43 protein-coding genes (2 of these 43 only partly in view) are annotated in these 57,671 nt (G+C 70.2%); 13 read left to right on the top strand and 30 right to left on the bottom strand.

Going from position 1 to position 57,671, the window contains the following annotated elements; genetic code table 11:
* From ACFC06_RS22040 to ACFC06_RS21980, 13 genes are all read right to left on the bottom strand, one after another.
* A protein-coding gene (locus tag ACFC06_RS22040) for an ABC transporter permease (protein WP_375934195.1) crosses the window boundary here: on the bottom strand, positions 1 to 673 show its 5' portion. 107 nt of this gene lie to the left of the window's left edge; 673 of the gene's 780 nt are visible here — the first part of the coding sequence; it begins with the start codon at positions 671 to 673; the stop codon falls past the left edge of the window.
* A complete protein-coding gene (locus tag ACFC06_RS22035) occupies positions 670 to 1,626 on the bottom strand; it encodes an ATP-binding cassette domain-containing protein (protein WP_375934192.1) in 957 nt (318 codons plus the stop codon). Before ACFC06_RS22035 ends, ACFC06_RS22040 begins: the two co-directional genes overlap by 4 nt.
* A gap of 112 nt (positions 1,627 to 1,738) precedes the next feature.
* Entirely contained in the window at positions 1,739 to 4,786 is a 3,048-nt protein-coding gene (gene nbtC, locus ACFC06_RS22030) for a nocobactin polyketide synthase NbtC (protein WP_375934189.1), read from the bottom strand.
* A complete protein-coding gene (locus ACFC06_RS22025) occupies positions 4,779 to 6,077 on the bottom strand; it encodes a polyketide synthase (RefSeq protein ID WP_375934186.1) in 1,299 nt (432 codons plus the stop codon). Before ACFC06_RS22025 ends, nbtC begins: the two co-directional genes overlap by 8 nt.
* Entirely contained in the window at positions 6,074 to 6,835 is a 762-nt protein-coding gene (locus ACFC06_RS22020; RefSeq protein ID WP_375934184.1) for a thioesterase II family protein, read from the bottom strand. Before ACFC06_RS22020 ends, ACFC06_RS22025 begins: the two co-directional genes overlap by 4 nt.
* 28 nt (positions 6,836 to 6,863) lie before the next feature.
* On the bottom strand, positions 6,864 to 13,037 hold the full coding sequence (locus tag ACFC06_RS22015) for an amino acid adenylation domain-containing protein (protein ID WP_375934181.1): 6,174 nt from the start codon (positions 13,035 to 13,037) through the stop codon (positions 6,864 to 6,866).
* Positions 13,038 to 13,100: 63 nt separating this feature from the next.
* Positions 13,101 to 16,592 (bottom strand): amino acid adenylation domain-containing protein, encoded by a 3,492-nt coding sequence (locus tag ACFC06_RS22010; protein WP_375934178.1) that lies wholly within the window; start codon positions 16,590 to 16,592, stop codon positions 13,101 to 13,103.
* A 210-nt stretch (positions 16,593 to 16,802) separates the two neighbouring features.
* Positions 16,803 to 21,095, bottom strand: coding sequence for an AMP-binding protein (locus ACFC06_RS22005; protein WP_375934175.1), 4,293 nt, complete (start codon positions 21,093 to 21,095; stop codon positions 16,803 to 16,805).
* Positions 21,092 to 22,720 carry a condensation domain-containing protein gene (locus tag ACFC06_RS22000; RefSeq protein WP_375934172.1) on the bottom strand — a complete coding sequence of 543 codons (1,629 nt, stop codon included), beginning with the start codon at positions 22,718 to 22,720 and terminating at the stop codon, positions 21,092 to 21,094. Before ACFC06_RS22000 ends, ACFC06_RS22005 begins: the two co-directional genes overlap by 4 nt.
* Complete coding sequence (locus ACFC06_RS21995) at positions 22,717 to 23,709, bottom strand: ABC transporter substrate-binding protein (RefSeq protein WP_375934169.1); 993 nt, start codon at positions 23,707 to 23,709, stop codon at positions 22,717 to 22,719. The genes ACFC06_RS22000 and ACFC06_RS21995 overlap by 4 nt, the downstream gene beginning before the upstream one ends.
* 65 nt (positions 23,710 to 23,774) lie before the next feature.
* Entirely contained in the window at positions 23,775 to 29,276 is a 5,502-nt protein-coding gene (locus ACFC06_RS21990; RefSeq protein WP_375934166.1) for an amino acid adenylation domain-containing protein, read from the bottom strand.
* A gap of 3 nt (positions 29,277 to 29,279) precedes the next feature.
* Positions 29,280 to 30,221 (bottom strand): methionyl-tRNA formyltransferase, encoded by a 942-nt coding sequence (locus ACFC06_RS21985; RefSeq protein ID WP_375934163.1) that lies wholly within the window; start codon positions 30,219 to 30,221, stop codon positions 29,280 to 29,282.
* Between the two features lie 37 nt (positions 30,222 to 30,258).
* The gene (locus ACFC06_RS21980) at positions 30,259 to 31,551 is read right to left on the bottom strand and encodes a SidA/IucD/PvdA family monooxygenase (RefSeq protein ID WP_375934160.1); all 1,293 of its coding nucleotides are present in this window, start codon (positions 31,549 to 31,551) and stop codon (positions 30,259 to 30,261) included.
* Between the two features lie 139 nt (positions 31,552 to 31,690).
* Between ACFC06_RS21980 and ACFC06_RS21975 the strand changes: the two genes are divergently transcribed.
* The 3 genes from ACFC06_RS21975 (at position 31,691) to ACFC06_RS21965 (ending at position 34,430) form a co-directional block, all read left to right on the top strand.
* Entirely contained in the window at positions 31,691 to 32,173 is a 483-nt protein-coding gene (locus tag ACFC06_RS21975) for a hypothetical protein (RefSeq protein WP_375934156.1), read from the top strand.
* A 113-nt stretch (positions 32,174 to 32,286) separates the two neighbouring features.
* Positions 32,287 to 32,994, top strand: coding sequence for a siderophore-interacting protein (locus ACFC06_RS21970; protein ID WP_375934153.1), 708 nt, complete (start codon positions 32,287 to 32,289; stop codon positions 32,992 to 32,994).
* A gap of 287 nt (positions 32,995 to 33,281) precedes the next feature.
* The gene (locus tag ACFC06_RS21965; RefSeq protein ID WP_375934150.1) at positions 33,282 to 34,430 is read left to right on the top strand and encodes a Fic family protein; all 1,149 of its coding nucleotides are present in this window, start codon (positions 33,282 to 33,284) and stop codon (positions 34,428 to 34,430) included.
* 229 nt (positions 34,431 to 34,659) lie between these two features.
* On the opposite strand, the gene ACFC06_RS21960 is transcribed toward ACFC06_RS21965, so the two are convergent.
* Entirely contained in the window at positions 34,660 to 36,396 is a 1,737-nt protein-coding gene (locus tag ACFC06_RS21960; protein WP_375934147.1) for an ABC transporter ATP-binding protein, read from the bottom strand.
* Positions 36,393 to 38,234, bottom strand: a complete 1,842-nt coding sequence (locus ACFC06_RS21955) for an ABC transporter ATP-binding protein (protein ID WP_375934144.1) — start codon at positions 38,232 to 38,234, stop codon at positions 36,393 to 36,395. Before ACFC06_RS21955 ends, ACFC06_RS21960 begins: the two co-directional genes overlap by 4 nt.
* A 132-nt stretch (positions 38,235 to 38,366) precedes the next feature.
* Here ACFC06_RS21955 and ACFC06_RS21950 point away from each other — a divergent pair, with 132 nt between their 5' ends.
* The 4 genes from ACFC06_RS21950 to ACFC06_RS21935 all read left to right on the top strand — a co-directional run bounded on the left by ACFC06_RS21950 (position 38,367) and on the right by ACFC06_RS21935 (position 41,727).
* Positions 38,367 to 38,939 (top strand): putative glycolipid-binding domain-containing protein, encoded by a 573-nt coding sequence (locus ACFC06_RS21950; RefSeq protein WP_375934141.1) that lies wholly within the window; start codon positions 38,367 to 38,369, stop codon positions 38,937 to 38,939.
* Positions 38,940 to 38,987: 48 nt separating this feature from the next.
* Positions 38,988 to 39,929, top strand: a complete 942-nt coding sequence (locus tag ACFC06_RS21945; RefSeq protein WP_375934138.1) for an RluA family pseudouridine synthase — start codon at positions 38,988 to 38,990, stop codon at positions 39,927 to 39,929.
* A 138-nt stretch (positions 39,930 to 40,067) separates the two neighbouring features.
* A complete protein-coding gene (locus ACFC06_RS21940; protein ID WP_375934135.1) occupies positions 40,068 to 40,805 on the top strand; it encodes a type II CAAX prenyl endopeptidase Rce1 family protein in 738 nt (245 codons plus the stop codon).
* Between the two features lie 88 nt (positions 40,806 to 40,893).
* Positions 40,894 to 41,727 (top strand): SDR family oxidoreductase, encoded by an 834-nt coding sequence (locus ACFC06_RS21935; RefSeq protein WP_375934132.1) that lies wholly within the window; start codon positions 40,894 to 40,896, stop codon positions 41,725 to 41,727.
* A gap of 68 nt (positions 41,728 to 41,795) precedes the next feature.
* Here the strand turns inward: ACFC06_RS21935 and ACFC06_RS21930 are convergent, their stop codons facing one another.
* On the bottom strand, positions 41,796 to 42,143 hold the full coding sequence (locus ACFC06_RS21930; RefSeq protein ID WP_375934129.1) for a hypothetical protein: 348 nt from the start codon (positions 42,141 to 42,143) through the stop codon (positions 41,796 to 41,798).
* Positions 42,144 to 42,272: 129 nt separating this feature from the next.
* Here ACFC06_RS21930 and ACFC06_RS21925 point away from each other — a divergent pair, with 129 nt between their 5' ends.
* Positions 42,273 to 44,336: a hypothetical protein gene (locus ACFC06_RS21925; RefSeq protein WP_375934126.1), complete on the top strand. Its 2,064-nt coding sequence runs from the start codon at positions 42,273 to 42,275 to the stop codon at positions 44,334 to 44,336.
* A gap of 300 nt (positions 44,337 to 44,636) precedes the next feature.
* Here ACFC06_RS21925 and rpsQ read toward each other — a convergent pair whose 3' ends face one another.
* From rpsQ to rpsJ, 11 genes are read right to left on the bottom strand one after another with little or no spacing between them, the layout of a single operon-like run.
* Complete coding sequence (gene rpsQ, locus ACFC06_RS21920) at positions 44,637 to 44,906, bottom strand: 30S ribosomal protein S17 (RefSeq protein ID WP_278264580.1); 270 nt, start codon at positions 44,904 to 44,906, stop codon at positions 44,637 to 44,639.
* The gene (gene rpmC, locus ACFC06_RS21915) at positions 44,903 to 45,142 is read right to left on the bottom strand and encodes a 50S ribosomal protein L29 (RefSeq protein WP_019045024.1); all 240 of its coding nucleotides are present in this window, start codon (positions 45,140 to 45,142) and stop codon (positions 44,903 to 44,905) included. The genes rpsQ and rpmC overlap by 4 nt, the downstream gene beginning before the upstream one ends.
* The gene (gene rplP, locus ACFC06_RS21910; protein ID WP_019045023.1) at positions 45,142 to 45,558 is read right to left on the bottom strand and encodes a 50S ribosomal protein L16; all 417 of its coding nucleotides are present in this window, start codon (positions 45,556 to 45,558) and stop codon (positions 45,142 to 45,144) included. The genes rpmC and rplP overlap by 1 nt, the downstream gene beginning before the upstream one ends.
* Positions 45,559 to 45,561: 3 nt before the next feature.
* Positions 45,562 to 46,356, bottom strand: a complete 795-nt coding sequence (gene rpsC, locus ACFC06_RS21905; RefSeq protein WP_019045022.1) for a 30S ribosomal protein S3 — start codon at positions 46,354 to 46,356, stop codon at positions 45,562 to 45,564.
* Positions 46,357 to 46,770: a 50S ribosomal protein L22 gene (gene rplV, locus ACFC06_RS21900; protein ID WP_375934121.1), complete on the bottom strand. Its 414-nt coding sequence runs from the start codon at positions 46,768 to 46,770 to the stop codon at positions 46,357 to 46,359.
* On the bottom strand, positions 46,767 to 47,048 hold the full coding sequence (gene rpsS, locus ACFC06_RS21895; RefSeq protein ID WP_056818481.1) for a 30S ribosomal protein S19: 282 nt from the start codon (positions 47,046 to 47,048) through the stop codon (positions 46,767 to 46,769). The genes rplV and rpsS overlap by 4 nt, the downstream gene beginning before the upstream one ends.
* Before the next feature lie 14 nt (positions 47,049 to 47,062).
* Positions 47,063 to 47,899 (bottom strand): 50S ribosomal protein L2, encoded by an 837-nt coding sequence (rplB, locus tag ACFC06_RS21890; protein WP_067491152.1) that lies wholly within the window; start codon positions 47,897 to 47,899, stop codon positions 47,063 to 47,065.
* Between the two features lie 32 nt (positions 47,900 to 47,931).
* Positions 47,932 to 48,237 (bottom strand): 50S ribosomal protein L23, encoded by a 306-nt coding sequence (gene rplW / locus ACFC06_RS21885; RefSeq protein WP_019045018.1) that lies wholly within the window; start codon positions 48,235 to 48,237, stop codon positions 47,932 to 47,934.
* Positions 48,234 to 48,908, bottom strand: coding sequence for a 50S ribosomal protein L4 (gene rplD, locus ACFC06_RS21880; RefSeq protein WP_336086967.1), 675 nt, complete (start codon positions 48,906 to 48,908; stop codon positions 48,234 to 48,236). The genes rplW and rplD overlap by 4 nt, the downstream gene beginning before the upstream one ends.
* Positions 48,905 to 49,570: a 50S ribosomal protein L3 gene (gene rplC, locus ACFC06_RS21875; protein ID WP_375934116.1), complete on the bottom strand. Its 666-nt coding sequence runs from the start codon at positions 49,568 to 49,570 to the stop codon at positions 48,905 to 48,907. Before rplC ends, rplD begins: the two co-directional genes overlap by 4 nt.
* A 14-nt stretch (positions 49,571 to 49,584) precedes the next feature.
* Entirely contained in the window at positions 49,585 to 49,890 is a 306-nt protein-coding gene (rpsJ, locus tag ACFC06_RS21870; protein WP_003938093.1) for a 30S ribosomal protein S10, read from the bottom strand.
* 547 nt (positions 49,891 to 50,437) lie between these two features.
* Between rpsJ and ACFC06_RS21865 the strand changes: the two genes are divergently transcribed.
* The 4 genes from ACFC06_RS21865 (at position 50,438) to ACFC06_RS21850 (ending at position 54,341) form a co-directional block, all read left to right on the top strand.
* Positions 50,438 to 50,914 (top strand): hotdog fold domain-containing protein, encoded by a 477-nt coding sequence (locus ACFC06_RS21865; RefSeq protein ID WP_375934113.1) that lies wholly within the window; start codon positions 50,438 to 50,440, stop codon positions 50,912 to 50,914.
* Positions 50,915 to 50,981: 67 nt separating this feature from the next.
* Entirely contained in the window at positions 50,982 to 51,860 is an 879-nt protein-coding gene (locus ACFC06_RS21860) for an ABC transporter ATP-binding protein (protein ID WP_375934110.1), read from the top strand.
* Positions 51,861 to 51,930: 70 nt separating this feature from the next.
* Positions 51,931 to 53,100 (top strand): ABC transporter permease, encoded by a 1,170-nt coding sequence (locus ACFC06_RS21855; RefSeq protein WP_375934107.1) that lies wholly within the window; start codon positions 51,931 to 51,933, stop codon positions 53,098 to 53,100.
* 62 nt (positions 53,101 to 53,162) lie between these two features.
* A complete protein-coding gene (locus ACFC06_RS21850) occupies positions 53,163 to 54,341 on the top strand; it encodes a lycopene cyclase family protein (RefSeq protein ID WP_375934104.1) in 1,179 nt (392 codons plus the stop codon).
* 55 nt (positions 54,342 to 54,396) lie between these two features.
* On the opposite strand, the gene ACFC06_RS21845 is transcribed toward ACFC06_RS21850, so the two are convergent.
* From ACFC06_RS21845 to ACFC06_RS21835, 3 genes are read right to left on the bottom strand one after another with little or no spacing between them, the layout of a single operon-like run.
* The gene (locus tag ACFC06_RS21845; RefSeq protein ID WP_375934101.1) at positions 54,397 to 55,224 is read right to left on the bottom strand and encodes an ABC transporter permease; all 828 of its coding nucleotides are present in this window, start codon (positions 55,222 to 55,224) and stop codon (positions 54,397 to 54,399) included.
* Positions 55,221 to 56,030 (bottom strand): ABC transporter permease, encoded by an 810-nt coding sequence (locus tag ACFC06_RS21840; protein WP_375934098.1) that lies wholly within the window; start codon positions 56,028 to 56,030, stop codon positions 55,221 to 55,223. Before ACFC06_RS21840 ends, ACFC06_RS21845 begins: the two co-directional genes overlap by 4 nt.
* Positions 56,027 to 57,031 (bottom strand): ATP-binding cassette domain-containing protein, encoded by a 1,005-nt coding sequence (locus ACFC06_RS21835; RefSeq protein WP_375934095.1) that lies wholly within the window; start codon positions 57,029 to 57,031, stop codon positions 56,027 to 56,029. Before ACFC06_RS21835 ends, ACFC06_RS21840 begins: the two co-directional genes overlap by 4 nt.
* A gap of 302 nt (positions 57,032 to 57,333) precedes the next feature.
* Between ACFC06_RS21835 and ACFC06_RS21830 the strand changes: the two genes are divergently transcribed.
* On the top strand, positions 57,334 to 57,671 hold the start of the coding sequence (locus ACFC06_RS21830) for an aldehyde dehydrogenase family protein (protein ID WP_375934092.1). It continues 1,174 nt past the right edge of the window; 338 of the gene's 1,512 nt are visible here — the first part of the coding sequence; the start codon lies at positions 57,334 to 57,336; the stop codon falls past the right edge of the window.

Genomic DNA, 57,671 nt, shown 5'->3' with positions numbered 1-57,671 from the left:
ACAGGCCGCGCAGCGCGCCAGCCACCTGGGAGACCGGCTGGTTGCGCACGAACGGCTGGATCCAGCCGGGGAAGCCTTCGGCGGGCACGAATCCGGTGGACACCATCACCAGCAGCAGCTGCGGCACGAACAGCACAGTCGCACCCAGTTCCGGATTACCGGTGACGGTGCCGAGCGCGTCGGAGGCGATCACCAGCGCCGCACCGAAGGCCAGCGTGAGCCCGACGAACATCAGCGCGGGCACCAGCCCGTGGAACCGGAAGCCGAACAGGGTGCCGATCACCAGCGCGCCGATGAGCGCCGACAGCGCCCGCACGAGGTTGGCCGACATGCGTGCCAGCGGCGGCACCCACGAGCGCACCGGCAGCGCCCGCAGCCGGGTGCCCATACCGCCGGAGACCTCGCGCGCGGCGCGGTCGGCGGCGAACATGGAGGTGAAGAACATCGACTGCACCAGGATCAGCGGCAGCAGGTACTGCGCGTAGTCGATTCCGGCCGCTTCCATCGACTTGCGCAGCGGCACATAGAAACAGATGAAGAACACCAGCGGCGAGGCGAAGCCGAGCACGAGGTCACCCTCACGCACGGCCGCGCGAATTCCCCGCTCGCTCAGCGCGCTCCACTGTTCGACGGGCGGAACCCGTACCGGTCCCAGCGAATTCGCCGCCGTCATGCGACCGGCGCCTTGTCCTCGGACGGCGTGGTGAGCTGGATGAACACCTCGTCGAGCGAGGGCCTGCGCAGCGCGATATCAATGAGTTCGATCCCGGCGGCATTGACGCGGTCCAGCGCGGCGGTGAGGGTGGTGGCGCCGTCGGGGGCGGGCAGCGAGACGCGGTCGGCCGATTCGGGGACGGTGGTCTCGCCGAGGCCGCTCAGCGCGGTGACCAGCGCGGGCACATCACCCGCGGCCACCGGAACGACCTCGCAGTAGCTGGCGCCCGCGCGGGCCTTGAGCTGGTCGGCGGTGCCCTCGGCGATCACCATGCCCTTGTCGACGACGATGATGTTGTCGGACAGGACGTCGGCTTCCTCGAGGTACTGGGTGGTGAGCAGGATGGTGACGCCCTGGTCCTTGAGTTCGCGCACCAGCGTCCACAGGCTCTGCCTGCTCACCGGGTCCAGGCCGGTGGTCGGCTCGTCGAGGAAGACCACCTGCGGCTGACGCACCAGCCCGCAGGCGATGTCGATGCGCCTGCGCATGCCGCCGGAGTACTGCCCCACCCGGCGATCGGCCGCGGCCACCAGGTCGAAGCGCTCGAGCAGTTCGTCGGCCTTGACCTTGGCGGGCTTGCGGCCCAGGCCCATGAGCCGGCCGAAGAGCACGAGATTCTCACGGGCGGTGAGCATTTCGTCGAGCGCGGCGTACTGGCCGGTGAGCATGATGGAGGCGCGCACCTCGTCGGCCTGGGTGACCACGTCGTAGCCGGCCACGGTGGCGCGGCCCGCGTCGGGCCGGACCAGGGTGGACAGCACCGAGACGGTGGTGGTCTTGCCCGCGCCGTTGGGGCCGAGCACGCCGAGGACGCTGCCCGCCGGGGCCTGGAAGCTGATGCCCCGCAGGGCTTTCACCTCACCGAACGACTTCTCGACGCCTTCGACGGCAATCGCCGCACTCGATGTCAACGCTGTTCTCCGATCGTGATGGTAGCGAGAATCCTGGGCGTCACCGAGACACCGAGCCCCCTCGTGACTTTGGTAACGCTAACCTAATGGTTCTCTCGGTGCGAGACCCACGTCAGGTCCGCAACAGCCCGACGACCTCGTCCAGCGAGGCGCCACCCATGATCGCGGTGACCGGCAGTTCCAGACGCAGTTCGTTCTCCACACGCTTGCGCAGGTCGAGGGCTTGCAGGGAGTCCAGACCGAGGGCGACCAGCGGCACGGCGCCGTCGATCGGCTCGGTGGCGTCCAGGCCCATCACCTCGCGCAGAGCGAAGCGGACGCGCTCGGCGGTGTCGGCTTCGGCCGCGGGCGCGGGGGTTTCGGTCACGGGAGCGGCGACGGCCACCGGTTCCGGGGCGACCTCGATGACCGTCTCGGGCACCTTCAGGTCGGCGAACAGCGCGCCGAGCCCGAAGGCGGTGAACACCTCGGTGATCCGCGGCCAGTCCGCCGCCACCACGATGACGTTCTCCGCGACGGTGGTGATGCCCGCGGCGACCGCCCCGGCGGGGTCCATCGGTTGCAGACCGGTGCCGCTGATGGCGGCCAGCGCGTCGGCCTGGTCGGCGCCGACGGCCCGCCACAGCCCCCACTGGACCGAGCTGGCCGCGATGCCGTCGGCGCGGTAGCGCGCGGCGGCGGCGTCGAGCATGCGGTTGACCGCCGAGTACACCGCGTGACCACGCCCGCCGACGGTGGCCGAGAGCGAGGAGCACAGCAGCACGCGGCCCTGGGGGCTGCGCGGCAGCAGGGTGACCAGGTGGTCCAGGGCCACGATCTTGGGCGCGGCGGCCGCGCGGATGGAGTCGGGCGTGGGTTCGGCCGAGGCCGCGTAGTCGACGGCGGCGTGCACCAGCAGGTCGATCTCGCCGAGTTCGGCGGCCAGCGCGCGCACCGCGTCGGGGTCGGTGACATCGCCGGTGAGCACGCGCACCTTTGTGCCGCCCGCCGCGATCTCGGCGATCCTGGCCTGCGCGTCGGGCGAGCCGCCGGAGCGGCTGATCAGGGTGACCCTGCCCGCGCCCGCCCGCGCGAACTCCGCGCAGAAGTCGAGGCCGAGTTTGCCGGTGCCGCCGACGATCACGACCTCGCCGAGTTCGGCGTCGGTCAGGCCGGTCACGACCGACTCGTCGGCGACGAGGCGCTTGCCGTACCAGTTCGATTCCCGCACGGCCAGTTCCGGCTCACCGGCGGTGTGCACGGCACCGAGGACGAGCTTGGCGGCCTGCTCCCCCGCGTCGGCGGGCAGATCAAGGTGCCGGAAGGCGATGCCGGGGTATTCGGCGGCCAGGCAACGGAATCCGGCCTGCGCGGCGGCGGGGAACAGGCCGGGCAGATCGCCGTCGACCACTTGCTCACCACCGGTGGTGACCAGCCAGATGTCCTCGACACCCGAGGTTTCCGGCAGCCAGGACCGCGCACCGAGGAATTCGGCCAGCGCCGTAACGGCCGCGTCCACCTCGTCCGCCACGGTGGGCAGCAGGACGGCGATGGTGTCGTAGACCGTTCCGGCGCTACTGGTTCCGTGCTCGTGGTCGACGATGGTCGCGCCGTGCCGGGGCGCACCCGCGCGCAGGGCCTCGACCAGCTCACCGTGCGTGCCCGCGACATCGACCACGGCCAGCGCGCGCGGCCGCACCAGGCTGCGGCGCGGCAGGTGCACCCACTGCTCGGTGATGCGCGGCACCGCGACCGGCTCCGGCTCGGCGGGCAGCTGGGCCGTCTTGCCGGTGTAGTCGTGCGGGGCCCACAGGTGCTTGTCGTTGGTCTGGGTGTTCGGGAAGTCGAACAGCGGCAGGCTGGTGGTGCGCGGGCCGTCGACGAGCAGGCCGTCCCAGTCGAAATCGGTGTTGTTCACCGCGATCTGGGCGATGCTGCGGGTGAACTCGGCCAGGTCGGTCGCGGTGCGGCGGGAAGTGCCGGTGACCAGGTAGTCGCGCTTCGGGGCGAGGGTGGTCAGGTTCTCCTGGACGGCCAGCATGAGCGTCGGGTGGTCGGCGATCTCGAGCAGGGTGTCGACGCCGTACTCGGCGGCGGCCGCGATGGCCAGGTCGAAGCGCACGCGATTGCGCAGGTTCCAGTACCAGTAGTCGCCGATGGGCAGGTCGGTGGTGATCGACTTGCCCAGCGCGCCACCGAAACTCGGCACCGAGGTCTCGGCGAAGGCGGGGCTGTCGAGCTGGCCGACCATGCTGCCGCACAGGATCTCGCGGAACTTGCTCACGATGGAGGTGTGCGCCGGGTAGGCGACCTTGATCTCCTTGGCGAAAACGCCGAGGGCGGTGAGGTTGTCGACCGTTTCGGTGATCATCGGGCGCTCGCCGGAGATGGCCAGGATGTGCGCGGAGTTCACCACCGACAGCTCGGCCCAGCCGGAGTTACGGGCCAGCAGCGCCTCGCACTGGTCGCGGTCGACGCCGAGCACGGCCATGGAGTAGGCGCCCGCGATGCCGGCCTCCTGGCTGACGGTGCCGACCAGCTGGGCGCGGATGGTCACCACGCGCACGCCGTCGGCCAGCGGGATCAGCCCGGAGACGACGGCGGCGGCGATCTCGCCCTGGGAGTGGCCGACGGTGGCGGCCGGGTGCACGCCCACCGCGCGCCACATGGCCGACAGGCCGATCATCTGCATGAACAGCGCGGGCTGCACGATGCGGACGTCGTCTTCGAGCTCGCCGTCCTCGTGCAGCAGGTAGGCCAGCGGGGAGATGCCGTAGAGATCCTGGAAGACCGCTTCGCACTCGTCGACGGCGGCACGGAAGGCGGCCGAGTGCCGGTAGAGCATCAGGCCCATGCCGGGACGCTGGCTGCCCTGGCCGGGGTAGACGTAGCCGATCCTGCGCGCAATCGCGGTGCCGCGCATGAGCTTCGGATGCGAGGTGCCCTCGGCGACGGCTGTCAGCGCGGCGAGCAGGTCGGCGCGGTCGGTCACCGTGATCAGGGCGCGGTGCCTGCGCGCGACGCGGGTGCGCAGCAGCATGTCGGACACGGGGCCGGGTCCGAGGTCGGGGTGCTGTTCGCAGTAGGCCAGGACGGCGGCGCCTTCGCGGCGCAGCGAGTCCTCGGTGTCGGAGGACAGCAGCACCGGGATGGTGCCGTCGGGCAGACGATGGTCAGACATGGGTCACCTCTTGGGCGGGCATCGCCACGATGGCGTGTGCGTTGGTTCCGGCGACGCCGAAGGAGGACACCGCGCCGTAGCGGACGCCGTCGACGGGCGCCCAGTCCTGGAGTTCCTGGGCCAGCCGCAGGGTCGAGGCGTCCCAGTCCACCTTCTCGGTGGGGTTGGCGGTGTGGCGGGTGGGCGCGATCTGTCCGTGCAGGCCGCTGAGCAGCACCTTGATCAGGCCGAGCAGTCCGGCGGCGGCCTGGGCGTGACCGAGGTTGGACTTCACCGAGCCCAGCAGCGGGGCGCCCGCGCCGTAGACGCGTTGCAGTGCCGAGAGTTCCAGTGGGTCGCCCACCGCGGTGCCGGTGCCGTGGCCTTCGATCATGCCGACCAGTTCGGCCGGAATCCCCGCCGCCGCCACGGTTTTGCGCATGAGCTGTTCCTGGGCGTCGGTGCTCGGCACCGCGATCGGGGCACCCTTGCCGTTGTGGTTGACCCGGGTGGCCAGCAGCTCACCGTAGATCCGGTGGCCCAGTTCCTCGGCGCGCGAACGTCGTTCGAGCACGATCACGCCCGCGCCCTCGCCCCAGAGGGTGCCGGTGGCGTCGGCGGAGTAGGGCTTGCACTGGCCGTCGGTGGACAGCGCGTTGGCCTTGGAGAACTCGAAGAAGCCCGCGGGCGAGCCGAGCACGCACACGCCACCGGCCAGCGCCCATTCGCAGTCACCCGCGCGGATGGCCGAGGCGGCCAGGTGGACCGCCGCGATCGAGGACGCGCAGGCGGCGTCGACGGTCATGGTCGGGCCGACCAGCCCGAGCCCGTGCGAGATGCGCCCCGAGATGGCGCCGTAGGCGCTGCCGGTCGCGCGGTAGCCCGTGTGCTCGTTGACCTCGGCACCGTGCGGCCCGTAGTCGGTGTGCGAGGCGCCCATGAAGCAGCCGACCTCGGCGCCGTCGAGGCTGCCGGGGTTGATTCCCGCGTTCTCCAGTGCCCGCCAGGCGACCCGCATGGCGACGCGCTGCTGCGGGTCCATGGCGACGGCCTCGCGCGGACTGATCCCGAAGTAGCCCGGGTCGAACTGGGCCGCCTTGTCGAGGAAGCCACCGGCATCGCGCACGGGACTCCAGCCCTCCTGGCGGCCCGCCGCGAACATCTGCGCCAGCGGCCAGCCGCGATCACGCGGGAACGGCCCGAGCAGATCGCGGGATTCGGCCAGGGCCGTCCAGTAGCCGGTCAGGGTCTCGACGCCGCCGGGGGCCTCCACGGCCATCCCGCTGATGACGATCGGATCGTGCTCGCTCATCGGGTACCCACCGTCAGGCCGGTGCCCAGCAGTTCGGCGATGTCGCCGACGTGATCGTGCAGGTAGAAGTGCCCGCCGTCGAACATGCTCACTTCCAGGGGGTGTTCGGTGTGCTGCTGCCAGGAGTAGAGGTCGCCGATGGAGACGAACTCGTCGTCGCTGCCGCCCAGCGCCAGGATCGGCGCGGCGACGGTGACGTCCTTGGCGCAGACGTAGGAATCGAAGGCGGCGTAGTCGGCCTTGAGCGCGGGCAGGGCCATGCGCATGAGGTCACGGTTGCCGAGCACATCGGCGCCGGTGCCTTCCAGGCCCGCCATGTGCTCGAGCAGTTCGTCGTCGTCGGTGGGGTGGTTGGGCATGTCGGCGACCTGCCAGGGCGCGACGGCGCCGGAGACACCGAGCAGCCGCACCGGCAGCCCGGCGGCCTCGGCCAGCCGGGTGAACTCGAAGGCCACCATGGTGCCCATGCTGTGCCCGAAGACGGTCAGCGGCGTGCCGCTCGCGGCGAACGGGGTGCGGGCGTACTCGTCGAACGCGCCGCGCGCGAGTTCGGCGATGCTGCCCTTGGCCGGTTCGGCGGCCCGGTCCTGCCGGCCGGGGTACTGCAGCAGCACCACGTCGAAGTTCTCGGACAGCGCCTTCGAGAAGGGGCGGTAGCTGGACGCGCCGCCGCCCGCGTGCGGGCAGATCACCAGTGGTGGAGCGCCCGCGGTGCGCGGTCGGTGGAACTTGCGGAGCCAGCCGGGTGAGCCTGCCATTACCTGTATCTCCTAGCTAGTGCGGCGGTCACTGCCACATTCGTCTCATCGCCAACATGGCCGCGTCCTCGTCACCGAGGACCTCCGTCGCGCCGATGCGGCGGTCGAGGTCGCCCGCGAGCGCGCGCAGGGTGTTGGTGAAAGCGGTTTCGATGATCTCGGCGTCGCCCGCGTCGAAGGAGTCCTCGGCGTAGAACACGACCACCTGCCACGGTTCGCCCGGGAACAGCAGATCCGCGGGGAAGACCATGACCATCAGCGCGTTGTCGGTCGCTCCGCGGCCGGCGAAGTCCACCAGTTCCAGGTCGCGTGCGCCGAGCAGGCGCACCAGTTCGTCGCGGCCGGACGGGTAGGACTGGAACACGAACATGCTGTCGAACAGCTTGCGCGCGCCCGTGGCCTTGTTGGCCGTGGTGAGCCGGAGCTGGTGGTGCTCGAGCAGCTCCATCCGCCGCCGCTGCATCTCGGTGACGGTCTCGCGCCAGCTGCGCCGCGCGTCGAGGTCGATCGCGACGGGCACCGTGTTGACGAAGCAGCCGATGGCGGTGTCCACGTCGTCGAGATCGGCCGGGCGACCCGAGACCACCTCACCGAACACCGCCGACTCCTCGCCGGTGACCCAGCGCAGCACACTGCCCCAGGCCAGCTGGCACAGCGCGCTGAAGGTGGTGCCCAGTTCGGCGGCGCGCTCGGTGAGCGCCTCGGCCAGTTCCGGCTCGATCGGGAACCGGTGCTGCACCGGCACTTCCGAGCCGCCGGTGGCGCGATCGGGGGCGACCAGGCACGGGCGCACGTCGGACAGGTACTCGGTCCAGGCGGCTTCGGTGGCTGCCTCGGTGGCGCGGGTGTGGCGCAGGAACTCGGCGAAAGTGCCCGGGTCACCGAGGGGTTCGGTGCCGTTGTCGGCGTAGTCGGCGAAGATCTCGCGCGGCAGCAGCTGGCCGGACCAGCCGTCGGTGAGGATGTGGTGCGAGGCGAGCACCAGCATGTGCTGGTCTTCGGGCAGGTGCACCACGGTGGCGCGCATGAGCGGGCCGCGGGCGAGGTCGAAGGGCTTGGCCTGGTCGGTGTCGAGGAAGTTCTCGAGTTCGTCCGCGGCCAGGGTGATCTCGTCGACCTGGAAGTCCAGATGCTCGGCCACGATGGCGTAGGGCTGACCGGACTGCGCGACCGACACCGCTATGCGCAGGTTCGGGTAGCGGTTGAACACGGTGTTGAGCGAACTGGTCAGCCGGGTGACGTCGAGGGCGCCGCGCACGATGATGGTGGTCTGCACGGTGTAGGCGTCGCGGCCCGCCGTGCTCAGGGCGGTGAAGTACAGGCCCGCCTGGAGCGGGGCCAGCGGGTAGACGTCCGCGAAGCGGCCGTATTGCTTCTGCCAGCGGTCCAGGTCGGACTGGGAGACCTCGCTCGCCAGCACGTCGCTGGGGGTGAGGCGGGCCGCCGGGTTCTCCCGGACGGTCTTGGCCAGCTCGCGCAGTGCGGCGGTCCACAGTGCCGCGAACTCGCTCACCTCGGCTTCGGCGAGGACACCCGTCGGGTAGCGGAACGACGCGCGCAGGGCGGGCTGTTCGCCGGTCTCGACCACGGCGACGGTATTGATGTCGAGCACGGCCGGGGCGGGCATGGCCGGGTCGGCGTGGCCGCCGAGGTAGCCGAATTCCGGCGCGGCGTCCCAGGTGGTGGCGTCCTCGGCGCTCGCCAGGGCGAAGCGGCCCATGTAGTTGAAGCTGATCTGCGGTGCGGCGGCGCTTTCCAGCTCGGCGCGGGTCCGCGGGTTCAGCCAGCGCAGCAGGCCCCACGCGATGCCGCCGTCGGGCACCGCGAGCACCTGTTCCTTCACGGCCTGCACCGCGCGGACCATCTCGGGCTCGAATTCCCCACGGCCGCCGCTGATGTCGAGGGCCATCGGGTAGGCGGTGGTGAACCAGCCGACAGTATTGGCCAGGTCGGCACCGGCGAACAGGTCGTCGACGCGGCCGTGCCGTTCCATGGTGACCGACAGGGTGGCGCCGTCGCGGCCGCGATCACGGCGGAAACGGTGGGTGGCCACGGCGAGGGCGGCGACCTGGATGTCGAGGAAGTCGCAGCGGAAAGCCTGGGCGGCGGTGGTCATCAGGAACTGGGTGTCGTCGGCATCCAGCTCGGCGGTGACCTCGGCGACCGTGGCCACGGTGTCGAGCGCGGGGTCGTAGGCGCGGGCGCCGAGCAGCGGGTCGGCGGCCCCGGCCACGGCCTGCCAGGTGGGCAGGGTCGCGGTGATCTCCGGGGACTGGGCCAGCGCGGTGAGATTGGTGTTCCACGCCTGGACCGAGGTGCCCGTGGTGTCGAGATCGGTTGCGCCGTCCCAGTACTGACGCAGATCGTCGTGGAGGATACGCCAGGAGACGCCGTCGACCACGAGGTGGTGGGCGACCAGCAGCAGGCGTCCGGCGGAGTTGTCGTCAGCGCGCAGCCAGACCGCGCCGACCATCCGGCCGACGGCGGGGTCGAAGGATTCGGCGATCTCGCGCAGGTGCCGCTGGAGCAGATCGCCTGCGGTGGTGTCCCATTCGGCCTCCGGCACCAGCACTTCCACTACGGATGTCTCCGCGGCGGAGACGGCTTCCGGGACGAAGTAGCCGAGCGTGCCGTCCGGGCCGGGCTCGAGGCGGGCCCGCAGCAAGGGGTGGCGGTCGATGAGGTGGTGGACGGCGGCGGTGATGCGGGTGAGGGTGGCGTCGGTGGGGGTGACGACGGCGGTGGCCTGGGCGTAGGCGTTGTAGGCGGCGGAGCCGGTGGTGAGCAGGGTGGCGATGGGCTGCAAGGGAATCCAGCCGGTGCCGTCGCCGGATTCGATCAGGGCAGGGCCTGCGGCCTCGTCGAGGGGGGTGGTCGCGGCGGCGATGGCGGCGACGGTGCGAGCCTCGAACAGGGTGCTGGTGGTGATGAGCAGGCCGCGCTTCTTCAGGGCGGAGGCCATGCGGATGGCGCTGATGGAGTCGCCACCGAGGGCGAGGAAGTCGTCGTCGGCCGCCAGCACACTGTCGATGCCGAGAACCTGCCGGATGACTTCGGCGACAGCGGTTTCCGCGGCACCGCGCAGGGCCCGCCCGTTGCCGGACTCGCCGCCGAGATCGGGCTGCGGCAGTGCCTTGCGGTCGAGTTTGCCGTTGGCGGTCAGCGGCAGTTCCGGCAGCCGGACCAGCGCGGACGGGATCATGTAATCGGGCAACAACTGCGAGAGCTGGGCACGGATGGCGCCGGAGTGCTCCTCGGCATTGCCGCCCGCCAGGGCCGAGTCCGGCTCGGCCACGTAGTAGGCGACCAGCACGGATTCGGCTCCGCGCGGCACCGCGATGGCGACAGCCGCGGCGATACCGGGCACCTGCCGCAGCACGGTGCCCACCTCACCGAGTTCGATGCGGTGGCCACGGATCTTGACCTGGTCGTCGACGCGGCCGAGGTATTCGAGGCTGCCGCTGGGATGCCAGCGGACGATGTCGCCGGTGCGGTACATCCGCGCGCCGGGCTCGTCGGCGAACGGGCAGGCCACGAAGGTGCCCGCGCTCAGGCCGGGTCGGCGGTGGTAGCCCTGGGCGAGCTGGATGCCGCCGAGGTAGAGCTCACCGGTGACGCCGGTGGGAACGCGACGCAGGTGCTCGTCGAGAACATGCACATCGGAGTTCCACTCCGGCAGGCCGATCAGCGCCGAACGGAAGGCCGCCGGGTCGGCCAGCGCGCCCGCGAAGTCCTCGTGGGTGATGTCCATGGCGCCCTCGGTGGGGCCGTAGAGGCCGAGCACCGTGCCACCGAAGACATGGCTCGCCTCCTCCACCAGCGGCGGCGGGACGGCCTCGCCACCGAGGTAGACGAACCGCATCGACTGCAACCGGTCCGGGTCGGGCCCGGAATCGAGGAAGGCTCGAACGACGCTGGGCACCAAGGAGATCTGGGTGATCCGGTGCCGTTCGATGATGGCGGCCAGCGCCTCCACATCGGCCTGCCACCACTCCGGCGGCGGCAGCACCGTGGCCGAACCGGTGCACAGCGCGTTGACCAGCTCGAACACCGACACGTCGAAGCCGATGGGGGCCTTCTGGAGGATGCGTTCGGCCGTCTCCGGCACCGGCTGACCCAGCACGCCACGCGTGCCGACGGGGTCGGGCAGCTCGCCGCTCGCATCGGCGCTGCCGCCGAAGCCGAGGAAATCGCGCATCCACTGCACGTGGTTGGCCACGGCGCGGTGGTTGATCACCACGCCCTTGGGGCGGCCGGTGGTGCCGGAGGTGTAGAGCAGGTAGGCGGCGTCGAGCGGGTGGATCGGGCGGGTGGGCTCTACGGTGGAATCGTCGAAAGCGGCGAGCGCGGCGCGGATCTCGTCGGTGTGGATGTCGATCACCGGGACAGGCAGGGCGCCGAGATCGCGGTCGCGCTCCCCCGTCACCGCGCGCACCAGCAGGGCGGGTTCGGCGTCGGCGAGCATGAACTCGATGCGGTCGGCGGGGTAGCTCGGGTCCACCGGCACGTAGACCGCGCCCGCGCGCAGCACGGCGGCGAACAGCACCGGCAGGTGTTCGCTGCGCTCGGCGAAGATCCCGACCCGGTCGCCGGGCCGCACGCCACGGTCGATGAGCAGGCGCGCGAATCGGTTGACCCGCGAATCGAATTCGGCGTAGTCGAGCTCGGTGTCGCCGAAGACCACGGCGGTGCGCTCGGGGTAGGTGGCCGCGGAGTGGCGGATCATGGCGTCGACGGTGTCGCGCTGGATCGTCACCCGGCCGCCGCGCGACCAGGTGTCCAGGGCCGCACGGTCACGATCGGAGAGGGTGAGCAGTTCGGTGAGCGGGCGCTGGGCGGTGGCGGCGGCGAGCACCTGGTCGATGTACTCGTGCAGGCGCACGATGGTCGGCTCGTCGAAAAGATCGGTGCGGTAGGTGATCTGGACGTCGACCCGGTCGGCGTGCATGAACGCCTCGACGGCGACGGGCAGCAGGGAGGCGCCGTGATCGGCCAGCTGCCAGCTGGTGCGGGCGCCGGGCAGCTGCGGGCCGTCGATCTTCTGGTGCAGGAACAGCACCATGGTGTCGAACAGGCGCGAGCCGATATTGCCGGTGGCCTTGTTCACCGCCCGGACCACGGCCTCGGCCGGGAAGTGCTTGTGCCGGAACGCTTCCGTGGTGACGGAGCGGACCTGTTCGACCAGGTCGGCGAAGGTGTCGGCCCGGCCGGTGAAACGCAGCGGCAGCATATTGCTGAGGTTGCCGATCAGCTGGTCCATGCCGGACTCTTCGCGATTGGCGACGGTGGTGCCGACCACGAGGTCGGACTGGCCGGTGAGCTGGCGCAGCGCGACGTAGTAGGCGGCCAGGAACACCTGGAACGGGGTCACCCGCAGCTGGGCCGACAGGGCGCGCAGGTTCGCGTCGGCGTCGGTGCCCAGCAGCCGGTCCAGGCGGACACCCGCCTCGGAGACCACGGCGGGCCTGCGGTTGTAGGGCAGCGCGAGTTCGGGGACCTCACCGTCGAACTGTCCGGCCCAGAACTGTTCGGTGGCACTGTGATCGGTCTCGGCGAAGCGGTCCTGCTCCCACTCGGCGAAGTCGGCGACCTGGCGGGCCAGCGGCTCGGCGGTGATCTCGCCGGTGAGCGCCTGGCTGTAGAAGCGCTCCACATCGCGCGAGAGCGCGGGCAGGGTCATGCCGTCCCAGGCGATGTGCTGGATCACCAGCACGACCACCACGGTGGTGGCGTCGAGGCGCACGAAGCTCAGGCGCAGCGAGGACTCGGCCGACAGATCGAAGGTGTCGTGTGCGGCGGCGGCCACCAGCTCGGCCAGCGCCGCGTCGGCCTCCGGGCGCGGGCGGTCGGTGAAGTCGAGCTCGCTGATCCGGGGCGGCAGGGCGTCGTGGATGCGCTGGTAGGGGTTGCCCTGGTCGTCGTTGTGGTAGGTGGTGCGCAGGACTTCGTGGCGGCGCGGGAGTGCGGTGAAGGCGCGGCGCAGGGCGTCGTCGTCGACGTGGCCGGTGAAGGTCAGCGCCAGGCACAGGTTGTAGGCGCTGCTGTCGGGCGAGATCTGCTGGTGCGCCCAGACGTAGCGCTGACCGAAGGAGAGGGCGGCGCGAGCGGGGTCCCGGCGCCGGGCCACCTCGGGGGTGGTGTCCAGGCCCTCCTGCGCGAGGCGGGCGCGCATCGCGGCTTGCAGGTCTTCCAGGGATCGCATCTCGGTCCAACCAATCTCTACTGCGGTGATTCGGTACTGCGGTGCCCGCGCGCGGGCGGGTGCTCAGCGGGTGGGTACCGGTTCCGGCAGGTCGATCTCGGCGAGTTCGCACAGGATGCGCGCCACCTGGAGCAGGCGGGCGGGCACCGGTTCGGCGGCGAGCAGGCCCGCGGCGATGCGGCGGACGGTGCGGCCGTCGAGCACCGCGGCCACACCGAATCCGTCGACGGCGAGCAGGCCGCGGACCTTGGCGGTGAGGGTGGTGGCCAGGATGGAGTTGCCGCCGACATCGAAGAAGTCGGTCTCCACGCCGATCCGGTCGGTGTCGAGCACCTGGGCGGCGATGTAGGCCAGCGCGGCTTCCAGCTCGTTGGCCGGGGCGATGTAGGCGTTCACCAGGTCGCTGTCGGCGGCCAGGCGCGTGCGGACGGCGGCACGGTCGAGTTTGCCGTTGGCGGTCAACGGGATTCGATCGAGGAGTTCCAGCGTGTCGGGAATCATGTAGGGCGGCAGTGTCTCGGCGAGCCGCTCCAGCACCGGGGCCGCGGTGAGCGAACCGGCCACGGCGGTGGTGACGGCGGCGGCGAGGCGGCCGGAATCGGTGATCAGGGCGACGGCTTCGGTGATCTCCGGCAGCGCCGTGAGCGCGGACTCGATCTCGCCGAGTTCCACGCGGTAGCCCCGGATCTTCACCTGGTGATCGGCGCGGCCCAGGAAGTCGACGGTGCCGTCGGGCAGGTAGCGGGCCAGGTCGCCGGTGCGATACCAGCGCACGCCGTCGCGTTCGACGAAGCGGTCGGCGGTGCGTTCCGGGTCGCCGCGGTAGCCGTCGGCCACGCTGGTGCCGCCGATCCACAGCTCACCCAGCACCCAGTCCGGGCAGTCCTCGCCACGCTGATTCACCACGCGCAGCGCCACATTGGCCAGCGGGGTGCCGTAGGGGACGTTGTCCCACTCGGCGGGGAAGTCGTCGGTGACCTCGCAGACGGTGGAGTGGATGGCGGTCTCGGTGGTGCCGCCCAGGCCGACGAAGCGCAGGCCGGGCACCAGCGCGCGCAGGCGCTGGGCGAGTTCGGTGCGCACCCGGTCGCCGCCGGTGAGTACCAGGCGCACGGTGCGCAACTGCTCGGCGGTGCCCAGTTCGAGCAGCATGGTGATCAGGCCGGGGGCGGCGTTCACCACGGTGACACCGGTCGCGGCGATCAGCCCGGCCCACGCCTGCGCGTCGCGCTCGGTCTCGGTGTCCACGCAGACCAGGGCGCCGCCGCGCGCGAGCGGGGAGAAGATGTCGTAGACCGACAGGTCGAAGCCCAGCGCCGACAGGCCGATCGCGCTGTCGCCCTCGCCGACACCGAAGCGGGTGTCGATGGCGTCGATGGTGTTGGCGGCGGCGCGATGGCTCACCTCCACGCCCTTGGGTTCGCCGGTGGAGCCGGAGGTGAACAGGACGTAGGCGAGGTCGTCGGGGGCGCCGACGACGGGGGCGGCCAGCGCGGGTCCGGCGAGTGCGTCGGCCAGTACGACGGCGCGGACATCGCCGGGCAGGTCGGCGGAGCCCCGCGCGGCATCCACGCTCCCGGCCGGCTCGGCGACAACGGGCGGCGTGTCCACCAACGCCACGCGCACCTTCCCGCGCGCGAGAATGCGGTCGCGTCGGGCGGCGGGCTGGTCGGTGGCGATGGGCAGGTAGGTGGCACCCGCGGCGAGGACACCCAGGACGGCGGGGATCTGGCGGTGCCCCTTGGGGACGATCACCGCGACGGTGTCGCCCTGACGTACACCGGCCTCGGTGAGCGCGTGGGCGACGGCCAGCGACTGGGCGGCGAGCTCGCCATAGGTGGCCGAACCACCGTCGCGCCAGCGCAGCGCGGTGCGGTCGGGGCTCTGCGCGGCGCGTTCGAAGAAGGCGGCGTGCAGGGTGCGCGCGCCCAGGTCGGCGGCGGTGTTGTTGGCCTCGGCGCGCACGGCGCGCTGGGCTTCGGGCAGGTCGATGGTGAGGTCGGCGGCCCAGTCGGCATCGGCCGCGACCAGCCGGTCCACGATCCGGCGGAACTCGGCGAACATCGCCTCGGCCACCCCGGCGGGCAGCGCGTCGCGGCGGATGTCCCAGTTCACCAGCAGACCACCGTTGAGCTCGGCGACCTGGGCGTCGATATCGACCTGCGGGCCCTGCGAGATGATCCACACCGGCTCACCGAACACCCGGGTGACCCGCTCGGAGAACAGTTCCCCGAGATCGAGGCAGGAGGTGAACACCACCGAGGGGGTCACCGGGCCGCCGCGCAGTTTGCCCAGGTCGCGCAGCACATCCAGGCCCTCGTAGGCGGAATGCTCGGCGCAGGTGTGCAGTTCGCGCTGCAAGCGCTTGGCGCGGGCCACGGTGGACTCGCGCTCGCTCGCGTCGACCTCGACCAGCACCGAGTTGGTGAAGTCGCCGACCACCTGGTCGATGTCGTCGTGCAGCTGCTCGCGGGCGAACAGCGGGAGGTTGAGCAGGAAGCGCTGCTTGGCCGACCAGCGGGCCAGGGCCTCACCGAAGACGGTGGCCAGCGCGACGGCCGGGGTGACGCCGTTGGCATGGGCGTTGCGGTGCAGCGCGGCCTTGGTCCCGGCGTCGAACCAGTGGTGCAGGCGGATGCTGCGCGCGGCGTCGGCGCGCTCGTTCTCCGGGACCACCGGCAGCGACGGGATGTCGGGCAGGGTGGTGATCTTCTCGGCCCACCAGGCGGCATCGGCGCTGTTGTCGGCGGCACCGCCCGCCTTGGCGGCCAGGTACTGGCGGAACGTGACGCCGAGCGCGGGCAGGGTGTCACCGCCGTCGGCCTCGTAGAGGGTGGCCAGGTCGTCGAGGATGCGACGGTAGCTCTGGGCGTCGGCGGCGACCATGTCGACATCCAGGTGCAGGCGGTGCCTGCCGTCGGCCAGGGTGCTCACCGCGATGTCGACGACCTGTCCGGCGCCGACGTCCATGCGCTGGTGGCTCTTGTCCTGGCGGATGCGCTCGAGTTCCTCGGCGGCGTCGGGGCGGGCGCTGAGATCGGCGCTCGCGAACACCGGGACCAGCGGCTGGGGCAGGATGCGCTGGGTGCCGCTCTCCAGGAACTGGGCGCGCAGCATGTCGTGGCGGCGCAGCAGCGCGTCGACGGCGCGCCGCAGCCGCTCCGGCTCGAGCCCGGCACCGTCGAACTCGACGTAGAGGTGCGCGGCCACACCACCGAGCGCCTGCCCTTGACGCCGCCCGACCCAGTAGGCGTGCTGCATGGTGGCGAGCTCGAACTCCTCGCCGACGACATCGGGCGCGACAGTGACGGTGGGCGCGGGCTCGGCGGCTCCACCCGCCGCGGCGAGCAGCTCGACCCAGGCATTGATGGTCGGTCGCAGGGCGAGACTGGAACTGCGCAGGTCATAGCCCTGCTTGCGCCACTTGGCCGACAGGTGCATGAGCTTCATGGAGTGCATGCCGAGGCTGACCAGATCGTCGTCGAAGCCGATGCTGTCGGGGGCGATGCCGAGATCTGCCGCTACGAGCTCGCGAACTTCCGCCTTGCCGAACATCAGACTCCTCAATCAACCAGAACCGTCCCCCGGGGACACAAGGCAAGCCTTGCCTAACCTTGCTGGCATCGTAACCCATGAGGGCTGTCGAGATGAACATTGTGGTTTGCCTAACCTATGTTGCTACCCCGATATCAGCGGCGCCACACATTCGCGAAAAAAGAACGGCCGATCGGGTGGGATCACCACCCGATCGGCCGTCCGGCTGGATCAGGCCGAGTAGGCCACGACCACGTCGTACCAGCGGCGGGTGAGCTCGGTGAGCCGCGCCGGTGGGAGAACCGCTGTGTTGCCGTCGAACTGGGCGACCAGGCACGGGCGCCCATCGCGGGCCACGACCGCGGTGGTGATGTCGACGGTGAAGCGCAGCGGCAGGGCCGGGTCGACCGCCACCCCGAATTCGGCCGTGAACTCGGCCAGCGGGATCGGCGACCACGGACCGCTGCCGAATTGCAGCACGTCGAAGCGGCCGAGGTGGTTGAGCCGCAACTGGGCGCGCACGGCGCGCTCGCGCTCCCCCAGCTCGGGCCTGCCCGCCGCCGGAGTCCAGTCCGCGGCGAGATGCCCCGGCACGGTCAGGGTCTCCTCGACGGTGAACCAGCCGACCCGGCGTGAATCGTCGTCGGCGGGGCGGCCGTGTGATTCGCGGGTCAGCGCGATGGCGCCGGTCTCGTCGGCGGTGCCGGGGAAGGTCGCCGCGCAGGCCACCAGCATCGCCTCGTCCAGGCTCACCTCGTGCTCGGCGCAGGCCGCCAGCAATCGCTCGGTGTGGTCGGGGCCCAGCTCCACCACCTGCTGGGTGGCGTGGGTGGCACGGTGCAGGGCCGGGTCGGTGTAGCGGTCACCGAGGACGCCGCCGCGGATCACCGGCGTGACCGGAGCCGAATCCACTGCGATACCAGCGCCTTCCGGGGCGATCTCGCGACCCTGTTCCAGGTTGCGCAGGTCGTCGGCGAGGATGAGCCAGGAGACCACGTCCACCGCGAGATGGTGGATCGAGAGCAGCAGCCTGCCGTCGAGCACGGTGGCCGCGACCATCCGGCCCGCGTCCGGGTCGAGCCGGTGCACGGTCTGCTCCAGCGCCGCCGCCGGGGTGAGCGAGCCGGCGGCCACGACGGTGAGTTCGGCTGCGCTGGAGGACTCTTGGACCACCAGCACCGCGCCGTCACCGTCGCGCCGCAGCCGGGAGCGCAGCGTGGGATGAGCCACGGCCAGTGCTTCGAGACGGGCGACGATCTCGCTGACACCGGCGCCCTCGGGGAGGGTGAGCACCTGGCTCTGCGCCAGGTACCGGTAGTCGCCGTTGGCGAGGATCTCGTGAGCGAGCGCGGTCAGCGGCAGTTCGGTGCCCGCCGGGGTGACCTCGGTCGCCGCGAGTCCGGTCTCGCCGTTGTCGATCCGCTCGGCCAGCTCACGCAGATCCGCCGCCGCGAGAACGTCTTTCGCGGCCACGCTGTACCCGGCGCCGCGCAGCCGCGAGACCAGGTCGATCACGCCGATGCTGTCGATGCCCAGGTCGATGAGGCTGTCGAGGATGCCGATGCGCGCGCCCGCGCCGTCACGCATGGCCGTGATCAGTTCCAGCAGTGCGCGTTCGGTGTCGGTGGCCGGTTCGGCCTCCGGACCCTGCGCGACCGGGGCGGTGAGCAGGGCCGTGGCGGCGTGCGTGTCGAGTTTGTCGTTGCGGTTCAACGGGATCTGCGCGACGTGCACGATCCGGCTCGGCACCAGGAACTGTGGCAGGCGGCGCGCGGCGGCCGCGCGGATCTGCGCGGCGGTGCGCTCGGCGACCACCAGCGCGCCCAGCCGGGTGCGGCCGTTGTCGGTGAAGGCCAGGGCGGCGGCGTGGGTGACGCCGTCGATCTCGCGCAGCACCACGGTGGCCTCGTCGGGCTCCACGCGGTAGCCGTTGATCTTGACCTGGCTGTCGATGCGGCCCTCGTAGATCACGGTGCCGTCGGTGGCGCGACGCACCAGATCGCCGGTGCGGTAACGGCGTCCGGCCGCGCCCGCGACGAAGGCCGCGGCCGTGGTGGCCGGGCGGCCCAGATATCCCAGTGCCAGCTGACCACCGGACAGGTACAGCTCGCCCTGCCCGCCGGGCGGCACCGGGCGCAGCCGATGGTCGAGCACCTCGGCGGTCATGCCGTCGAAGGTGCGGCCGATGGTGGGCGCGGCGTGGTCGTGCACGTCGGCCATGAGCGCCTCGACCGTGGTCTCGGTGGGGCCGTAGAAGTTGATCACCCGGGTGTCGGCCAGGCCCTGCAAACGCCGCCAGGTGTCCTGGCTGATCGCCTCGCCGCCGAGGGCGAGTACGGACAGCGGGCAGTGTTCGCGCCCGTCGACGGTCTCGAACAGGCCCGCGCCGATCAACCGGCTCAGCATCGACGGGGAGGTGTCGAAGATGTCGATGCCCTCGGTGCGGATGGCCGCGACGATCCCGTCGGCGTCGGTGCGCACCTTGTCGCCCAGCAGCACCACCGCGTGCCCGCTGAGCAGCGCGACCGTCGGCTGCCAGGCCGCGTCGAACCCGGTCGACCAGCCGTGCCCGATCCGCAACTGCCGTCCGGCGCGCGCGGCGGCCGGGGCGAAGATGCGGTGCTCGTGATTGGACCAGTGGTTCAGCAGGGCGCCGTGCGGGACGACGACACCCTTCGGGCGACCCGTGGTGCCCGAGGTGAAGATGACATAGAACGGCGTCCGCTCGTCCGGAACTCCGCCGTCGGTATCCCCCGCTTCCTCGCTGCCCGGTGCGGGAACGGTGCCCCGGCGGACGACACCGGAGTTGTCCGGCACGAGGTGCGTGAATTCCCTGCCCTCGGAACGCACTTCCGCCAGCAGCCCGGCCAGCGACTCGTCGGCCAGGACGACACGCACGTTCGCGGTCTCGAACATGTACGCGAGCCGGTCGGCCGGGGTGGCGGGGTCGACATGCACGCACAGGCCACCGGCTTCGGCAATGGCGAAGGGGGCGTGCAGGACTCGCCGGTCACGCGGGAGCACCACCGCGACGGCGGTGCCGTTCCCGACACCGTAGGCACGCAGGCCACCGGCCAGTACCCGCACGGCCGAGCCGAATTCGGTGAAGGTGTGCTCGCCGATCTCGTCGACGACGGCGACCCGTGGCCCGGCGGCATCGGCGGCGGCGAGCAGCGCCTGCGGCACATTCGCGAACGGCACCGGGTGCGCGGGAGCGACGGTGAGAGAAGCGGGTTCGTCGGCGAGCAGGACAGGGACGGTGCTGCCACGTTCGGCGTCGACGATCGCGCGGACCACCGCGAGCAGGCGCCGCGCGAGCCGGTCCGGTTCGAAGCGCTCGACCAGGTCGGGGCGGATCTCCACGCGGGTGATGAGCTGGTTGTCCTCGACCACGGGGACCACCGCGATCGGGTAGTGGCTCGGCGAGTCGATGCGGCGCGGGGCCAGGGTGGCGCCGTCGGCCAGCGGCATGCGCGCGGTGATCGAGCCCATCGGGGTGTTCTCGAAGACCAGCAGCGTGTCGAAGAGCTGGCCGACCCCGGCCTGCTTGGTGATCTCGGCGATGCCGAGGTACTCGTGGGCACGCAGGGCGGCGACCTCGCGCTGGAGTTCGGCGCCGATGGCTGTCGGGGCGCGCTCGTCCATGCGCACGCGCACCGGGATGGTGGTGACCAGCGCGCCGACCAGCCGGTCGGCATTAGGCAGCGAGGCGTCGCGGCCGGAGGTGGTCTGGCCGAACACCACGTCGTCACGGCCGGTGAGACTGGAAAGCACACGGCCCCAGGCCATCTGGAGCACGGTGTTGAGGGTCAGGCCGTTGGCCCTGGCCCAGCGGGTGACCGTCTCGGTCTCGGCGCGGTCGAAGCGGGCCTCACCGAGCACGGGGATGTCGGCGGGGGCGGGACCGGCGATCATCGGCATGGGTGCCAGACCCGACAGGGCGTCGGTCCAGGCCGCGATGGAGGCGGCGGTGTCGCGGGAGGCCAGCCAGGCGGCGTGTTCGCGCAGCGGCGGGGCGGGCGGCAGCGCCGCGCCCTCGCCACGGTGCAGGGCCATCAGGTCGGCGAACAGCAGCGGGATCGACCAGCCGTCGACCACGATGTGGTGCGCGGTGCAGATCAGCTCGTAGTCCTGCTCGCCGACGCGCGCGGCGGTGACGCGGAACAGCGGGCCGTTGTCCAGGTCGATCCGGATGCGGCCCTCGTCCCAGTAGCGCTGCCGGGCGGCGGCCTTCGGATCGGCGGCACCGCGCAGGTCCAGTTCGGTCCAGCCGATGTGCCCGGCGGTGGTGGTGAGCAGCACCGGGTGCGGCAGGCCGTCGGTGACGACCGAGCCGCCCAGGTGCGGATACCGTTGCAGCACTTGGTCGAACGCCTTGCGCAGCGTCGACAGGTCGGCCAGGCCCTCCACCCGCACGGCGAAGGTCACCAGGTACGGGTCGACCGCGCCGGAGGTGGTGCTCACCGAGTAGAGGCCGCGCTGCAACGGCGACAGCGCGACGACGTCGAGGATCTGCGTGCTCACTGCCCGAGCTTCTTCCCCAGGGCCGCGAGCATGGCCGGATCGAGACCCGAGGCGCTCAGCGGCGCCACCTCGGCCGGCGCCGGGGCGGGTTCGGCGGCGGGCTGGGCGGCGGTCTCGTCGATCAGCGCGGCCAGTTCGTGGATGGCGGGCGAACCGAAGACCTGCTGCACATCGAAGGTGTAGCCGTCTTCGGCCAGGTCGGTGACCAGGCGCAGGGCGGCGATGGAGTCGCCGCCGAGGGAGAAGAAGGTGTCCTCGCGGCCGATCTCGTCGTCCTCGTCGAATTCGAGCACGCGCCGGATGGCCTCGATCACCGCGCGTTCGGTGTCGGTCTGGCCGGGACCGCCCTGGCCGGGCAGGCCGAACATGTCGAATTGCGGTGCGGGCGCGGCGAACAGGCTCAGCGCGCAGGTCTCGTCGGTGCCCGCGGCCCAGGCGCGGCAGCGCCGTTCCAGGTGCGCGGCGAAGGCGTCGAGTTCGGGCAGGGCCGGACCCTGGAGGGTCACCACGACACCGTCGGCGTCACCGGCGATGTCGACGACCAGGTCCACGCCGTGCGGCTGGACCAGCCGACGGTCCAGCTCGCGCACCGCGCAGCCACGCAGTCGCGCGGTCTGGGCCGCCGCGCGCACGCCGACGAGCACCTGGAACAAGCCGCCGGTGGCGACCGCGCCTGCGCCCTTGAGCTGGTGGGTGAGCCGTTCGACGCGGGTGCTCGCGTGGGTGCGGGCGGCGGCGACGAGTTCGGCGGCCGCGGCGACCTGGTCGCGCGGGGTGCCGCCGGTGGTCGTGTCGAATCGCAGCACCAGGTGGTTGGCGAAGTGACCGATGGTCTCCTCGGCGCCCTCGGCGTCGCGGCCCTGGTCCAGGATGCCGACGGCGAGATCGGTGCCAAGGCCCGCCTCGCTCAGCGAACGCGCGACCAGGGTCGCGAAGGCCGCCGCGCGGTCGTGTCCACCGGCGAAGTCGGCGAGGGTCTCCGGGTCGACGCGGAAGCGGCGCACCGGCTCGGCGGGCGCGGTGCCCGCGGTGGGCTCGGCGCGCTCGGGCAGTCCGGCCAGGCGGTCGAGCCAGTAGCTCAGCGCCGGGTCGTCGGCTGGGGTGGTGGTCAGGCTCTTGAGCTGACGCGGCACGAATTCGGCGAACTGCGCGGCCGCCGGGGCGACCGTGCCGGTGTTGTAGGCGGTGCACAGGGCCTCGGCCAGCAGGTCGAGGGCGAGGTCGTCGGCGGCGACCGGATGCACCGTCAGCGCCAGGATCGAGCGCTCCCCCACCACGAACCGGCGGATGCGCACCGGGATCGCCTCGGCCAGATCGAAGCGGTGCGCGGCCTCGGCGCGCAGGGCGGCGTCGAGCTGGTCCTCGTCGAGCGGCACGGTCTCCACGACCGTGTCCGGCACCGCGACCACCCGCTGATACGGCACGCGCCGATCCGCGGGGAACACGGTGCGCAGCGCGGTGTGCGCCTCGAGCACACCGGCGGCCGCGCGCTCGAGCGCGTCGGCGTCGACCTCACCCACGAGTTCCAGGGCGAGGAAGACATCGGCCGCCGGGGTGTCGCGCAGCCGCTCGGGCAGCAGGGCGGCCTGCTGCGCGGGCGCGAGCGGGACCGGGCGCGAGCTCATCGACCGACCGCCGCGAACGTCGGATCGAGGGTCTCGAGCAGGTACGGGATCGACAGCGGCGTGGGGGTGTTGACCGCGCTGATCGTCTTGGTGTCGACGAAGGCGATGCCGCCGGAACGCACCGCGGGCAGGTCGTTGTAGCCGGGCAGTTCCTTGAACTTGGCCTCGAACTGCGGCATCGCGCCGCAGATGAGCGTGTCGGAGGTCAGCTCGTTGAGGCGCTCCGGGGACAGCGCCAGGCGGCCACCGGCGGAGGCCTGGGAAGTGATGTTGGCGGGGATGCTCATGCCGAGGCGGGTGAACATCTCGGAGGAGCCGTCGTTCTGGTCGGCCAGCACCATCAGCTGCGCGGGGCCGGTCAGCATGCAGGTGAGGAAGGTCTTGCCCTTCAGGTTCGGGTACTTCTGCGAGACCGCGTCGATCTTGCCGTTGACCCCGGCGATCACCTCGGTGGCCTTGTCTTCCTGGTGCAGCACCTTGCCGAGCACGGTGAGCTGGTCGGACCACTTGTCGACCTGGGCGTTCGGGGTCACCGCGCCGATGGTGGGCGCGATCTGCGAGAGCTTCTCGTACATCGGCTGATCCACCAGGAAGCTGGGCACCAGGATCAGGTCGGGCTCGACACCGGCGATCTGCTCGGCCATGTCGCCGCCCATCTTCAGGACGGTGGCCTTCTCCAGTTCCGGCGGAGTCCACGGCAGTTGCGACTTGCCGCCCATGGCGACGCTGTCGGCGTAGGCCACCGGGGTGATCCCCATGGCCTGGGTGGCGTCGAGCCACTGGCTGCCCAGCGTGACCACGCGCTCGGGCGTCCCGGACACGGTGGTCTCGCCGAAGTTGTGCGTGATGGTCACGCCGGCGCCCGCCTCGGTGTCGTCACCGGAACCGCAGGCGACCAGGCCCGAGACCAGCCCGAGGACCAGCAGCACCAGTCCGGCCCGGCCTGCCGCGCGCCTGCGCGGCGCCTTGTCGTCTCGCCGCAGTGTCATGGACAGAACTCCTCGTGTTCACGCCCGCGGATCGTTCAGCAGGCCCTTGTCGATAGTAGGTTAGGCTAAGCGAATTTCAGCCAGCCATCAGTGGTCCAGTGCGCACGATCACCGGTCGGCACGAGTTCGCCGCCTTCCGGCCCCGCCTGCGCGACGCCACCGATCCACACCTGTCCACCCACACCCGGCGGCACCGGGGCACCCGATTCGTCGAGCACGACGACGCGCGCGCCGGGCACCGGACGGACCCGGCCGGACCCGTCGAGCGGTCCCCTGGCGACGGTCCCCGCGTAGCCGGGCACCGCGTAGCCGACCATGCCGAGCACGCCCTGCGGCGCGATGACCCGGAGCCCCTTGTCGCCCAGCACATCCCAGCGCCGGGAGTCGGCCACCTCGGGTAGCTGGGCGGCCGCGGCGACGACATGGGTCGTACGCTCCGACACCGCCGCGGCCACCCCCTCCGGCGCGAGCTCCACCAACGCGCCGTCGGCCAATCCCGCCAGTGCCTCCACCAGCAGGCCCACCGGCCCGGCCTCGACGCCGATCACCCGGCACTGAGCCGTGGATCGGGACGGGTCGGGACGGGCGGTGTCCCGGGAGGCGGCCACCCCGCGCCGGTCGGCGACGGCGGCGGCCAGTGCGGCGGGCCGGAAAGCAGGCGCACCGGGCAGCTCGACCGCCGTGCCCGTCGCCTCCGCGATGACCGCCTGGTCGAGGGCGGTGAGCAGAGCGCCGAGCGCCTCCGCGGCGACCGCCTGGTCGCGGGTGTCAGCGGTCGCGCCCGGGCGGCGGTCGCGGGCCGCGGCGGTGAGCCGCGCGCAGACCGTGCCGAAATCGAGTGTCTCGGTGCCGCAGCGCAGGGCCGGGCGCACCGACGGATAGGTCAGCGCGCGTTCCAGCAGCTCGCTCAGGCCGGGAATCTCGGAAACCTCGACGCCACAGGACCATTCGCCGAGGACCCGCCTGCGTTCCTCGGCGGGCATCACGTCCAGATCGGCCAGCGCCAGATCGGGGGTATCGGCGAACGCGCCGAGGACGCGCAGCATGCGACGGGCGAACAGGTGCGCGGTGTCGCGGTGGTAGCGGTCGGCATTGAGGGTGACCGTCGCGGCGAATCCGCCGTCGTGGTCGCCGGTGAAGCCGAAGCCCACATCGCGCAGGGCGCCGTCGAATTCCGCAGGCAGCACGGTGGCGGTGATGCCCGCGCCGAAATGCGGCTGGGCCGGCCTGTCCTGTTCGCTGAAGTGCAGGATCGTCGCGTAGCTCTCGGAACCGTCGACGGCATCGCGTGCCACATCTTGATGGCCGTATCCCGCCAGCGCGGTGGCGCGCGCCCGGTCCAGCACCGTGCGCAACGACGGGTTGCCGCGCAGATCGGTGCGCAGCGCGACGATGCCGGTCAGCGGACCGACCACGCCCGCCGCCATCGCCTCACCCCGTCCACCGACCGCGGCACCGACCACGAGATCGGTTCCGGCGCCGAGCTTGTGCAGCAGGGTGAGGACTGCCGCTTGGTAGAGCATGAATTCCGAGGCGCCGGCGGATTCGGCCAGCGCCCGCAACCGTTGACGCAGCTGTGCGGTGACGGGGAAGCGTGCGAGGTGGCCGGTTACGCCGGGGCGGCGGGTGAGGGTGGGAGCACCGAGAGGGTTCGGCGTAGCTGACACATCAGGCGCCGGGCCGGTCGCGATCGGTGCGCCCGCCAGGGCGGCACGCCAGTAGTCGCGCTGGGCCGAGAGGGCTTCGGCGGCTTCGTGTTCCCAGCGGGCCACATCGGCGAAGTCGAATTCGGCTTCGGGCCAGTGTGGTTCGGCGTCGGCGACGCGGGCTCGGTAGGCGATGGCGGTCTCGGCGAGCAGGATGTGCAGGGAGCGGTGGTCGGCGATCAGTTCGTGAGCGGTGAAGACGAGGACGTGGGATTTCTTGTCCGTCACCAGGACCCGGATGTCGAGGGGCGGGGCCACTCGGGGATCGAAGGACTGGCGGGTCGCGTCCGTGCGCGCGGCGGCGAGGGCGGCGGCACCGGGGGTCGACAACACGGTGATCGCGACCGGCTCGGCGGACAGCGCGGTGACGGGCTCACCATCGACCTCGGTGAACACCGTGCGCAGAATGTCGTGCCTGCCAACGGCTTCGGTCATCGCGTGACGCAGCGCCTCGAGGTCGAGTCGCCCGTCCAGCCGAGCCGCGAGCGAGACATTGCCCGCGCCCAGTGCCGAGTTGGCCGCGTTCTGAGCCGAGTCGATGGCAACGGAGGCGTCGGCAGAGTCATTGCGGGCGGCGAGTTCTCGTGCACGGAAACGATCCCAGCTCGCCTGCTGGGCGCGGGTGAGTGGGGGCGGGCCCGCGGTGGGGTTTCGGCGCAGCGGGGGTAGGGGGATGCGGGCCGGGGGGCGGGATTCGATGAGGGCGGCGAGGCCGGCGACGGTGGGGGTGTCGAAGGGGACGCGCACGTCGATGTCCACGCCGAATTCGGCCCTGATCCGGGCTACCAGGCCCGCGGCCAGCAGGGAGTGGCCGCCGAGTTCGAAGAAGGAGTCCTGGGCGCCGATCTCGGTGCGGCCGAAGAGCTGGGCGAACAGGGCGGCCAGCCGGATCTCGGTCTCGGTGGCAGGGGCGCGGTGCGTACCGGACCCGGCGCGCAGGGCGGCGGGCAGGGCGCGGCGGTCGAGCTTGCCGTGTTCGGTGAGCGGCAGTGCGTCGAGCAGCACGAACTCCGCGGGCACCATGTACTCGGGCAGGGTCGCGGCCACGTGCGCGCGCAGCGCGGCGAGATCCGGCGAGGTCCCGGCGGCGGGCACGACGTAGGCGGCCAGCACCGTACCGAGGGCCGGGTCGGCGGAGGCGACGACGGCGCACTGACCGACCTCGGGATGACTCGCCAGCGCGGCCTGCACCTCGGCCGGTTCGATCCGGAACCCGCGCACCTTCACCTGCTCGTCGGCGCGGCCGACGAATTCCAGTGCGCCGGAATCATCGCGGCGCGCCAGGTCACCCGTGCGGTAGAGGCGCGAGCCGGGCAGGAAGGGGTCGGCCACGAAACGCTGGGCGGTGAGCGTGGGCCGGTCGTGATAGCCGCGCGCCAATTGCGCACCGCCCAGGTAGATCTCGCCCACCACTCCGTCGGGCACCAGCCCGAGCCGTTCGTCGAGGACGTAGACGTACACATTGCGGTTGGGGATGCCGATCGGCACCGTCCCCGGCCCCTGCGGGCCGACGACGGGCATGTGCGTCGAACAGACCACGGCCTCGGTCGGGCCGTAGTGATTGCGCAGTTCGGCGTCGAACACCGCGGCGAAACGGTCGGCGACCTCCCCCGTCAGCGCTTCGCCGCCCACCGGAACATGGCGCAGCGCACCCCATTCGCTCACCTCGGGCAGCAGCAGGAAGGTGCTCAGCGTGGAGGGCACCATGTGCAGCACGGTGACCGCGCAACGGGAGATGAGTTCGGCGATGTGCGCGATGTCGCGGAAGGCGTCGGGCTCGGGCACCACCAGGCAGGCACCCACGGTGAGGGTGACGAAGATGTCGAGCAGCGAGGCGTCGAAACTCACCGACGACGACTGCAGCACCCGATCCTCGGCGGTGAGATCCCACTGCGCGCAGAACCCGATCAGATGCTCGGCGATGGCCGCGTGCGGCACCGGCACGCCCTTGGGCTTGCCGGTCGAACCGGAGGTGTAGACGAGGTAGGCCAGGTTGTCCGGGCGCAGCGGGCGCCGCCGCTCGGCGTCGGTGGGCGGGTGTTCGGGCAGGTGCAGCGCGGTCTCCTCGGCGGCGGCCAGTTCGACCGGGCCGAGGACCAGGCGCGCGCCCGCGTCGGCGTCGAGGAAGGCGATGCGCTCGTCGGGGTAGGCGGGATCGATCGGCAGGTAGGCGCCGCCCGCCTTGAGCACGGCCAGCACCGCGACGACGAACTCCACCGAGGTGCTCGATCGCAGGCCGACGATGTCCTCGGTGCCGATGCCCTGGCCGATCAGCCAGTGCGCCAGGCGATTCGCGCGCAGGTCGAGGTCGCGGTAGGTGAGGGCCTGGTCGGCGGCGTGGTCGCGGCCGGGGGCCAGCAGGGCGAGGGCGCCGGGGCGGGCGCGGACCTGGTCTTCGAACAGCCGCACCAGGGTGGTGGGCGGGGTGGGGACGAGCTCGCCGCGCGAGAGGTCGAGCAGGCGGTCGCGTTCGTCGGCGCCGAAGAGTTCCAGATCGCCCAGGCAGGTGGCCGGGGCGGACAGTGCCGCGGTGAGCAGGTGGCGGTAGTGGCGCAGCAGCCGGTCGACCAGGGCCGGTTCCAGGCGGTCGGTGGTGTATTCGGCTTCCAGGCGGGCGTTGTCGGCCCCGGCCACGACGGTCAGGCGCAGCGGCAGGCGCGCGCGGCCCGCTTCGTCGTCGAGCCGGGTCGCGGTGACACCGTCGAGACGCAGGGGCGCGGGTTCGGCACGCACGGCGAAGCCGAGCTGGGTGATGACTTCGAGGCCGTCGCGTCCGCCGGTGCGGCTGGGGTTGACCGCGCGCACCACATCATCGATGCCGACGCCACCGTGGGTGAACGCCCCGGCGCAGGTGGTCTCGGATTCCGCGACCAGATCGGCGAAACTGTCCGTGGCGGAACAGGAACCACGCAGCAGGACGGTGTTTCCGTAGTAGCCGATCCGCGCTTCGGCGTCGGCCGACCTGGTGGTGACGGGGGCGGCCACCAGGAATTCGCTCGCGCCGGTGTAGCGGTGGACCACGGCCTGCCAGGCAGCGAAGAGCACTGCGAAGGTCGAGACATCGCGCTCGGCCGCGAATTCCTTTACCCCGGACAGCAATTCGACGGGCAGTGCGGCTGCGGCACGACGACCGCGCCCGGCCTCGGCCTGCGCGAACTGCGCGCGTCCCGGCAGTTCCAGTGCGTCGGGGAGCGTGTCGAGGGTCCGGCGCCAGTAGTCCAGCGCCTGCGCGGCCGAGCCCGGCTGTTCCGCCCGTGGCGCACCGAAATCACTCCTGGTCGCGGTGCCGCTCGGGAGCGGCCGCTCGTCCGCTCCGGCGACGCCGAGATACGCCGCCGAAAGCGCGCCGGCGAACAGCGACGCCGACTCCTCGTCCCAGGCGATCGTGTGCGCCACCAGCGAGAACACGAATTCGCCCGCGCCCGTGCGGATCAGGGTCACCCGCAGCGGCGCCTCCGCGGTCAGGTCGAACGGGGCGCCGACCGCCCGGCGCAGCAGCACGGCCACGCGCCGCTCCCGGCTGCGCGCGGACAACTCGGACAGGTCGTGCTCGGTCCAGCTCGGCAGGACCGCAGGGTCGACCACCTGGTACGGCTCGCCGTCACTGCCGAGACCGTAAGTGGTGCACAGGATCCGGTGCCGATCGGCGACCGCCGCCACCGCCGCGCGCAGCCGCGCCACGTCCACGTCCCCGGTGAGCCGGTAGCTCACCGCGACATTGAGCGAGGCGTCGGCGAGATCCCGGGTCTGCAGGAACCAGGCCCGCCGCTGTCCCGGTGCGAGCGGGGCCCGCCCCGGCCGGGACACGGCTCCGATCTCCACAGTGGGCACCCGGCTGGCGGGTTGGGCGACGGTCGTCATGATCTACTCCGCGGAGTCGGTGAGATAACCACCGCGCCGGAAGAATTCGGCGCCGTCGTGCTCGACACCGTCGGCGGTGCGCACGCGGGTGATCACCAGGCCGCGGTTCTGCCCGCGCACCGGGTTCGGTCCGCTGACCACGGCGCCGCCGTCCTCCTGGACGATCACGCGACCGTTGGTGCCGCCGTAGCGGGCGTCGGAGACCTTCGCGGCCAGCACCTCGACGCGCTCACCGCGGTAGAAGCTGTAGGCGCGCGGGTACGGCTCGGACAGGGCGCGCACGAAACGCTCCAGGTCGATCGCGTCCCAGGTCCAATCGATGCGGCTGTCGCGGTCGGAGCGCTTGTGGAAGTAGGTGCGCTCGGCCTTGTCCTGCGGGCGCCACTGCGCGGTGCCGGACTCGAGCGCGGCCAGGCCCTCGGCGACCGCGCCGGGGATGAGCTCCATGCCGGCCAGCACCAGTTCGGTGCCGGTGGCGGTGGGGCCGATGGGCAGGCGGTGCTGCACCAGGATGTCGCCGGTGTCGAGCTGCTCGTCCATCCGGTGCACGGTGAGGCCGAATTCGGACTCGCCGCTGATCAGCGCCCACAGCACCGGCGAGAAGCCGGTGAACTTGGGCAGCAGCGAGTCGTGCAGGTTCAGCGTGCCGTAGCGCGGCATGTTGTAGAGCTCGGCGGGCATCCAGGTGTACCAGCTGTTGACCACGATCACATCGGGCTCGGCCCGCTTCACCAGGTCGATGGTCTCGGCGTCGGCCGACTCGGTCAGATGGACCGGGATACCGTGCTCGCGCGCCAGCTCCTCCACCGAGTCCGACCAGATCCCCTTGTAGGAGTCCTCGCTCGCCGGGTGGGTGACCGCCAGCACGACCTCGTGCTCCGAATCGATCAGAGCCTGCAGGGTTTTACGGCCCCAGGTCTGGAAGCCGAACGACACGATACGCATGAACCGAACCTCATCTTCTCGAATTAGTAAGGCTAGCCTATCCTAGTGCCCTGTGCAGCTCGGACGCGGCCCTGCGCGCCGCCCCGGAGCGCACCGAGGACTCCGCGAGCACCCGGTCGGACAGTTCGCCCAGGCAGCTGAGGTTCGGGAAGCCGGGCCCCTGCGCCATGCCCGCCATGTTCGGCAGGAAGAGCTTGGCCTCCATGCCCGCCACCGCGAGGTCGTGACCGATGGCCGCCTCGAGCCGGGTGCGCTCGATCGGGCCACCGATGGCGAGCTCGACGAGATCGGCGGCATCGGAGTCGAACATCTCCAGGAACCACAGCGGCTGCCCGCCGGTGGCGTCGACCACCAGATCGAAGGTGTGGGTGGCGTCGGGGCGGCGCTCGTTGCGCAGGGTCAGCTCGATGCCCTCGCCGTCACCACCGACGCGGACCACGCGGCCCTGCAGGTGGTGCACGCGGCTGTCGCCGAGCAGGTTCTCCTGCACCCGCACCGAGAACACGCCACGGTCGGTGCGGCGCACCACATCCCGGCGCTCCTCGATGCTCAGCGCGCGCCACTTGCCCGGGTCGCTGTAGAGGGAGTTCTCGAAGTAGCTCTCGCCGCGGGTGTAGATGGTGGCCGCGGGCGAGATCACCGAGACGGTGAGCACATCGTGGCGGACCAGTTCGTCCATGGCCGAACCGGCCGTCTCGCCGCCGCCGATGACCGCGGCCCGCGAAGTGGACGGCAATTCACGGCGGCCGACCAGATCCCAGAACTCGGCGATGGACAACATCTTCGGGTGATCGGCCAGGGCGCGGCCGCTGTTGCCGGGGCCGGTGATCATCAGCGCGTCGGACTGCAGCCTGCTCTCGGCGCCGTCGGCGTCGACCACCAGGACCTCCCAGCCCTGCGCGGCGGCGGAGATCGTGCGCACGGTGGCGTGCACCACCTCGACGCCGGACTTACGCGCCACCCACTGCAGATACTTGGCCCACACGTGGTGGTGCGGGCTGGGCCTGCCGCGGTCGACCCACTCGGCGTAGGTGCCGCGCTCGACCAGGAACGAGGTCCAGCTGTAGCCCATCATCGCCTCGTTGATGGCGCGGTTGTGACCACGCGCCCAGGAGGAGTGATAGGGGAAGCCCACGTCCTTCTCGGGGCTGGTGCCCAGGCGGTGCTGACCGTCGGTCCAGCCGCCGGTCGGCAGCCAATTACCGCCCACCGCATGGGATTCGATCACGACGACCTCGGGGGCGGGAAGGCCCAGTTGCCGCAGTACCTGCGCTTTGGCCGCGACCGCCATGGCCTTGGGGCCCGCACCGACCACCAGAAGTCTGTCCACCGAAGTTCTCCCACATTCAAGCGTTTGAGCGCCCGATACCGGGGGCACTCTTACATGTTTGCATAGGCTTACCTTATATTGGGGACCGATGCCAGTCACCGTGGTGAAATCACGGACGAGCAGCATCCGAATCGCAACGATGGGAACCGAGAAGATGATCAAGAACAAGGTTCGCGCCACCACGGCCGCCTTCGCCCTCACCGCCGCCGCCGTCCTCGGCACCGCGGGCACCCTCGCGACCGCGGCCCCGGCTCTCGCCGCGCCGTCGATCGTCCGCACCACCCCCGCCCCGAGCGCCGGTCAGCTCCAGGCCAAGCTACAGCTGGTGCTCAACACCGGCGCCGACAGCGGCACCCGCGCCAACGAACTGGAGAACGGCGCCGCCGGCCTGCCGCTGATGGACCAGATCGGCAGCGTCATGGCCTCGGTCCCCGGCTTCGCCTGGACCGTGAGCAACGCCTACACCGAGGGCTCCTACACCTACGCCGACCTGCTGGTCACCGTGCCCGGCTTCGGCACCTTCCCGCCGATCGCGGTCAGCTGGGTCGATGTCGACGGCACCTGGAAGCTCACCTCCGAGTCGCAGTGCACCATCGCGTACTACGCGTCGCTGTCCTGCTGAACTCCCCACCAGGTCACCCGGCCCGGCAGCCCGCGGTTCGCGGGGGCCGGGCCGTCCGCTTTTCCGGGCGGCCGGGTCGCGACAAACCGGGAGGGTTAGGTTAGCCTTACAACATGGGTAAAGGAACCAATGGCCTGATCATGAAGGTCTGGCGCGCCGACAACTACGAGCTGCTCGTCACCTCGGTGGAATCGGTCACCGACAAGTACCTGCGCATCGGATTCGAAGGCAACGGTGTGCTCGCCGACCACCCCGCCCATCCGACCCAGTTCATCCGCATCTGGATTCCGGAAGCCGAGAGCGACAAGCTGCACCACCGCGGCTACACCCTGATCAACCAGGACCCCGAGAACGACCGCTTCGACATCGAATTCGCCCTGCACGGCGGCCCGGCCAGCCAGTGGGCGGCGCGCGCCGTCGTCGGCGACAAGCTGGAAGCCAGCTCGCTCGGCATGGACGCCTCGCAGCCCGACACCGAGCAGAGCGACTACGTCATCTTCGGCGACACCGCCTCGCTCCCGGCCATCAACGCCCTGCTCGACGCGATCCCCGACGCCACCGCCCGGGTCTGGCTGGAATCCCAGTACGACTCCGACCCCACGCTGCCCGTGCACGCGCACGCGAACCACGAGGTCACCTGGCTGCCCCGCGTCGACGACGGCCGTCTGCTGCGCGAGAAGGCCCAGGAGATCACCTGCGTCCCCGGCACCTACGCCTGGATCGCCTGCGACGGCGCGACCACCCGCTCGCTGGTCAAGACCTTCCGCACCACCCACGCCCTCCCGAAGACCGCCATCAAGGCCCGCGCCTACTGGAAGTAGCCGTGTCATCCCTGGGAGTGACATCGCATCCCACCTGACGGCTACGCGCGCCGGGGTTATCGGCTGATGGTGGTCTATGTGCGCACCGATACCACGCCACCCCGGCGCCGACCGGGCCGTACGCGGTGGGGTCGGAGATCTTTCGATGGGTCGACCAGGCGCGTCCCGAACCTGCGAACACGCCGACCTCCCCGCCGCCGCAGCCACCCACCCCGGCATCACCGGCGGCCCGATCTCCGGCTGAGCACTTCGACCGTTCCGTGTTGACGCAATGATTCCGTCATTGCATGATTGTTGGCATGTTGTTTCCTACGCCGAAGCTGACGAGTCAGGACCAAATAGTCCTGGACGAGGTCGACAGCATGCGTGAGCAGCTGCGCCACCAGATACAAGGTGTTCCGGCGAAGTGGAGCGGCGGCCTTCGGAAGTTCCTCACCGCCGACGCGGTGGCGGCGTCGAACTCGATCGAGGGATTCAAGGTCTCGACGGTGGATGTCGAGGACCTGATGGCCGGCGAGCAGGATGTCGACGTCTCCGACGAGAACCGCGAGGAAACGCTCGCCTACCAGCGAATGATGACCTACCTGCAAACGCTGCACGACGCTCCCGACTTCCGGTTCGACAAGGGTCAGCTCAACGCGCTCCACTGGATATTGCAGGGACATCGGCACACATCACGCAAGCCCGCGGGGCAGTGGCGGCCCGGGCCTGTCTATGTCCCGGACGCTCGCGATCCCAGCATCGCGGCCTATACCGCCCCTGACGCCGACCGCGTTCCGGCGCTGGCGGACGAACTCGTCGACTGGCTCAACGCGCCGGACGATACGCACGCGCTGGTCCGGGCGGCGATGGCACACCTGCACCTGGTGTCGATCCACCCCTGGTGCGACGGCAATGGTCGCATGTCGCGGTCTCTTCAGACATTGCTGATCGCACGGGAAGGAGTGCTGGCCCCCGAGTTCTCGTCGATCGAGGCATGGCTGGGACGGCCGGGGAACACCTGGGAGTACTACCAGGTGTTGAGCCGTCGTGGCGCGCACTACCAACCGGATCAGGATGTCTCCGAATGGATCAGCTTCAACCTGCTCGCCTACCACCAGCAGGCGCAGACGGTGCGGGCACGGTTCGAACGATCCGGACGGGTATGGCAGCGAACAGCGGAATTCACGGCACAGGCGGGACTCGACGAGCGCGTGATCTCGGCACTGCACGACGTCGCGACCTCCGGGCGAGTGCGTAGATCCCGTTACGGATCAGGCGAAGGACTCAGCGTCCAGCAGGCGCAGCGCGATCTCAAGGTGCTGACCCAGCGGGGCATCCTCGCTCCCGTCGGGCGAACCCGGGCGCGCTATTACATCGCCGGAGACGCCTTCCCGGAAGATGTGCTCGAACAGGCACAGATCCCGTTCAGCCTGGTAGATCCGTATCGACGGTGATCACCCTCCACAATCCACGATATGTGGGTCGGTGAACGGCGGCCTTGTGATCAGTGGAGGACGCGGCGGTAGGTCAGGGAATCACGGACACTGAAACCCGCCCGCTGGTAGAGGCGGTTGGCCGACTCACGTTCCGGGCTGGAGTACGCGCACCTCGCGGAGCTTCGTTGCGGAGGCGGAATGCGGCGGCCCCGCGGATAGGGATCCGCGGGGCCGCTGAGTGGGTGTGTCAGGCCGGGACCGGTTCCAGGCGCCAGCCGGTGGCGCGTTCTCGTTCGTTCCAGAAGGCGGCGTAGCGGCCGTTCTGGGCGAGGAGTTCGGTGTGGGTGCCGCGTTCGGCGATGCGGCCGTTGTCGAGGAACAGGATCTGGTCGGCGTGGGCGATGGTGGCCAGGCGGTGGGCCACGACGAGAACCGTTTTGTCCCTGGTCAATTGGTGGATGCCGCGGACGACGACGGCTTCGCTGTGCGGGTCGAGGGCGCTGGTCGCCTCGTCGAGCAGGACGATGGGGGCGTCCTTGAGCAGGGCGCGGGCGATGGAGACGCGCTGGCGTTCGCCGCCGGAGAGGGAAGCGCCGCCCTCGCCGACCTGGGTGTCGAAGCCCTCGGGCAGGCGCTCGACGATCTCGTCGACGCGGGCCGCCTGGGCCGCGCGCCGCAGTTCCTCGTCGGTGGCCTCAGGGTTGCCGATGCGGATGTTCTCGGCGACCGAGCGGTTGAACAGGTAGACGTTCTGGAACACCAGCGACATCTGGCCGAGCAGGGTCTCCGAGGGCTGGGCGCGCACATCGTGCTCGCCGACCGAGACCGCGCCGGACTCCACGTCGTAGAAGCGCGCGGCCAGGCGCAGCAGGGTGGTCTTACCCGAACCGCTGGGGCCGACGATGGCGGTGGTGGTACCGGCGGGCACGGTGAACGACAGGTCCGACAGCACCGGTTCGCCGGGGCGGTAACCGAAGCTGACCTCGTCGAACACCACCGCGGGCGCGCCGGGAGTGACGGCCTCGGTGGCCTCGGGCAGGGTGGGCTCGTCGAGCAGATCGGTGATGCGGTCGGCGGCCGCGGCGGCCGAGCGCAGCGCGCTACCCAGCTGGGCGGCCTGGTTGACCGGTTCGATGAAGCGCGAGCTCACCGCGATCAGCGCGATGGCGACGGCGGCCGAGATCTCGCCGTCGGTCACCTGCACCACCACCAGGTAGACCAGCACCAGGAACACGGCCTGCACGAACAGCGCGAACACCACCAGGCCGGGCACGGTGGCGACCATCATCCGCATGGTGGCCGACTTGTGCTCGGCCAGCGCGCCGTCGAGCTTCTTGTTGCCTGCGCCGACCGCGCCGAAGGCCCGCAGCACCGGCTGGGCCTGCGCGAATTCGACCACGCGCGAATCGGCTTCGGCCGCCGCGTCGTGCAGGCGGGCGTCGGCGCCGGTGTAGGCGCGGTTGGCGAGGTTGTTCACCAGGTAGAGCACCGGCGCGGCCAGCAGCATGGCCAGCCCGACCCGCCAGTCGATGAACAGCATGCCGAGGCCGACGGCCAGCGGCACGATGATGCCGGTGAGCACCTTGGTGAGCAGGTAGGCGATCAGGCCCTGCATCTCGCGGACCTGCTCGACCACCACGCGCGAGAGCGGTCCGGCGTCGCGGCCCTCGAACCAGCCCAGCGGCAGCGCGTTGAGCTTGTCACCGAGGCTGGTCTGCAGACCCGACTGCATGCCAAGGCCGATGCGCAGACCGAGCACGGCCTGCAGGTAACCGAACACGATCAGGCCGCCGACGGCGACGGCCATGCCCAGCGCCCACAGCCACGCCTGGCCCAGGTCGTCATCGATCAGCGATTCGAGCACCGGGACCAGCAGCAGATAGGCGGCGGCCTGGCACAGCGCCTGCAGCACGATCGCGGCCAGCAGTTTGGGGACCAGCGGCCCGAATTCGGCGGGAACCAGCCGGAATACCTTGCGAATCATCGTGCGTCCTCCACCAGGGCGAGCGTGCCGAGCGCGGCCTCGTTGATCTCCCAGAGCCGCTGATAGAGCCCACCGGCACCGACCAGATCGGCGTGGCTGCCCTGTTCGACGAGGGTTCCGTTCTCCAGCACCAGGATGCGGTCGACCCCGGTGATGGTGTGCAGGCGATGCGCGATCACCAGCACGGTGCGACCGGCGACCAGCGCGGCCAGCGCGTCCTGCACGGCGGCCTCGGACTCGGGGTCGGCGAAGGCGGTGGCCTCGTCCAGGACGAGCACCGGGGTGTCGGCGAGCAGGGCGCGCGCGATCGAGAGGCGCTGCGCCTCACCGCCGGACAGGGTGGCGTCGACGCCGATCTCGGAGTCGTAGCCGCGCGGCAGAGCGAGGATGCGGTCGTGGATCTGGGCGGCGCGCGCGGCGCGTTCGAGGGCGGCGTCGTCGGCGTCGGGGCGGGCCAGCGCCAGGTTCTCGCGGATCGAGCCGCGGATCAGGCGCACATCCTGGAAGACGAAACCGACCGTGCGATACAGCTCTTCGCTGCCGTATTCGCGGATGTCCCGGCCGCCGATGGTGATCCGGCCCGCGCCGACGTCGTAGAAGCGGGGCAGCAGTTTGGCCAGGGTCGACTTGCCCGAGCCGCTCGGGCCGACCAGCGCGGTGAGCGTGCCGGGGCGCAGCTCGAGGTCGATACCGCGCAGCACGTCGTGGTCGGTGCGGTAGCCGAACTTCACGTCCTCGAAGCGGACCACGCCGGATTCGCCCTCGGTCGCCGACGCGGTGTCGGGCGCCTGGTCGAGTTCGGGAGTCTGCTGCAGTTCGTGCAGGCGCAGGGCCGCGGCGCCACCGGCGCGCAGCGCCTGCGAGCCGTAGCCCAGACCCAGCAGCGAGCTGCCGATACCCAGGCCGACCAGCACGAAGGGCAGCATGTCCAGCGGTTCGACCCAGCCGAGGCCGACCCCGGCCAGGCCACCGGCCACCACGACCAGCATCACGAACACCGGCGCGACCACGATGTCGGAGGCGGCCTGCACGCGCAGGATCGGCATCTTCATCCGCTGGGCCGACTGCACCAGACCGTCGACCGAGTCCTGGAATTCGCGGTGCGCCTTGCCCGCCTGACCGAACGCGCGCACCACCTGGATGCCGTCGACGAACTCGATCGCGGCCTGCGAGGTGCGCTTCTCCCAGCGGGTGTAGACAGCGACGCGGTCGCGGCCGTCGCGGTCCATGATGCGGCCGAACAGGCGCACGTAGGCGAGCAGCGGCAGAAGCAGGACCAGGGTGAGCCGCCAGTCGACGGTGAACAGGTAACCCAGCGTCACCACCGGCACCACCAGCGCGCCGACGAACTCGAGCCGGGCGTGCGCGACCAGGTAGTGCAGGGCTTCGACGTCGTCGCGCAGGTAGGTCTTGACCTCGCCGGAGCTGCGTTCACCGAACCAGCCCAGCGGCACCCGGGTGAGCTTGGCGGCTAAGGCACGGCGCAGGCCGAGCTGGTAACCGGCGTCCACCGCGTGCGACCACAGCAGCACGACGACCTGCAGGAACGCGCGCACCAGCAGCACCGCCACGGCGGCACCGAACAGCCACCACACGCGATCGGTGTCGACCGGGGACTCGAGCAGTTCGCGGCAGGCCTGCACGATCAGCAGGAAGGGCACGACCGCGCAGATCGAGGCGACCGCGACGATCAGGCTCGCCACCGTGAGCATGCCCGATACCGGCGCGAGGATCTCCTTGCGCGCCTGCGCCTCCTGCTGCTTCTTCGCCTTCGCGACCGCCTTGGGCGGCCGGTTGCCCGACTCCGCCCCCGGCGGCGGCGCTACCTGCACCGTCATAACGTTCTCGCCTCTCGACCTGTTCGCGGCTACTCGCCGAGGAAAGGTTAGCCTAAATTGATTGCTGCGCGGTTGAACGCGGTCAGGAGGGGGAATGGCGAAGGTGACCGGTCGTCCACGTGAGGAGCTCTGATGTTCGCGCCGCTGCCACCGTCGGCCGCGTGGCGTCATCACGACGCGCGCACCGGCTTCGAAGTGGCCTACTTCCGTGACGGCGAGCGCGGCGTGGTGGTCGAAGGCTGCGTCACGGCGATCGAGGACGAGCTGACCTGGGCGATCGACTACCGCCTGCGGATCGACGACAGCTGGCACACCCGCTCGGCCCAGATCACCGCCCGCTACCCCGACGCCCGCCGCGCGCTCACCGTGCAGTCCGACGGACTGGGCCGCTGGCAGCTCGACGGTGTGCCCGCGCCCGAGCTCGACGGCTGCCTCGATGTGGACCTGGCGGCCTCGGTGTTCACCAACGCGCTCCCGGTGCACCGCCTCGCCCTGGCCATCGGTGACGGCGCCGACACCCCGGCCGTCTACATCGCCCCCGACCTCGCGGTCACCCGCCTCGACCAGCACTACCGCCGCCTCGCCGACGGCACCGCCCAGCGCTACGACTACCGCTCCCGCGGCTTCGACTTCCGGGCCACCCTCGATTTCGACGCGTCCGGGCTGATCGCCGGCTACCCCGGGCTGGCCACCCGCGCCGCCTGACCGGGCCCGAAGGGTCGCGGCCGGAGGGCTCCGGCCAGACTCTTCTGTATGCGACGCAGGCAGCAGCCGCCGCTGCCGAAACGGCACGGCCTCGATCCCGCCCGGCTCCGGCTCCCGGAGGACGGGCACTGGGCGACCGTGCGTGAGCACCTGGTCGAGCGGCTGCCGAGGGTGGACCCGGCACGGATCGACGCCATGCTGGCGGCGGGCGAGATCGTCGACCTGGACGGCCCGCTGGCCCCGGACGCACCGTATGTGCCGGGTGGGGCGGTGTGGTTCCACCGCGACCTGCCCGTCGAGCGCGAGGTGCCCTTCGAGATCGGGATCGTGCATCGCGACGACGACATCCTGGTGATCGACAAGCCGCACTTCCTGGCGACCATCCCGCGCGGTCAGCACATCCTGCAGACCGCCCTGGTCCGCCTGCGCCGCGACCTGGACCTGCCCGACCTGATCCCCGCGCACCGCCTCGACCGGGTGACCGCGGGCCTGATCCTGTTCGTGGTGAACCCGGCCGCGCGCGGCGCCTACCAGACCATGTTCCACCGGCGGACCGTGCGCAAGGAATACGAGGCCGTCGCGCCCTACGATCCCGCGCTGGAACTGCCGCGCACCGTGCGCAGCCGGATCGTCAAGGAAAAGCACGTGCTCGCGGCGCAGGAGGTGCCCGGCGAACCCAATGCCGAGACCGAGGTGGAACTGCTCGAGCACCGCGACGGACTCGGCCGCTACCGGCTGCGCCCGCACACCGGCCGCACCCACCAGCTCCGCCTGCACATGAACAGCCTCGGCGTGCCGATCCTCGGCGACGATTTCTATCCCGTGGTCACCGACAAGTCCGTCGACGACTACACCCGCCCGCTGCAATTGCTGGCCGCCTCGCTCGCGTTCACCGATCCGATCAGCGGGCAGCCGCGACGGTTCGAGACCGGGCGCAGCCTGCAAGCCTGGGACGACCTGCCGGGATGGTCCGGATCGGCTGTCGAGTAGCTCACAGGGCCCCGACGGCGAGTCGATCTTGATGCCGTCGCGCCGTGCCGGTCCACCCCGGTTTCGGCCGGAAATCGGGCGCTGACCAGCGTTGTCCCGACCGTTTCCTTTTCGTGATATTTCCGTACACTCGGTCGGGTGCCCTCACCCGCGACCGTCGCCGAACCCCGGCCCAAGCTCCACGCGTACATCGATATCGCCGTGGTCGTGGTCGTGCTGGCCGGGACCAATCTGATCGCGCACTTCACCACCGCGTGGGCCAATATCGTCACCGTGCCGATCGCGGCGTTCGCGCTGCTGGCCCTGATGCGCAAGCGCGGGCTCGGCTGGGCCGAACTGGGTCTGTCGCCGCGGCACTGGCGGCGCGGCACGCTCTACGCCGTCGGCGCGGTCGGCATCGTGCTCACCGCCGTGGCGATCGGCGCGATCCTGCCGGTCACCCGGCCGTTCTTCCTGGCCGACCGCTACGCCACCATCTCCGGCGCGCTGATCGCCTCGATGATCGTCATCCCCTTGCAGACGGTGATTCCCGAGGAACTCGCCTTCCGCGGGGTGCTGCACGGGACGCTGGACCGGGTGCTCGGCGTGCGCGGGCTGTTCGCGGCGGGATCGCTGCTGTTCGGGTTCTGGCACATCGCCTCGTCGCTGGGGCTGACCAGCGGAAACAAGGGACTGTCCGGGATCGTCGGGGGCGGGCTGGCCGGGCAGATCATCGGCATCGCGCTCGCCGTCGCGGCCACCGCCGCGGCCGGTGTGGTGTTCACCTGGTTGCGCAGGCGCAGCGGCAGCCTGCTCGCGCCGATCGCGCTGCACTGGTCGCTCAACGGGGCCGGTGCGCTCGCGGCGGCGGTCGTCTGGCACACCGCACTGAGCTGAGAACGACTCGCGTGGAATTCCGCGCCCGACTTCCGACATGATGTCATGTCAGAAGCACAGTTGTTTTCGATGGAAAGGCTCACTGCCGATGAAACGCATCCATGCCGGGCTCGTCGTGGCAGTCACCGGCGGCGCCGCGGGCATCGGCCGTGAGATCGCCCATCAGTTCGCGGCAGCGGGGGCGCGGGTGTGCATCGGCGATCTGTCCGGCCACGACGCGCGGGTCACCGCCCGTCAGCTACCCGGCACGGTGCACGGCTGCGAACTCGACGTCACCGACGAGCGGTCCTTCCACAGTTTCCTCGCCACCACAGAGGCCCTGCTGGGGCCGGTCGACGTGCTCGTCAACAACGCGGGCGTGATGTGGGTGGGCGCGTTCGACAGCGAGCCCGACACCGCCACCGCGCGCATGATCGCGGTCAACCTGCACGGGGTGATCCGGGGCGTCCGGCTGGTCGCGCCCGGAATGCGGGCGCGCAAACGCGGACACATCGTCACCATCGCCTCGGCGGCCTCCCGCCTGTCCCCGCCCGGCGAGGCCACCTACGCGGCGACCAAGCACGGCGTGCTCGGCTATCTCACCGCCGTGCGCGAGGAACTGCGCGGCACCGGCGTCCAGCTCTCGGTGATCATGCCCGGCGTGGTCGACACCGAACTCGCCGTCGGCACCGCCACCGGCGCCGCCAAACTCCTCGACCCCACCGACGTGGCCCGCGCGGTCATCGACGTGATCGAACGCCCCCGCTTCGAGGTCTCCCTTCCCGCCTACGTCGGCCCGCTGGTCCACCTCGCCGGCCTGCTCCCCCAGCGTCTGCGCGATCTCGCCCTGCGCCGTGCGGTCCCCGACCAGGTCGCCGCCACCCGCAGCTCGGCCGCCCGCACCGCCTACGAGAACCGGGTCCTGCGGGAGCCCGACGCCTGACTCTCCCGCGCGGCGGATTCCGCTGTGTCGTTGACCATCCCGCAGCCGACGTTTACGCTCTCTGGCAATCACACATATGTTCGATAGTCCATATGTTCGAGTGACGCGGAAGGCGCGAGATGTCCGACGACCGGTCGATCGAGAATGCCCTCAGCACGCCGGACACCGCGATCACCGCCCTCGCACAGCAGGTGGCGACGGCGCGGGGGAAGATCGGGCTGCAGCACGACACCGCGCTGTACGAGGCGCTCTCCGATGCCGAGATCCGCGCGGAACGCGAACTGGCCGAATGGGTCCGGGCGCAGCGCCGTAAACAGCGACGGCGGGCCGTCGCCGACGAACTCGCCACCGACCGGCGCGACCGCCGCACCGGCGCGCTCATCCGCCGCGCCGACGAAGCCGACGCGCGCTGGCATCGCAAGGCACTGGCCGCGCGCCGGCGGGTGTCGAGCGCCGATGCCCGGCTCGCCCAGCTGTACCGGCGGTCGGAATGGTCCTCGCGGGCGCTGATCGGGGTCGTCGTCCTCGGCATGGTCTGGGCCGGGGTGAACGTCCAGCGCAATCTCGTGCCCAGCGGGGACATGAGCGACCCGCTCTACTGGCTCAGCTACGGCATCGAGGCGATGATCTCGATCCCGATCATCGTCATCATGATCACCGCCACCACCGCCGCCCGCTGGGGACGTGAACTGGAACGCGGCAAGGTCCTGCTCTTCGAACTCGCCCTCCTCGGCACCACCGTCGCCCTCAACGCGGGCCCCCATCTCGCCGCCGGGTCCTTCGGCCGCGCCGCCGAATACGCCATCGCCCCCGTGATGGTGGGCGTGGTCATCTGGCTACACGCCTGGGTCTCGGCCCGCTACGCGATGCTGATCGAAGCGGCATCGATCGGGTTGCCGGGCGAGGCGACGATGCCGAGTTCCGTCGAGTTCCTGCGCGACCACGAGCCGGTCAGAAACTTTGCGACACAGCCGGAGCCGACTGCGGTCACCGCCGGGCCTCTAGCCGATACTCATGGTACGGATGCGGCTGAGATTCCGGCTCCAGGCACTTCCGATGCTCCGGGACCGGCAGCCGCGCCGACCCCTGCTGGGACCGAAGTTCGGGCTCCGGCAGCTACGCCGACCCCCGCTGCGGCCGAGGTTCCGACTCCGGCAGCCACGCCGACCCCCGCTGCGGCCGAGGTTCCGACTCCGGCAGCCACGCCGACCCCGGCTGCGGCCGAGGTTCCGACTCCGGCAGCCACGCCGACCCCGGCTGCGGCCGAGGTTCCGACTCCGGCAGCCACGCCGGCCCCCGCTGCGGCCGAGGTGAAGACTCCGGCAGCCACGCCGGCCCCCGCTGCGGCCGAGGTTCCGACTCCGGCTGCTGCCGAGGTTGCGACTCCAGCTGCCACTCTGACTGGAGCGGCGGACGCGGCTCCCGCTCCGGCGAAGGCTCTGGTCCCGAATGTGGCTGCGGCAGCGGCCCCAACCGCGACTGCGGCCCCGAGTCAGGCTGCGGTGGATGCGGCCCCGACGGAGGCAGCGGCTGCGGCTGCCGCGGCGACCGAGGCTCTGACGGAGGTCCTGACTTGGTCTACTGCCTCGACGGCGACGGCGACGGCGGCTGCGGCTGCGGCTGTGGGTCCAGACATCGTCGGCGATCTCGTACCGACCCAGCATGATTCGCATGAAACCGCGATGCGGGATCGCGGCATCGAGGGAGCTGTCACCGTCGATGACACTGAGCCGGTGATCATCACCGCCGGCGCGGCGTCCACTCCCGCCGAGCAGGGTGCCACTGCTTCCGTCGAACGGCACGATGCCGATGCCGATGCCGATGCCGATGCCGATGCCGATGCCGATGCCGATGCCGATGCCGGGAAGAGTGTCGCACCGGATGCCGGGCGGGCGGCGCGTACCCACGGTGTTCGTCGCGTTTCGGGCGAGAAGACGACAGCGCCCGGCACCCTCGAGCTGATCCACAAGGCCGCCGCCGAGCATCGCCGCAACGGCGCGGACCACACCGTGCGCATACCCGCCCCCACCACACGGCGAATACCGGTGACGGCCGCCGCGCAGACTCCCGCCGGCGACGCGACCGGCACCGACCCGGTTCCCGAGGCGACGGCGCACGCCGGCACCGTCGCCCGTGACCCCAACGGCGACACCTCGGCCCCCACCGATTCCACGGTGGTACACAACGATCCACAACTCCCGGCCGACGAGCCCGAACAGCTCACCCTCACCCCCGAACCCGCGTCACCACCTTCGACGCCCCGGCTCCCGCACCACCTCGAGCCGAATCCGGCGGTACCGCAACAGCTTCTCGACGACGAACCGACCCCCACCGACGACATCTCACCCACCGAAACCCCGGACTTCGACGACCCCGACCTAACGCCCGACTTCGACGACGACACCGAAGTCCGCGCCCTGGCCCGCCAGATCGCCCACCGCAACCCCTTGCGCCTGACCATCGACCAGATCGAGGAAATCCTCGAACTCACCGACCGATCCTGGTCCGCCCCCCGCATCGGCGCCGAAGTAGGCCTCTCCGGCAGCACCGTCACCAACATCGTCGAATTCGCCCGCAAGATCCGCCACCCGTATGCCTTCACCGGCTGACGGACTCACGCCGGATCAGACCACAGCTCCAAGCTCTTCGCGATCTCGGCGACCTGCTCGTCCGGAAGTGGGCGGACACGATAGCCGTTCAGCCGGAGCATGGCGACACCGACAACGAACGCGGTTCGTTGGTTGCCGTCGATCAGCGCGTGGTTACGCGCGATCGAATGCGAGATCGAGATAGATCATGCGAGTCGACGCATCAACTCGGCATGCTCGTCCCTGCCCCAACGACGAAGGCCCGCTTCCCAACGGGAAACGGGCCTTCGTGCAACGATCTCGATGGATCGAGGAGGGACCTTACTTGGCCTTCTCCAGGACCTCGACCAGACGCCAGCGCTTGGTGGCCGACAGCGGACGGGTCTCCATCAGCTGAACGCGGTCGCCGACGCCGGCGATCTCGTTCTCGTCATGCGCCTTCACCTTGGAGGTGGTGCGGATGATCTTGCCGTAGAGCGGGTGCCGGTGACGGTCTTCCAGCTCGACGACGATCGTCTTGTTCATCTTGTCCGAGACGACGTAGCCGCTGCGTACCTTGCGGCTGTTGCGCTCTTCCTTGTTCTCGCTCATGCCGCGTCTCCCTTGCCAGCGGGTGCCGTGGCCAGGCCGAGCTCGCGCTCACGCATGACCGTGTAGATGCGCGCGATCTCGTGGCGGACGACGCGCAGACGACGGTTGTTGTCGAGCTGACCCGTCGCCATCTGGAAGCGCAGGTTGAAGAGCTCTTCCTTGCTCTCGCGCAGTTTGGCCACGAGCTCTTCTTCGTTGAGCTCGCGGAGCTCTGCGGCCGGTGTTCCGGTAGCCATCAGAACTGCTCCTCCCTGGTCACGATCCTGCACTTCATGGGGAGCTTGTGCATCGCGCGACGCAGGGCCTCGCGAGCGATCTCCTCGTTGGGGTAAGACATCTCGAACATGACCCGACCGGGCTTCACGTTCGCGACCCACCACTCCGGCGAACCCTTACCGGAACCCATGCGGGTCTCGGCAGGCTTCTTGGTGAGCGGGCGGTCGGGGTAGATGTTGATCCAGATCTTGCCGCCACGCTTGATGTGGCGGGTCATCGCGATACGCGCCGACTCGATCTGACGGTTGGTGACGTAGGCGGGCTCGAGAGCCTGGATGCCGTACTCACCGAACGCCACCGCGGTGCCGCCCTTGGACATGCCGGAGCGGGACGGGTGGTGCTGCTTGCGGTGCTTGACGCGACGGGGCATCAGCATGCGTCAGCCCTCCTGGTTCTCTGCCGGTGCGTCCGCCACAGCGGTGGCGGCGCGACCGACCTCGGTCGAGGTCGCGGTGGTGCCGGCGGACCCGGAACGACGCGGGCGGCTCGGACGCTCGCGACGCGGGCGCTCCGGAGCAGCAGCGGCGGCGGTCAGCTCACGACGACCACCGACGATGTCACCCTTGTAGATCCAGACCTTCACGCCGATGCGACCGAAGGTGGTCTTGGCCTCGTAGAGGCCGTAGTCGATGTCCGCGCGCAGCGTGTGCAGCGGGACGCGACCCTCGCGGTAGAACTCCGAGCGCGACATCTCGGCGCCACCGAGGCGGCCCGAGCACTGCACACGGATGCCCTTGACGTTCGGCGAACGCATGGCCGACTGGATGGCCTTGCGCATCGCGCGACGGAACGCCACACGGTTGCTGAGCTGCTCGGCGACACCCTGAGCGACCAGCTGCGCATCCGACTCGGGGTTCTTGACCTCGAGGATGTTCAGCTGGACCTGCTTCTTGGTGAGCTTCTCCAGCTCGGCGCGGATGCGGTCGGCCTCCGCGCCACGGCGACCGATCACGATGCCGGGACGCGCGGTGTGGATATCCACACGGACGCGATCACGGGTGCGCTCGATCTCGACCTTCGAGATGCCTGCCCGCTCCATGCCCGTGGCGAGGAGCTTGCGGATCTGAACGTCTTCCTTCACGTATTCCGCGTACTGCTTGTCCGCGTACCAACGCGACTTCCAGTCGGTGGTGATACCGAGGCGGAAGCCATGGGGGTTGATTTTCTGTCCCATTTACTTTGCCCCTCCCTTCCGGCGGCTACGAGTGGCAGCGCCGACGGTGGGCACGCTCTCGACCTCGATGGTGATGTGGCTGGTGCGCTTGCGGATCCGGAACGCGCGGCCCTGGGCCCGCGGCTGGAAACGCTTCATGGTGGCACCCTCGTCGACGAACGCGGTCGAGATGACCAGGGTGGCCGGGTTGAGGCCGAGGTTGTTCTCGGCGTTCGCCGCGGCACTGGCCACGACCTTGGCAACCGGCTCGCTCGCGGCCTGCGGCGCGAACTTCAGGATCGCCAGGGCGTCCTCGACACGCTTGCCGCGGACCAGGTCCACGACGCGACGCGCCTTCATCGGGGTGACCCGCACGTGCTTGGCGGTTGCGCGGGCAGTCGGGTTCTGAACCGTTTCGGTGTTGGTTTCAGTCATCGCCGCTTGCTCTTCCGGTCGTCCTTGACGTGGCTCTTGAACGTCCTGGTCGGCGCGAACTCACCGAGCTTGTGGCCGACCATGTTGTCCGAGATGAACACCGGGACATGCTTGCGACCGTCGTGGACGGCGAAAGTGTGGCCGATGAAATCGGGGATGATGGTCGAGCGACGCGACCAGGTCTTGATGACCTGCTTCGTGCCCTTCTCGTTCTGCACATCCACCTTCGCGAGGAGGTGGTCGTCGACGAACGGGCCCTTCTTGAGGCTGCGTGGCATTTCTTACCTCCTCCTTAGCGCTTCTTGCCGGTCTTGCGGCGGCGGACGATGAGCTTGTCGCTCGGGCGGTTGGGCTTGCGGGTACGGCCTTCCGGCTGACCCCACGGGGAGACCGGGTGGCGACCACCGGAGGTCTTACCCTCACCACCACCGTGCGGGTGGTCGACCGGGTTCATGACGACACCACGGACGGTGGGACGACGGCCCTTCCAGCGCATACGGCCGGCCTTGCCCCAGTTGATGTTCGACTGCTCGGCGTTGCCGACCTCGCCGACGGTGGCGCGGCAGCGCACGTCGACACGGCGGATTTCACCGGAGGGCATACGCAGGGTCGCGTACGGCCCTTCCTTGCCCAGCAGCTGGATGCTCATGCCTGCGGCACGGGCCATCTTGGCGCCGCCGCCCGGACGCAGCTCCACGTTGTGGATCGTGGTACCGGTCGGGATGTTGCGCAGCGGCAGGTTGTTACCCGGCTTGATGTCGGCCGTGGGGCCGGACTCGATCGGGCTGCCCTGCTTGATGCCCTTCGGCGCGATGATGTAGCGCTTCTCGCCGTCGGCAAAGTGCAGCAGTGCGATGTTGGCGGTGCGGTTGGGGTCGTACTCGATGTGAGCGACCTTGGCCGGGATGCCGTCCTTGTCCAGTCGACGGAAGTCGATGACGCGGTAGGCCCGCTTGTGACCGCCACCGCGGTGACGCGTGGTGATGCGACCGTGCGCGTTACGACCACCGGACTTGGTGAGCGGGCGCAGCAGCGACTTCTCCGGCGTCGACCGGGTGATCTCGGCGAAGTCCGAGACGCTGGAGCCACGACGGCCCGGCGTAGTCGGCTTGTATTTACGGATTGCCATGAGTTCTTCTCGCTTTCTGGAGTCCCAGGCGCTTACGCGACCGGTCCTCCGAAGATCTCGATGGGCTTGCTATCGGCCGAGATGGTCACGAGCGCGCGCTTGGTGTCCTTGCGCTTGCCGTAACCGAAGCGGGTCCGCTTGCGCTTGCCCTGACGGTTGGCGGTGTTGACGCTGGTCACCTTGACGCCGAAGACCTTCTCGACGGCAATCTTGATCTGCGTCTTGTTCGAATCCGGGTGCACCAGGAAGGTGTAGGTGCCTTCCTCGATCAGTCCGTAGGACTTCTCCGAGATGACCGGTGCGAGCAGGATGTCGCGGGGGTCGGCGATGGTGCTCACTTGCTCTCCTCCTGGGCCGCCTCGGCGGGACCGTGAACGAACGCGTTCAGGGCCTCGACGCTGAACACCAGTTCGTCGCTGTTGAGGACGTCGTAGGTGTTGAGCTGGTCCGGGGCGATCGGCAGCACGTTCTGCAGGTTCGCCACGCTCTTCCACGCGGCGACGTCCTCGCGACCGACGACGACCAGGAACTTCTTGCGGTCCGACAGCTCGGACAGGAAGCTCTTGGCGGCCTTGGTCGACGGGGTCTGACCCGCGACCAGCTCGGTGATCACGTGGATGCGCTCGTTGCGGGCCCGGTCGGAGAGGGCACCGCGCAGGGCGGCGGCCTTCATCTTCTTGGGGGTCCGCTGGCTGTAGTCACGCGGCTGCGGGCCGTGGACGGTGCCACCGCCGGCGAACTGCGGCGCACGGGTCGAACCCTGGCGGGCGCGGCCGGTGCCCTTCTGGCGGTACGGCTTCTTGCCACCACCACGGACCTCGCCACGAGTCTTCGTGGAGTGGGTGCCCTGGCGAGCGGCGGCCAGCTGCGCGATGACGACCTGGTGCATCAGCGCGACGTTGGCGGTCACGTCGAAGATCTCCGCGGGGAGTTCGACGGTGCCCTCGGTCTTGCCGCCTGCGGCCTTAACGGTCAGCGTCAGGTTGGCCTTCTTGTCGAGGCTGGTCATGCGTGCGCACCACCCTTCACGGCGCTCTTGACGATCACGACGTTGCCCTTGCGGCCGGGGATGGCACCCTTGACCAGGAGCAGGCCGTTCTCGGCGTCGACCTTGTGAACCGAGAGGTTCTGCGTGGTGACGCGGTCGTTACCCATACGGCCCGACATGCGCATGCCCTTGAACACGCGGCCGGGGGTGGCGCAGCCACCGATGGAACCCGGGCGACGGTGCACAGCCTGCGCACCGTGCGAGGCGCCCTGACCGGCGAAGCCGTGACGCTTCATGGTGCCGGCGAAGCCCTTGCCCTTGCTGATACCGGTCACGTCGACGTAGGTGCCCTCTTCGAAGACGTCGGCGGAGAGCTCCTGGCCGACCTCGAAGGTGGAGGCATCCGCGACGCGGATCTCGGTGACGTGGCGGCGCGGGGTGACACCGGCCTTGGCGAACTGGCCGGAAGTCGGCTTGTTCACCTTGCGCGGGTCGATGGCGCCGAAAGCGATCTGGACGGCCGAGTAGCCGTCGCGCTCCACGGTGCGGATCTGGGTGACCACGTTCGGGCCCGCCTTGATGACGGTGACCGGGACGACGCGGTTCTTCTCGTCGAAGACCTGGGTCATGCCGAGCTTGGTGCCCAGGATGCCGGCCGCGGGCCGGTTCTTGTTGTCAGTCATATCTCGAGTCCCCGTCACTGAATGTTGACGTCGACGCTGGCCGGCAGGTCGATGCGCATGAGCGCGTCGACCGTCTTCGGCGTCGGGTCGAGGATGTCGATGAGGCGCTTGTGTGTACGCATCTCGAAGTGTTCGCGCGAGTCCTTGTACTTGTGCGGCGAACGGATGACGCAGTACACGTTCTTCTCGGTGGGCAACGGCACAGGCCCGACCACACGGGCGCCGGTGCGGGTCACCGTCTCCACGATCTTGCGCGCAGACGCGTCGATCGCCTCGTGGTCATAGGCCTTGAGCCTGATGCGGATCTTTTGTCCCGCCACGCTAAGTGTCCTTTTCTCCGCTTTCCTTCGTGGTCACAGGAGCAAGCTCCCGCACCACCCTCATTTGCACAGTCCGAACACACGGGCTCATCCCCGCACGCGCGAGGAACAAGTTGAAGACCGTGACCGGGCATCGCCCGATCCTCGCCGCTGTTCATCTGTCATGGTGCTCCGGTCCACGCGGTCGGGCGTGTCGCCTTTTCGCTCATTCTTCAGCCCTGATCACTTGCTCATCATCGGCCTGGAACGTGGTCCCGGACGTATCCGCTCCCGGCGAACCGGGGAGATACAAACTTCTGCTCGCCTGACTCGAACCGCCTCCTCCGAGGAGAAGACATGATCCTGTGCAAGGCAACCCGAACAGTATGCACCATCCCGACAACGCTCTTCAAATCGGGGGTCATGAGGCATCGATCACGCCCCCGAAGGGGCATCTACCTGGACCGCATCGCCGGAACGGGCTGTACCGAACCATGGTAACTGGCACGATGCCGAGCCCGGCGATCGAGGGTTCCGCACTAACTTACTTTTGAGTAAGATAGCCCGCATGACACAGGAAACCGCGACCTACCGCGGCTGGAAGAAGCTGCCCGACAACAAGCTCGGGCACGCGCTGTTCTCTCTGGGCATGGTCGCCCGGGTCCCCTACTTCGGCACCGTGCTGCCGCAGGTGGTCCGGCTGGAACCGGGGATCTGCGAGGTCACCTCGCCCAAGTGGTTCGGTATCCACAACCACCTTGGCACCTTCCACGCCATCGCGGCCTGCAATCTGGCCGAGGTCGCGATGGGCATGCTCAGCGAGGCCACCGTGCCCACCACGCACCGCTGGATCCCCAAGGCGATGAACGTGCAATACCTGGCCAAGGCCGAGAGCGGGCTGCGCGCGGTCGCCAAGCTGGCCGAGGTGCCGGACTTCGCGGCCATCACCGAGGGCACCGAGCTCACGGTGCCGGTCTCGATCTACGACAAGGACGGCATCGAGGTCGTGCACGCCGACATCACCACCTGGGTCACCCCGCGCTGAGTCCCTGCCCGAAAGTCGTTGAATCGGTACGGTTGTGATCGAGACGACGACAGACGGGGAGAGCTCGATGCTGGAAGTCGCGCAGCTGGTGCGCCGGTTCGGCGAGCACGTGGCGGTCGACGGGGTGTCGTTCGGCGTGCCGCCGGGAGCGCTGACGGGATTCGTCGGGGGCAACGGCGCGGGCAAGACCACCACGATGCGGATGATCATGGGGGTGCTGGCCGTGCAGAGCGGGGAGATCCGCTGGGACGGCAGGCCGGTGACCGCGCAGGATCGCCGCGGCTTCGGGTACATGCCCGAGGAACGGGGGCTCTATCCCAAGCAGCCCGTCCTCGATCAGCTGGTCTATCTGGCCCGGCTGCGCGGGCTGAGCACGGCCGAGGCCAAGCAGCGGGCCGGGGAATTGCTCGCCCGCTTCGGGCTGGCCGATCGGGGCAGGGACAAGCTGGAGTCGTTGTCGCTGGGCAATCAGCAGCGGGTGCAGATCGCGGCCGCGGTGATCGCCCAGCCCACGGCGCTGATCCTGGACGAACCGTTCTCCGGGCTCGACCCGGCCGCGGTGGACTCCATGGTCGAGCTGCTGCGCGAGTACGCCGACCAGGGTGTGCCGGTGCTGTTCTCCTCGCACCAGCTGGATCTGGTCGAGCGGCTGTGCGATCAGCTGGTGATCCTGGCCGGCGGGCGGGTCGTCGGGCAGGGCTCGGTCGAGTCGCTGCGCGCGGGCAGCGCGGCGCGGTACCGGCTGGTCGTCGACGGTGATCCGGCGTGGTTGCGGGAGTTCGCCGGCGTGCGGGTGATCTCGCTGGACGGGCCGGTGGCCCAGCTCGAACTGGCGGGGGCGAGCACCGACGCGGTGCTGACCGAGGCGCTGGCACGCGGATCGGTGCGGGAGTTCGCCGAGGCGCGGCCGACGGTCGCCGAGATCTACCGGGAGGTGACGGCATGAGAGGTCAGCGCCTGGAGGCGGCAGCCCGCGTGACCACGGAAGGCGCCCGATCATGCCAGGAGGACAGAGCGTGAACGGGGTATGGCGGATCGTGGCGGCTCGCGAGATCGTGGTGAAGCTGCGGGATCGCAACTTCGTCGTGTCGACCGTGGTCACCATCGTCGCGATCGTGGCGTCGCTGGCCATCAGCGGATTCCTCAGCAGCAGGCCGGACAAGATCGAGGTGGCCGTCACCGGGCCCGAGACGGCGGTGGTGCTCGATACCGCGAACAGCCTGGCCGAGGCCGCCGACAGCGACACCACCTTCACCGGGCATCCGGCCGCCGATCGCGCGGCCGTCGAACAGCAGGTCCGTGACGAGACCGTCGACGTGGGGCTGGTGCCCGCCGAATCCGGTGGCTGGCTGCTGCTCGGCAAGACCGCCGAGGACGACGACGCCACCACCTACATCACCGCCGCCGCCCAGCAGCTCGCCCTGCAACGCAATGCCGAGGCCGCGGGCGTCTCGCTCGAGGAGCTGGGCCGGGGCGCGGACGTGCGCTACGACCTGCTGGAGAAGGGCGCGGTCGATCCGGGGCTGAGCAAGATCGTGGCGCTGGTCTTCGCGTTCCTGTTCTATCTGGCCTCGCTGCTGTTCGGCATGTCCATCGCACAGAGCGTGGTGGAGGAGAAGCAGAACCGGATCGTGGAGATCCTGGCCAGCGCGATGCCGCTGCGGCAGTTGCTGATCGGCAAGGTCGTCGGCAATTCCGTGCTGGCCTTCGCGCAGCTGGCGCTGTTCGTCGGTGCCGGGCTGGCGGGTCTGGCCGCGACTGGTAGAGCCGATCAGCTGGGTCAGATCGCCGGGGCGGCGGGCTGGTTCATCGTGTTCTTCCTGGTCGGTTTCATCGCGCTGGCCAGCCTGTGGGCGGTGGCCGGTGCGCTGGCCACCCGCAGCGAGGACCTGCAGTCCACCGCCACTCCCCTGTCGATGCTGATCATGATCGTGCTGTTCGCGGGTATCTTCCTCACCGGCACCGGCCGGGTGGTGGCCTCCTATGTGCCGATCATGTCCATCGTCGCCATGCCCGCGCGGCTGGCCGAGGGCACGGCGGCCTGGTGGGAGCCGATCGCCGCTCTGGCGCTGATGGGTGTGGCCGCCTACGGCATCGTCCTGGTCGCCGAACGCATCTACCGGCGCTCGCTCATGCAGACCCAGGGCCGCCTGACCATGCGCCAGGCGCTCGCCCTCGAGGACTAGCCACCACCCGCCGCCGCGGCCGGTGCTTGCGCCGTGCCGCGGGGGCGGGATTGAATGCGATCGTGAGTAGTACGCGGGAATTCGATGTGTGTGTTGTCGGGCTCGGCCCGACAGGGCGGGGGCTGGCGCATCGGGCGGCGGTGGCCGGACTGCGGGTCGCTGCGGTGGATCCGCGACCGGAGCGGCTGTTCCCGCCGACGTTCTCCTGCTGGGTCGACGAGCTGCCCGACTGGCTGCCGGACAGCGTGATCGCCCAGCGCATCGCGACCCCCACGGTGTGGACGAAGACCGAGCACCGCATCCCGCGTGCGTACTGCGTGCTGTCCAAGGCCGGTCTGCACGCGGCGCTTGCCCTCGACGACGCGACGGTCTTCGCCGAGCGCGCCCGCCGCGTGGACCAGCACGAGGTGGAACTCGCCGACGGCACCGTCATCCGCGCGAACACGGTCTTCGACACCCGCGGCCTGCCCACCCTGGGCCAGCGCCGCGCCGCCTCCGCGCACGGCATCTTCGTCGACGCCGACACCGCGGCGCCCATGGTCGCCGACGGCGAGGGCCTGCTGCTGGACTGGCGTCCGGAGAACGGCGCCGGCCCGGACGAGCCGCCCTCGTTCCTCTACGCCGTGCCGCTCGGCGACGGCACGGTGATCTTCGAGGAGACCAGCCTCGGCCTGCGCGGCGGCATGCCCCAGCACGAACTGCGCAAGCGCACGCTGGCCCGCCTCGCCGCGCACGGCATCGTCCTGCGCGGTGACGAGCCCAGCGAGGCCGCCCACTACCCGCTCGACCAGCCCCCGCCGAAGAAGGGCGCGGCCGTCGCGGTCCCGTTCGGCTCGCGCGGCGGCATGATGCACCCGTGCACCGGCTACAGCGTGGCCGATTCGCTGGCTCTGATCGACACCGCCGTCACGGCCGTCCAGCAGGGCGAGGACCCGGTCGAGGCGCTGTGGCCGTGGCGGGCGCGGGCGGTGTACTGGATGCGGATGCGCGGCCTGTTCGGTCTGGGCCGACTCACCACCGCCCAGTCGATCGCCATGTTCGAGGCGTTCTTCACCGAGTCCGAACGCGGTCAGCGGGCGCTGCTCTCGGCCCACGACGACTACGCGGCGCTGGGCGCGGTGCTGTTCAACACCGTCGCCCACACCTGGCCGTTCCGCTGGCGCTACGACCTGGTCGGCTGGACCAACCGCGACCGCTGGGTCGACTACCCGTTCGCGCCCGCCGAGGTGCAGGCCAGCTGAAACAGCGACGCCCCGCAGTCACGTGGACTCCGGGGCGCGGCTGGTGGTGCCGGGACTATGCCGTCTGCGCGGCCTTCTTGTAGCCCGCGATGGCCGGGTAGGCGAACACCGCGATCATGCCGACCGTCCACGCCAGCGTCTTGAGCAGCGGCTCGGCCACCGGGCCGCCGTAGGACAGCCCGATCATGGCGTCGATCGCGCAGCTCATCGGCTGGTTGGCGACGATGGTCTGCAACCAGGTCGGGTAGGCGATGATCGGCACGAACCCGGTGTTGAAGAACATCAGCAGGGTGTTGACGATGCCGATCAGGCTCACCAGCATCACGCCCTCGGTGATGGTGGCCAGCGCGGTCACCATCACCGCGAAGCCGAGCCCGAACAGCACCGGGACGCTGATCAGCGCGATATTGGTCAGCGGGTTCTCCATGAACAGGAAACCCAGCGGCACCGCGACGAGCAGCACGATCACCGTGGTGATCAGGATGCGCAGCACCTCGGCCAGCAGCCTGCCGGTGAGCAGCGAGGCTTTGTTGAGCGGCATGGTGTAGAAGCGGCTGAGCAGGCCGGCGGCCTTCTCGCGCTTGAAGCCCAGCGCGCTCACGACCGCGCCGGTCATGGCGGCGACCAGCGTGAGCAGCGCGGCCTGGCCGTAGATGGCGGGCATGCCGCCGTAGGCGGTGATGTAGTCGCCGAGCACGATGCGGAACATCAGCAGGGTCACCGCCGGGTAGGCGATGGTCTGGATGGTGGTCGACGGGTCGCGCAGCCACACCATCAGCAGGCGCTTGGCCTGGATGACGCTGTGCGTGGCCCACACCGACACCGCGCCCTCTGGCTTGGCGTGGACCTCCGGCAGCTGGGCCGCGGTCAGGGTTGTCGTCATGATCGCCTCACACTCGCCCACACAGCCAGTGGGAGGAAGAAGATGGCCAGCCCGCCGAGCCACACCAGCGAGACCCAGGTGCCCGCCCAGCTCAGATCACCGGCGGCCATGTCGCTGAGGGTCTGCGCGGCCTGGGAGATCGGCTGGTTGCGCGCGAAGGCCCGCGCCCAGGTGGGGAAGGCCTGCTCGGGCACGAAGCCGGTGGAGAGCATGCCGAAGATCAGGATCGGCAGGGTGAGCGCCTGGCTCAGTGCCTCGGGGTTCTTGGTGAGACTGCCCAGCGCGTCGGCGCCCAGCGTCAGCACCACGCCGACCGCCAGGGCGAAGCCGACGAAGGCCAGCGCCTGCAACCAGCCGCCGGTGAACCGGAACCCGATCAGGTAGCCGTAGCCGACGGTGGCGATCAGCGAGACCACCGAGCGCACCAGGCCCGCGCTGATCCGCGAGAGCAGCGGCACCAGCGACCCGATCGGCATGGTCTGCAACCGGGTGCTCAGGCCGGTGAGCGCCTCGAACGCGGCGAGCTGGGCATTCGACATCATGGTCATGGCCATGGTCTGCAGCACGATGATCGGCATCACGTACTGCGCGTAGTCGATGCCCTGCACCTTCATCACATAGCGCAGCGGCAGATAGAACGCGACGGTGATCACCAGCGGGAACAGCACCGCGACGATCAGCTCGCCCTTGGTGACCATGGTGCGCACGATGCGTCCGGTCAGCGCGCGCCACTGCGCGAAGCTGCTCGGGTGCGCCTCGGGGAGATCGGCGAACAGGGTGTCCGCCGCGGCGGCGGGGGCACTCACTGATGCCCGCCCGAATGACCGGTGATCGAGAGGAACACGTCGTCGAGCGAGGGCCTGCGCAGCGCGATGTCGGCCAGGTCGATGCCCGCGGTGTCGAGCCTGCGCAGTGCCTCGGCCAGGGTGGCCGCGCCGTCGGGGGCGGGCACCGAGAGCTTGTCGGCGCCGCTGATCTCGGCGGCCACGGCGGCCGGGACCAGATCGCCCAGCGCCTGCACGGTCGCGGCCAGTTTGCTCGGGTCCAGCGGGACGATCTCGCAGAAGCTGCCGCCGGTCTTGGCCTTGAGCTGGTCGGCGGTGCCCTCGGCGATGACGGTGCCCTTGTCGATGACGATGATGTTGTCGCTGAGCACGTCGGCCTCTTCGAGGTACTGCGTGGTGAGCAGCACCGTGATGCCCTGGTTCTTCAGCGCCGTGACCAGGTCCCACACGCCCTGGCGGCTGCGCGGGTCGAGGCCGGTGGTCGGCTCGTCGAGGAACACCACCTCGGGCCGCACCACCAGACCACAGGCGATGTCGACGCGACGGCGCATACCGCCGGAATAGTTGCGCACCGCACGCTTTCCGGCGCTGACCAGGTCGAATTCCTCGAGCAGCACCTCGGCGCGCTTGCGGGCGGCCGATTTGGTCAGGCCCATCAGCCTGCCGAACAGCTCGAGGTTCTCCCGGCCGGTGAGGTTCTCGTCGAGGGCGGCGTACTGGCCGGTCATCATGATCGCGCGGCGCACCCCCGCGGCGTCGGTGCGCACGTCGTGCCCGGCGACCACGGCGGTGCCGGAGTCGGGGCTGAGCAGGGTGGACAGGATCTTGACCGTGGTGGTCTTGCCCGCGCCGTTGGGCCCGAGGATGCCGAGCACGCTGGCGCGTTCGGCCTGGAAACTGATGCCTTGCAGGGCGTGCACGTCACCGAAGGACTTGCGCACGTCGGATACCAGCACCGCGGGCTCGTCGCGCCGCTGCGCGAGGCCACCTGCGGGCGAATCCACTGAGTTCGAACTCGGCATCAACTCTCCACCATCGGCCGGGCGCGCGAGACTCTTCTGGAAACGCGCACACGGAATTTTTCGTCTCGGTAGGTGATCCATACCGTTCGGCGCGATGTTACCGGTCCGGCGCTTCCGCCGGTCGCGTCTCGGTCTGACTCGTCCGTTTTCCACACCTGTGTGGCCTTGCTCACGAGGGCAGTGCAAGGGCAGTGCGGCGACCTTGTCGGGCCGCCCGGGCGGCCATACGCTGACCATCGGGGAAACACTCGTCTCACCGGCCCGTTCCGACGGGCGTGTTCGATCCGCCGTGAGAGGTGACAATGATCGAGTCAGCACCGGCGGGCGCCACCGCGCCCGCGGGCCGAACCGACGTGCTGACGTCGTTCGACCCACGCACCGGCGAACAACTCACGCAGTATCCCGTCACCAGCGCCGCCGAGGTCACCCGCGCGGTCCGCACCGCCCGCGCCACCCAGAACTGGTGGGCCGAACTGGGTTTCGGTGACCGCAGACGCCTGCTGCTGAAGTGGCGCCGCCACATCGCCCGCAACGCGCATGCCCTGGTCGAGGTGCTGCGCAGCGAGACCGGCAAGCCCGAGGCCGACGCGGCGCTCGAGGTGATGCTGGCGGTGGAGAATCTGGACTGGGCCGCCCGCAA

This window comes from Nocardia sp. NPDC056064 (assembly GCF_042266925.1).
In the GTDB taxonomy this organism is placed as follows: Bacteria; Actinomycetota; Actinomycetes; order Mycobacteriales; family Mycobacteriaceae; genus Nocardia.
This window is presented reverse-complemented; position numbering and strand designations above follow the sequence as displayed.

What these genes read in the sequence shown, in the direction of transcription:
- nbtC (WP_375934189.1), bottom strand. Translation starts at nt 4,786, where the DNA reads ATGTCTGACCATCGTCTGCCCGACGGCACCATCCCGGTGCTGCTGTCC.
- ACFC06_RS22025 (WP_375934186.1), bottom strand. Translation starts at nt 6,077, where the DNA reads ATGAGCGAGCACGATCCGATCGTCATCAGCGGGATGGCCGTGGAGGCC.
- ACFC06_RS22020 (WP_375934184.1), bottom strand. Translation starts at nt 6,835, where the DNA reads ATGGCAGGCTCACCCGGCTGGCTCCGCAAGTTCCACCGACCGCGCACC.
- ACFC06_RS22015 (WP_375934181.1), bottom strand. Translation starts at nt 13,037, where the DNA reads ATGCGATCCCTGGAAGACCTGCAAGCCGCGATGCGCGCCCGCCTCGCG.
- ACFC06_RS22010 (WP_375934178.1), bottom strand. Translation starts at nt 16,592, where the DNA reads ATGTTCGGCAAGGCGGAAGTTCGCGAGCTCGTAGCGGCAGATCTCGGC.
- ACFC06_RS22000 (WP_375934172.1), bottom strand. Translation starts at nt 22,720, where the DNA reads ATGAGCTCGCGCCCGGTCCCGCTCGCGCCCGCGCAGCAGGCCGCCCTG.
- ACFC06_RS21995 (WP_375934169.1), bottom strand. Translation starts at nt 23,709, where the DNA reads ATGACACTGCGGCGAGACGACAAGGCGCCGCGCAGGCGCGCGGCAGGC.
- ACFC06_RS21990 (WP_375934166.1), bottom strand. Translation starts at nt 29,276, where the DNA reads ATGACGACCGTCGCCCAACCCGCCAGCCGGGTGCCCACTGTGGAGATC.
- ACFC06_RS21985 (WP_375934163.1), bottom strand. Translation starts at nt 30,221, where the DNA reads ATGCGTATCGTGTCGTTCGGCTTCCAGACCTGGGGCCGTAAAACCCTG.
- ACFC06_RS21975 (WP_375934156.1), top strand. Translation starts at nt 31,691, where the DNA reads ATGGGAACCGAGAAGATGATCAAGAACAAGGTTCGCGCCACCACGGCC.
- ACFC06_RS21970 (WP_375934153.1), top strand. Translation starts at nt 32,287, where the DNA reads ATGGGTAAAGGAACCAATGGCCTGATCATGAAGGTCTGGCGCGCCGAC.
- ACFC06_RS21965 (WP_375934150.1), top strand. Translation starts at nt 33,282, where the DNA reads ATGATTGTTGGCATGTTGTTTCCTACGCCGAAGCTGACGAGTCAGGAC.
- ACFC06_RS21960 (WP_375934147.1), bottom strand. Translation starts at nt 36,396, where the DNA reads ATGATTCGCAAGGTATTCCGGCTGGTTCCCGCCGAATTCGGGCCGCTG.
- ACFC06_RS21955 (WP_375934144.1), bottom strand. Translation starts at nt 38,234, where the DNA reads ATGACGGTGCAGGTAGCGCCGCCGCCGGGGGCGGAGTCGGGCAACCGG.
- ACFC06_RS21950 (WP_375934141.1), top strand. Translation starts at nt 38,367, where the DNA reads ATGTTCGCGCCGCTGCCACCGTCGGCCGCGTGGCGTCATCACGACGCG.
- ACFC06_RS21945 (WP_375934138.1), top strand. Translation starts at nt 38,988, where the DNA reads ATGCGACGCAGGCAGCAGCCGCCGCTGCCGAAACGGCACGGCCTCGAT.
- ACFC06_RS21935 (WP_375934132.1), top strand. Translation starts at nt 40,894, where the DNA reads ATGAAACGCATCCATGCCGGGCTCGTCGTGGCAGTCACCGGCGGCGCC.
- ACFC06_RS21930 (WP_375934129.1), bottom strand. Translation starts at nt 42,143, where the DNA reads ATGCCAGCGCGCGTCGGCTTCGTCGGCGCGGCGGATGAGCGCGCCGGT.
- rpsQ (WP_278264580.1), bottom strand. Translation starts at nt 44,906, where the DNA reads ATGAGCGAGAACAAGGAAGAGCGCAACAGCCGCAAGGTACGCAGCGGC.
- rpmC (WP_019045024.1), bottom strand. Translation starts at nt 45,142, where the DNA reads ATGGCTACCGGAACACCGGCCGCAGAGCTCCGCGAGCTCAACGAAGAA.
- rplP (WP_019045023.1), bottom strand. Translation starts at nt 45,558, where the DNA reads ATGCTGATGCCCCGTCGCGTCAAGCACCGCAAGCAGCACCACCCGTCC.
- rpsC (WP_019045022.1), bottom strand. Translation starts at nt 46,356, where the DNA reads ATGGGACAGAAAATCAACCCCCATGGCTTCCGCCTCGGTATCACCACC.
- rplV (WP_375934121.1), bottom strand. Translation starts at nt 46,770, where the DNA reads ATGACTGAAACCAACACCGAAACGGTTCAGAACCCGACTGCCCGCGCA.
- rpsS (WP_056818481.1), bottom strand. Translation starts at nt 47,048, where the DNA reads ATGCCACGCAGCCTCAAGAAGGGCCCGTTCGTCGACGACCACCTCCTC.
- rplB (WP_067491152.1), bottom strand. Translation starts at nt 47,899, where the DNA reads ATGGCAATCCGTAAATACAAGCCGACTACGCCGGGCCGTCGTGGCTCC.
- rplD (WP_336086967.1), bottom strand. Translation starts at nt 48,908, where the DNA reads ATGACCAGCCTCGACAAGAAGGCCAACCTGACGCTGACCGTTAAGGCC.
- rplC (WP_375934116.1), bottom strand. Translation starts at nt 49,570, where the DNA reads ATGACTGACAACAAGAACCGGCCCGCGGCCGGCATCCTGGGCACCAAG.
- ACFC06_RS21865 (WP_375934113.1), top strand. Translation starts at nt 50,438, where the DNA reads ATGACACAGGAAACCGCGACCTACCGCGGCTGGAAGAAGCTGCCCGAC.
- ACFC06_RS21860 (WP_375934110.1), top strand. Translation starts at nt 50,982, where the DNA reads ATGCTGGAAGTCGCGCAGCTGGTGCGCCGGTTCGGCGAGCACGTGGCG.
- ACFC06_RS21845 (WP_375934101.1), bottom strand. Translation starts at nt 55,224, where the DNA reads ATGACGACAACCCTGACCGCGGCCCAGCTGCCGGAGGTCCACGCCAAG.
- ACFC06_RS21835 (WP_375934095.1), bottom strand. Translation starts at nt 57,031, where the DNA reads ATGCCGAGTTCGAACTCAGTGGATTCGCCCGCAGGTGGCCTCGCGCAG.